We start from the raw sequence: 49,634 nt of genomic DNA, 5'->3' as shown, positions 1-49,634 counted from the left end.
CTCCGGGAGGAGAGGTCACCAGCTCTGGTGCAGGGGCATGCCTTCGGAGTAGCCGGAGGTGGACTGGATGCCGACGACGGCGCGTTCGTGGAACTCCTCCAAGGTCGTGGCGCCCGCGTAGGTCAGGGCCGAGCGCAGGCCCGCGACGATGGAGTCGATCTGGTCCTCGACGCTCGGCCTGGCCGGGTCGAGGTACATGCGCGAGGTCGAGATGCCCTCCTCGAACAGCGCTTTGCGCGCCCGGTCGAACGGCGTGTCGTCGGCGGTGCGCAGCCGCACGGCCCGGGCCGAGGCCATGCCGAAGTTCTCCTTGTACCGCCGGCCGTCGGCGTCGGTGTGCGCGTCGCCCGGCGACTCGTACGTGCCCGCGAACCAGGAGCCGATCATCACGTTGGACGCGCCGGCGGCGAGGGCGAGGGCGACGTCGCGGGGGTGGCGCACGCCGCCGTCGGCCCACACGTGCCGCCCGAGCCCGCGCGCCTGCGCCGCGCACTCCAGGACGGCGGAGAACTGCGGCCGGCCGACGCCGGTCATCATCCGCGTGGTGCACATCGCCCCCGGCCCGACGCCGACCTTGACGATGTCGGCGCCGGCCTCGACCAGGTCGCGTACGCCCGCCGCGGTCACGACGTTCCCGGCCGCGACCGGGACGCCCGGGTCGAGGGCGCGGACCGCCGCCAGGGCGGACAGCATCTTCTCCTGGTGGCCGTGCGCGGTGTCGACGACCAGGCAGTCGACGCCGGCGTCCAGCAGTTCCTTGGCCTTGGCCGCGACGTCGCCGTTGATGCCGACGGCGGCGGCGACGCGCAGCCGTCCCATGGCGTCCAGCGCGGGCTCGTACAGGGTCGCGCGCAGTGCGCCGGTGCGGGTGAGCACACCGGTCAGCCGGCCGTCCTCGTCCACGACGGGGGCGAGGCGGTGCCGCCCGCTGTGCAGCAGCTCGAAGGCGGCCCGCGGGTCGGTGCCGGCCGGGATGGTCAGCGGCGAGACGGACATGATCTGGGAGAGCTGGGTGAACATGTCCACCCCGTGGCAGTCGGCCTCGGTGACCACGCCGATCGGGCGGTTGTCCCAGTCGACGACGATGACCGCGCCGTGCGCGCGTTTGGGCAGGAGGTTCAGCGCCTCGCCGACGGTTTCGTGGGGAGTGAGGGTGATGGGGGTGTCGTGGACCAGGTCGCGCTTCTTGACCCAGTCGATCACGTTCGCGACGACGTCGATGGGGATGTCCTGCGGGATGACGGTGATGCCCCCGCGCCTTGCGATGGTCTCGGCCATTCGCCGCCCGGCCACCGCTGTCATGTTCGCGACCACGATGGGGATCGTGGTGCCCGTGCCGTCGTGGGCCGAGAGATCCACGGTGAGCCGCGAGCCGACCGCCGATCTCGACGGGACCATGAACACATCGCTGTAGGTCAGGTCGTGGATCGGTGCCTGATCGTTGAGGAATCGCACGTTGTCCCAGCCTAGGCGATTCGTGGTAAACAATGGGATTTCCCAGGTCAGCTCGATGCCAGGTGCGAGATGATCTGATCGGGCACCTCCGCCGATCTTTCTGTGCGCGATGATCGAGACGGCTGCCGGTCGGTGCGGATACATTGACCGCGCGATCGGGCGGGCGGGGGGCCCTCGAGTGGGGAGGCACTATGATCATCGTTGACCGGCCGGAGGTACTCGTCGTCGGGTACGCCGTGCGCACCAGTGCCGCGGTGGAGTCCGATCCGTCCCGGGCGCAGCTGTCGGCCCTGTGGGCGCGCGCGGGCGCCCCCGGGGCCTTCGCCCACGTGCCGGGGCGGGTGGACGAGAACATCTACGCGGTGCTCATCGACTACGAGAGTGACCACAAGGGCGCCTACACCCAGATCGTGGGGGTGGCGGTGCGCACGGCGGCCCGGCTGCCCGAGGGCATGGTCGCGGTCCGTGTGCCCGCCGTGCAGGCGCTGAAGGTGGAGGGGCGCGGGCCGCAGGCGCTGGCCGAGGCGTGGCAGCAGGTCTGGCGGTTCACCGAGGCCGGCGGTCTCCCGCAGCGGGCCTTCACCACCGACCTGGAGGTCCACCACCAGGCGGGCGTGGACCTCTATCTGGCCCTGCTACCCCGGCACACCCCGAGTGCGCCCGACCCCGATCTGGACGCCGCCCAGGCGTGACCCGCGGCCGTACGGGTGCGTGGCCGCCGGGCCCAGGAAGTCTCCGCCTCCGGTGTGCCTGCTCGCCTTGGGCCGACGCTTCGCCTGGGGGAGCATCCGGGAGACGCTCCCTCAGGGCACACCACGCCTCGGCGGTGGACGTCCGCCGCGGCCCGGCGCTCAGGATCTGGGAGCGCTTGGGCACTTCTTCAGGCGAGGATCCCGGCTTCGCGCAGGGCCTTGGCGCGTTCGTCGGGCAGTCCCCACGAGGTCAGGTCGTGCAGCCGGGTCGCCTGCGCCAGGTCGCCGCGGTCACTGCCGAGTAGGCGGGGCGCGGGCACCGGCTGGACGACCCCGCCGACCTCGACGAACGTGCCCCGGGCGGCGTTGTGCGGGTGCCCGGGCGCCTCGTCCAGGTCCAGCACGGGGAACACGCACGCGTCGGACCCGGCGAAGACGTCCTCCCACTCGGCGCGCGTTCTGGCACGGAAGGCGGCGGCGAGCCGCCGGCGGATCTCGGGCCAGTTGGCGCGGTCGTCGCGGTCGGGCAGGCCGGTGAGGCCCATGCGGGCGACCAGGTCGGCCCAGAAGGCCGGCTCCAGCGCGCCCACGGCGACGTGGCGGCCGTCGGCGGTCTCGTAGGTGTCGTACATGGGCGCACCGGTGTCCAGCAGGTTGGTGCCCCGCGGGCCCCACAGGCCGCTCTGGGCGACGTGGTAGAACATCGCGAACAGCAGCGCGGCCCCGTCCACCATCGCCGCGTCGATGACCTTGCCGCGGCCGGTGCGCTCGCGCTCGAACAGGGCGAGCACCACGCCGTAGGCCAGCATCAGGCCGCCGCCGGCGAAGTCGCCGAGGATGTTGAGCGGCGGCGTGGGCCTGCCGTCCTCGCGGCCGAGCATCGACAGCACGCCGGCGACGGCGATGTAGTCGATGTCGTGCCCGGCGGCGGGCGCCAGCGGGCCGTCCTGGCCCCAGCCGGTCATCCGGCCGTAGATCAGCCGGTCGTTGACCGCGAGCAGGTCGTCCGGGCCGATGCCGAGCCGCTCGGCGACGCCGGGGCGGAAGACGTCGATGACCACGTCCGCCCGCGCGACCAGTTCCTTGAACGCCGCGACCCCTTCGGGGGACTTCAGGTCCAGGCCGATGGTGCGCTTGCCGCGGTCCATCACGTCGGGCCGGGGACGGTCTCCGGCACGGGCGACGGAGGAGACCCGGTCGACGCGCAGCACCTCGGCGCCGTGGTCGGCGAGCATCATGCCGGCGAACGGCCCGGGCGCGAGACCGGCCAGCTCCAGCACCCGCACCCCGACGAGCGGCCCACCGCGCCCCTTCGGCCGCGCCCGTCCGCCGCGGGGCGGGTCGTCGTGCCGCGTGCCGTGGTCGTCGGGGGCCGGGGCTCCGCTCGTGCTCATCGGTGTCTCCTCCGGGTGGAACGATCTTCCCGGGTGAATCGCCGGGAATGCGAGCGAGCGCTTGGTGGTTCAGGCTCGCGTCGCACCCCCTCTCACCTGGGCACATGACGCCAACCCTTGCACCACAGCGTTTTTGAGGGGGGTCGGGAGTTTGCGCGGGTTTAACGTGTCTACTCTGGTCGATGGTCAACACAGGAGATAGCGTCGTAACGTCGATCTCCACGCTTAGTTATAGGGGGTGGTGGCATGCCAGATCGCACGGTGAGGACGACCGCCCAGATGACAGCCCATCGCAGGGCTGTGGAGCAGATCAAGGAGTCCTACACCGCCCTCCCCGAGGGGGCCGCTCCGCGGCTCGCGAAGCCCACCACGAACCTCTTCCGGTTCCGCGAGCCGGGCCGGGCCGCCAAGCTGTCGGCCCGTGACCTGGACAAGGTCATCCAGGTCGACCCGGAGACCCGGACCGCCGAAGTCCAGGGTATGACGACGTATGAGAACCTGGTGGACGCCACACTGCCGGCCGGGCTCATGCCGTACGTCGTCCCCCAGCTCAAGACCATCACCCTGGGCGGCGCGGTGACCGGGCTCGGCATCGAGTCCTCCAGCTTCCGGCTCGGCCTGCCGCACGAGTCCGTCGAGGAGATGGAGATCCTCACCGGCGACGGACGGGTGGTCGTCGCCAGGGCGGACAACGAGCACAGCGAGCTGTTCAAGGCGTTCCCCAACTCCTACGGCACCCTCGGTTACGCGCTGCGGCTGCGCATCAAGCTGCTCCCCGTCAAGCCCTTCGTGCGGCTGACGCACATCCCGTTCTCCGACGCCGGCAAGTGCATGCTGGCCATGCAGGAGATCTGCGAGAGCGGCCACTACGAGGGCGAGAAGGTCGACTTCGTCGACGGCACCTTCTTCGAGCCCGGCGAGATGTACATCACCGTCGGCCGGTTCGCCGACCGTGCGCCGTACGCCTCCGACTACACCGGCATGCGCATCTACTACCAGTCGATCCGCACCCGCACCCGCGACTGGCTCACCGTCCGCGACTATCTCTGGCGCTGGGACACCGACTGGTTCTGGTGCTCGCGGGCCTTCGGGGTGCAGCAGCCGCTGGTGCGCTCGCTGGTGCCCCGCCGCTGGCTGCGCTCGGACGTCTACCGCAAGATGGTCGGGCTGGACCAGAAGTACGGCATGACGGCACGCGTGGACCGCTGGCGCGGCAACCCGGTGCAGGAGTCCGTCATCCAGGACGTGGAGATCCCGATCGAGAAGGGTGCCGACTTCCTCGATTTCTTCCACGACAAGGTGGGCATGACGCCGGTGTGGATGTGCCCCCTCAAAGCCACGGGCGACTGGCCGCTCTACCCGCTGGAGCCGGGAAAGCTCTACGTGAACTTCGGGTTCTGGGGCATGGTCGCCCTCCCGCGCGGACAGTTCGACGGCTATCACAACAGGCTGATCGAGAACTCCGTGCACGAGCTGGGCGGACACAAGTCCCTGTACTCGACATCGTTCTACCCCCGTGAGGAGTTCTGGCGTCTCTACAACGGTGACGCCTACTGGCCGGTCAAACACGCCTACGACTCGGGCGGCCGGCTGCTCGACCTCTATGAGAAGTGCGTACGGGGGCGTTGAGGAGGTTGGTCGCATGACACTCGCCCAGATCTTCGAGAAGATCGTCGGGCCGGAGGCGAACGTCGAGTTCGCCGCGTACGACGGCAGTAAGGCCGGGCCGCCGGGGGCGTCCGTCCGCATCGAGGTGAAGTCCCCCATAGCGGTGGCCTATCTGGCGCAGTCCCCCGGCGAGATGGGGCTCGCCCGCGCCTACATCGCCGGCCACCTCGACGTGCAGGGGGACATGTACACCCTCCTGACGGAGATGGCGGAGATCACCCTCAACGACATGCCGGTGCGGGAGAAGATCTCCGTCGCCCGGTCGCTGGGGATCAAGCCGCTGCTCATGCGGGTTCCGCCGCCGCCGCAGGAGGTTCGCCGCAGCACGATGGCCCGGCTCGGCAGCCGGCACGCCAAGCAGCGTGACGCCGAGGCGATCCACCACCACTACGACGTCTCCAACCGGTTCTACGAGTGGGTGCTCGGCCCCTCGATGGCCTACACCTGCGCCTGCTTCCCCGAGGAGGGCTCCTCGCTGGAGGAGGCGCAGTTCGCCAAGTTCGACCTGGTGGCCAAGAAGCTCGGCCTCAAGCCGGGCATGCGGCTGCTCGACGTCGGCTGCGGCTGGGGCGGCATGGTGATGCACGCCGCCAAGCACTACGGCGTCAAGGGCCTGGGCGTGACGCTGTCGCGTCAGCAGGCCGAGTGGGCGCAGAAGGCCATCGCCGAGGCCGGGCTGTCGGAGCTGGCCGAGGTACGCCACCTCGACTACCGCGACGTCACCGAGACCGGCTTCGACGCGGTCAGCTCGATCGGCCTGACCGAGCACATCGGCAAAGACCAGCTCCCCGGCTACTTCGGCTTCCTGTACGGCAAGCTGAAGACGGGCGGCCGGCTGCTCAACCACTGCATCACCCGGCCCACCGGCACGGAGAAGACCATCAACAAGGGCGGGTTCATCAACCGCTACGTCTTCCCCGACGGCGAGCTGGAGTCGGTCGGCCACCTGATCCGCGCGATGGAGGACACCGGGTTCGAGATCCGGCACGAGGAGAACCTCCGCGAGCACTACGCCAAGACCCTCGAGAAGTGGTGCGCCAACCTCGACGACCACTGGGACGAGGCGGTCAAGGAGGTCGGTCCGGGCACCGCCCGCGTGTGGCGGCTGTACATGGCCGGCTGCATCGTCGGCTTCGAGCGCAACAAGGTGCAGCTCCACCAGGTGCTCGGCGTGAAGCTCGACGACGATGGAGAGGCGGGCGTCCCGCTGCGTCCCTCCCGCGACTGGCCCTGATCCCGCTCACCTGGGCCCGCCCGTGCCACCGCTCCAGGCGGCACGGGCGCGGCCGGCGGGTCAGCGCAGCTCGCGCTTGAGGATCTTGCCGCTCGCGGTCATCGGGAACGCGTCGCGGAACTCGACCAGCCGCGGGTACTTGTAGGCCGCCATGTTCTCCTTGCACCACTCGACCAGCTCGTCCTCGGTGAGCTTCGCGTCCGGCTTGAGGATCACGTACGCCTTGACCTCCTCGCCGTGCGAGTGGTGCGGGACGCCGACGACGGCGGCCAGCGAGACCGCATCGTGCGTCATCAGCACCTCTTCCAGCTCCCGCGGGTAGACGTTGAACCCGCCGCGAATGATCATGTCCTTGGCGCGGTCGATGATGGAGTAGTAGCCGTCGGCGTCCCGGGTGGCGATGTCACCGGTGCGGAACCAGCCGTCCTTGGTCACCTCGGCCGTCGCCTCCGGCCGCCCGAGGTAGCCCTTCATGATGTTGTGCCCGCGGATCGCGATCTCGCCCGGGCCCTCGCCCTCGACGGTCTCCCACCCGGGCCCGACCAGCTTCATCTCCACGCCCCACACCGGTGTGCCGATCGTGCCGGGCTTGGTGGGCCGGCCCGGCTGGTTGAAACTGGCGACCGGCGAGGTCTCCGACAGGCCGTACCCCTCAAGGACCGGCAGCCCGAAGGTCTTCTCGAAGTCCTTGAGCACCTCCAGGGGAAGTGACGCGCCCCCGGAGGCCGCCGTGACCAGCGTGTCGGGCACCGGCTCGCCGTCGGCGTGGATCGCGCTCAGCATCGACCAGTACATCGTCGGCACGCCGGCGAACATCGTCACACGCTCCTGGCGCATCAGATCGAGGGCCGGAGCCGGCTCGAAGCGCGGCATCAGCACCAGCGTCGCCCGGCGCCGGAGGCCGGTGTTCATCACGACCGTCTGGCCGAAGGAGTGGAACAGCGGCAGCACCGCCAGGAAGACGTCCTCACCGGTCCGCTGGAACATCTCGTCGCAGACGATGGCGTTCATCAGCATGTTCTGGTGGCTCAGCTCGGCGCCCTTGGGCTGCCCGGTGGTGCCGCTGGTGTAGAGGATCACCGCGGTGTCGTCGGGGTCGGTGCGCACGGTCTCGAAGCCGCCGGGCATGTCCTGCAGCGCCGTCCAGAGGGTCGGGACGCCCTCGATGCCCGAGTCGGTGCCGAGCGGGGTGGCCGGCAGGACGAAGAACCCGTCCGCGTGCGGCCCGTTCTCCGGCAGTGCGGACACAAAGCCCTCGTAGCCGCGCCGGCCGAGCGGCAGCTCGGGGGTGCCCTCGAAGCAGAACAGCGCCTTGGCCTGCGAGTCGCGCAGGTGGTAGGCGATCTCGCGGGACTGCAGCAGGACGTTCAGCGGCACGACGGTGGCGCCGGCCTTGAGGATGCCGAAGTAGACGATCGGGAAGTACGGGAGGTTGGGGCACGCCAGCGCCACCTTGTCGCCCTTGCCGATGCCGCGGGAGGCCAGCAGGGCCGCGACCTGCTCGGCCAGGGTGTTCACCAGGGCGTACGACATGCGCAGGTCGCCGAACACCACCGCCGTGTGGTCCGGGCGCTCCCGCGCGCTGTCCTCCAGGACGACCGACAGGTTCAGCATGGGGGTGCCTCCTCGTGGTTCCGGTGCCCGTGGGACCGGTGGCGGCACGAGTGCGCGGCGGCCGCGGGCTGGCGTCATCCTGTCACCTCCCCCGGCCCGTTAGCTACTAATCGGTAACGAGAGTGGACGCCGACGTGATACCGGCGTAATCACATGGCAACGACTCTCGTCACCGGAGGAGACCAATGCGGTACGACTACGTCATCGTCGGGGCGGGTTCGGCCGGATGTGTCCTGGCCGACCGGCTCTCGGCGGACCCGTCGGTGCGGGTGCTCCTGCTGGAGGCCGGCGGAGCGGACCGCAAGCAGGAGATCCGGGTGCCCGCGGCGTTCGCCAAGCTGTTCAAGACCCGCTACGACTGGGACTACACCACCGCCGCCCAGGAGCCGATGGCCGGCCGGCGGCTGTACTGGCCGCGCGGGAAGACCCTCGGCGGGTCCTCGTCGATCAACGCGCAGATGTGGGTACGCGGGCACCGGGCCGACTACGACGGCTGGAACCTGCCGGGCTGGTCCTACGAGGAGGTCCTGCCGTACTTCCGGCGCAGCGAGCGGCGGATCGGCTCCAACCGGGGCGGCGTCTACGGCACCGAGGGCCCGATCTACATCTCGGAGCTGCGCTCGCCCAACGTGACCACCCAGGCGTTCCTGCGCGCCTGCGAGGAGCTGGGGCTGACCCGGCTCGCGGAGCTGAACGGGCCCTCCAACGAGGGCTTCGCGCCGACGCCGGTCACCCAGCGGCGCGGGCGCAGGTGGAGCTGCGCGGACGCCTATCTGCGGCCGGCGATGCGCCGCCGCAACCTCACCGTGCTGACCGCCGCGCAGGTCCACCGGGTGCTGCTGGACGAGGACGGCCGGGCCACCGGGGTCGAGTACGGCGACGGCCTGCGGGTGAGTGCGGACAAGGAGGTGATCCTGTCGGCGGGGGCGATCGGCTCGCCGCAGGTGCTCATGCTCTCGGGCATCGGCGACCCGGACGTGCTGCGCGCCGCCGGGGTGGAGCCCCGTCGCGAGCTGCCCGGGGTGGGGCGCAACCTCATGGACCACCTCGCCTCGGCGATCATGCTGGAGTGCCCGGAGCCGGTCACCCTGGCGGGCGCCGAGACGCCCGGCCATCTGGTCCGCTACCTGCTGCGCCGCGACGGCCTGCTGTCCTCCAACGTCGGCGAGGCGGTGGCCTTCATCCGCACCGCCCCCGAGGAGCCCGCGCCGGACATCGAGCTGATCTTCGCTCCCACCCCGTTCGCCGACCACGGGCTCACCCCGCCCGCCGGGCACGGGATCACCATCGGGGTCATCCTGCTGCAGCCGGAGAGCCGGGGGCGGATCACCCTGGACGGCCGGGACGTGGTGATCGACCCCCGCTACCTGACCGCGCCGGCCGACGTCCGCCGGATGGTGGCCGGGCTGCGCAGGGCCAAGGAGGCGTTCGCCACCACGGCGCTCAAGCCGTACGCGGGCGCGCCGATGAAGCCCTACGGCGGTGAGGAGACCGACGAGGAGCTCGCCAGGTACGCGCGGGAGCGGGCCGAGACGCTCTACCACCCGGTGGGCACCTGCAAGATGGGCACCGGAGAGGACGCGGTGGTGGACCCTTGCCTGCGCGTCGCCGGCGTACCGGGGCTGCGCGTGGTGGACGCCTCGGTCATGCCGATGCTCAACCGGGGGCACACCCACGCGCCCACCGTGATGATCGCCGAGCGGGCGGCCGACCTCATCCGCGCCTCGTGACGCTTCCTCCGCTTTCCGTCCCAGAAGTTTGACGTAAGTGAGCACTTTTCTCAATCATGGAAAGATGACCGTGGAAACGCCCCCAGAGCGCAGGCCCATCACCTCCTACGACCAGATCGACCTGTCCGACCTGGACTTCTGGGCCCGGCCGATGGCCGAGCGGGAGCACGCCTTCGAGCTGCTGCGCGAGCGTGACGCGCCGGTGTTCTTCGCCGAACCCGCGCAGACGTTCGTGCCGAGGGGCCCGGGGTACCACGCCGTCGTCCGGCACGCCGACATCCTGGAGATCAGCCGCAACCCCGCGGTGTTCTCCTCCGAGGGCGGCGGCGCGACCAACATCGTCGACATGCCCGCCGAGTTCGCCGAGTACTTCGGCTCGATGATCAACATGGACGACCCGCGGCACGCGCGGCTGCGGCGCATCGTCTCGCGCGCCTTCACCCCCAAGATGATCCAGAAGTTCGAGGACGACGTGCGGACCGCCGCCACGAGCATCGTGGACGACCTGCTGGAGAAGGGCCCCGGGTGCGACTTCGTCACCGAGGTGGCAGCCCGCCTGCCCTTGAAGATCATCTGCGACATGATGGGCATCCCGGAGAAGGACTACACCTTCGTCTTCGACCGGTCCAACGTCATCCTCGGCTCCACCGACCCCGAGTACGTGCCGGAGGCCGACCAGGACGCGATTCTGACCGCCCTGCTCACTGCCGGCGCCGAACTGCAGCAGCTGGTGCAGGACCTCGCCGCCCACCGCGCCGAGCACCCCACCACCGACCTCACCTCGTCACTGGTCAACGCCAACGTCGACGGTGAGCGGCTCACCCTGCAGGAGTTCGGCTCGTTCTTCATCCTGCTGGTGGTCGCCGGCAACGAGACCACCCGCAACGCCATCTCGCAGGGCCTGCTGCTGCTCACCCGCAACCCCGGGGAGAAGGCCCGCTGGCTGACCGACATCGACGGCCACGCCCCCAAGGCGGTCGAGGAGATCGTCCGGCTCGCCGCGCCGGTCAACTACATGCGGCGCAAGGTCACCCGCGACGTCGAGGTGAACGGCACGGTGTACCGCGAGGGTGAGAAGGCGGTCCTGTACTACTGGTCGGCCAACCGCGACCGCGCCGTGTTCCCCGACCCCTACCGGTTCGACATCACCCGCGACCCCAACCCGCACGTCGGCTTCGGCGGCCCCGGCCCGCACTTCTGCCTCGGTGCGCACCTCGCCCGGCGCGAGATCACCCTGATGTTCCGCGAGCTGCTGGCACGGGTGCCGCAGATCACGGCCGACCGGCCCGAATGGCTGTTCTCCAGCTTCATCAACGGGGTCAAGCACCTGCCCTGCGACTTCTAGCCGCCACCTCGCAGGTCCCGTGATCAGCGGGCAGGCGCCCCGCCTCCGGATTCAGGAGGCGGGGGTCGTCGGCCTGATCGAGGAGAACACCGTGTTCACGTCGGGCAGCAGGTCCTTCTTGCCGTCCGGCACCGACATGTAGACGATCGCCGGCAGCTCGCCGCCGGTGCTCACCGCGGCCACCACCAGCGTCGTCTTGTTCTCGCCCGCGGTGACCTGGTAGGCGGCCAGGCGGGCGGGATGCCCGCCGGCGACCACGCGCTGCTCGGCGGTCTTGATCACTTTGTTGCCCGCGGGGAAGAGCTTGTTGCGCGCGGAGAACGCCACCGCGCTGATCACCGGTGCGAGGTCGTCCGGCTTGTCCGCGGAGTACTTCGAGGCCAGGCCCTGGGCCAGCGGTCCGGTCATGACCTGCGCGAACTGCTGCTCGCCCGCGGCGTCGGTGCCCGCGGCGACGTACTGCCGGGTGGCGAAGCCGTAGGTCTGGCGGACCTGCTGGGCGCGCGGGTCCAGCCGCCAGGGCCCGCCCAGTCGCACGATGCTCACCCCGGCGGCGCTGTCGGTGACGATGCCGGCCCGCGGCGACGCCGTGCCGCGGTACTTCGGCAGCCGTCCGATGGACTGCGGCTTGGTGGTGCCGGTGCCGCCCTTGCCGGAGGCCGGCGCCTTCGCCGAGCTCGTGGGTGCGGCGTCCTCGGGAGAGGCGGAGGTCTCCGACGAGCTGAGCGGCCCGACCAGGAAGGCCCACAGCAGCGCCGCGACGAGCGCCACCACGACCGAGGCGACCAGCGCCAGCAGCCAGACCCGCCGGCCGCCGCCGGTGTCGTCCTCGGACTCCTCGCCGATCGCCTCGTAGTTCTCCCCGAAGACGGTGTTCCACAGCTCCTGCTGCCGCTCCGGTGGCGGGGTCTTGGGCCCGCTGATCTGCCCCGCGGTGACGAAGGGCTTGTAGTCGGGGTTCTCAGGGTCGCCGGGCGGCGGGGCGTGCCGGCGTCCGCGCGGCTCGGCCGTGCCCGGCGCGGCCGGAGGAGCACCCGGGGCGGGCACGCGCATCGTGGTCTCGGTGCCCGCCGGCACGTACGCCCCGCCCGGGGCCTGCTGCGGGCCGGTGGGCGCGGGGGCGTAGGCCTGCGCGGGGTCCTGCGGGCCGGCCGGGTTCTGCGGGCCGGTCGGGGCCGGGGTGTACCGCTGCGGACCGCTCGGCGTGGGCGTGTACGCCTGCTCGCCGGTGGGGGCGGGCGCGTACCCCTGGGCTGCGGCGGCCGCCGCGCCGGCCGGTGGCTGCGGCCCGGTCGCCGCGGGGGAGTACTGCGGCCCGGTCGGCGCCGGGGTGTACTGCTGCGGGCCGGTGCCCGGCTGCGTGTACCGCTGCGGGCCGGTGCCGGCCGGGGTGTACTGCTGCGGGCCGGAGGACTGCGGGGTGTACTGCTGGGGACCCGTTCCGGCCGGGGTGTACTGCTGCGGTCCGCTCGGCTGCTGGATGTAACGCTCGGGGGCGAACGGCGGATCTGCGAGCGGGGGCGGAGGCGGGAAGGCCGTCTGGGTGGGAGCGTCCCCGGCGGGGGAGCCGTAGTGCTGGAAGGGCTCTGCGGCGGGGCGCGGGTCCGCACCGCTCCGGGAGGCGTGCGGTGACGGGTCGAACACCGAGGGTGGCGGAGGCGGGGGAGGCGGTGGCATCTCCGGCCACGCCGGGGAAGGCGCGGACCGGCTGGTGTGCTCAGGGGCCATCGCTGGCGAACCTCCCGACATCATGCCCGGATTGGGGGTGCTCGGCATGATCTCATGCGAAGCGGGGGGCTCCGCAGGAGAATCCGAGAATGCCCCCCGGAACTGCAGGCCGGTGGGGTCGGTCGGAGGGTCCTGCATCGGCAGGCCCTCTTCCACTGCATTCCGGCCGGGCGCGGGGTCATAGGAGTTCGCCACGCGAAAAGAGTAAACTAAAGGGACATATGAGGTCACAACGGATCTATCACCATGAGGTGGGCGGCTACCCGTTTTCGCGGGGTTATCAGGGGTGCGACCCGAAGGCCATGAAGACCGATTGCCCGCTGCGCTACCCTTGGTCTATGCGTGGCAGGACCCTGCTTCTTAGCGGGCCGCGTCGACCGAGCTGAGACACCGGTCGATGCGGCTGCCCCTCGTGCCCACGGGGGGTTTCTTTATTGGTCAAGCATCCGCGCTGAGTCAACCGAGGGACATGGCCGTGAGTGACGAGCAGTACGATCCGCAGGCGCTGCAGGTGAAGTGGCAGGCCCGCTGGGAGACCCTGGACCCCTACCGGGCCGGTGAGGACGCGGGCGACGAGCGGCCCCGCCGGTACCTGCTCGACATGTTCCCCTACCCCTCGGGTGACCTCCACATGGGCCACGGCGAGGTCTTCGCGATCGCCGACGTCATCGCCCGCTACTGGTTCCAGCGCGGGTACAACGTCCTGCACCCCATCGGATGGGACTCCTTCGGCCTGCCCGCCGAGAACGCCGCGATCAAGCGCAACGCCCACCCCGCCGAGTGGACCTACGCCAACATCGAGACCCAGGCGACCTCGTTCCGGCGGTACGGCATCTCCTTCGACTGGTCGCGGCGCCTGCACACCAGCGACCCCGAGTACTACCGCTGGAACCAGTGGCTGTTCAACCGCTTCTTCGAGCGCGGCCTGGCCTACCGCAAGGGCGGCCTGGTCAACTGGTGCCCGCAGGACCAGACGGTGCTGGCCAACGAGCAGGTCGTGAACGGGCACTGCGAGCGCTGCGGCGCCGAGGTCGTGCGCCGCGAGCTGACCCAGTGGTACTTCAAGATCACTGACTACGCCGACCGGCTGCTGGAGGACATGGACCAGCTCGGCGGCTGGCCCGAGCGCATCCTGACCATGCAGCGCAACTGGATCGGCCGGTCCGAGGGCGCCGACGTCCGGTTCCAGATCGAGGGCCGCGACGAGCCGGTCACCGTCTACACCACCCGCCCCGACACCCTGTACGGCGCGACGTTCTTCGTGGTCGCCGCCGACGCCCCGCTGGCCGAGGAGCTGTGCGCTCCCGACCGGCTGGCCGAGCTGGAGGCGTACCGCGCCCAGGTCGCCAAGCTGAGCGACATCGAGCGGCTGGCCACCGACAAGGAGAAGACCGGCGTCTTTCTGGGCCGCTACGCCGTCAACCCGGTCAACGGGGAGCGGCTGCCGGTGTGGGCGGCCGACTACGTGCTGTCCGGCTACGGCCACGGCGCCATCATGGCGGTGCCCGCGCACGACCAGCGCGACCTCGACTTCGCACTGAAGTTCTCCCTGCCCGTGCGCATCGTGGTCGAGACCGGGCTGCCCGACCCCGCCGAGAGCGGCGTCGCCACCCCGGGCGAGGGGGCGCTGGTCAACTCCGGGCCGCTGGACGGGCTGTCCAAGACCGAGGCGATCACCCGCATCGTCGAGATCCTGCGCGAGCGCGGCACCGGCGACGCGGCGGTGAACTACCGCCTGCGCGACTGGCTGCTGTCCCGCCAGCGGTTCTGGGGCACGCCGATCCCGATCATCCACTGCCCCGACTGCGGCGAGGTGCCCGTCCCGGACGATCAGCTGCCGGTCGCCCTGCCCGACCTGCGCGGCGAGGCGCTGGCCCCCAAGGGGGTCTCGCCGCTGGCGAGCGCCACTGAGTGGGTCAACGTCGACTGTCCCAAGTGCGGCGGGCCCGCGCGGCGTGACACCGACACCATGGACACCTTCGTCGACTCCTCCTGGTACTACCTGCGTTACTGCTCGCCGGGCTACGAGGACGGGCCGTTCGACGTCGAGCAGGTCCGGCGCTGGGGGCCGATCGACCAGTACGTCGGCGGCTCCGAGCACGCCGTGCTGCACCTGATGTACTCCCGGTTCTTCACCAAGGTGCTGCACGACATGGGCATGGTCGACTTCACCGAGCCGTTCGTGCGCCTGCTGAACCAGGGCGAGGTGATCAACCAGGGCCGCGGCATGTCCAAGTCGCTGGGCAACGGCGTCGACCTGGGTGAGCAGATCGACACCTACGGCGTCGACGCCGTCCGCCTGACGATGCTGTTCGCCGGCCCGCCCGAGGACGACATCGACTGGGCGGACGTCTCGCCGGGCGCCTCGCAGAAGTTCCTGGCCCGGGCGTTCCGCGTCATGGCGGAGGCCGGCGCGGCCTCGGCCCCGGGAGTGGACGCCACCACCGGCGACCTGGAGCTGCGCAAGGTCACCCACCGCACCATCGACGAGGTGACCCGGCTGATCGAGTCCTACCGCTTCAACGTGGCGATCGCCCGGATGATGGAGCTGACCACGGCGGCGCGCCGCGCGATCGACACCGGCCCCGGCGCGGCCGACCCGGCGGTGCGCGAGGCCGCGGAGGCGCTGGCCGTGCTGCTGTCGCTGGTCACGCCGTACGTCGCCGAGGAGGGCTGGGAGCGGCTCGGCCACGGATCGACCATCACGCATGCCGGCTGGCCGGTCGCCGACCCCGCTCTGCTGGTGCAGGAGTCGGTCACCTGCGTCGTACAGGTGGCGGGCAAGGTCAGGGACCGCCTGGAGGTCGCGCCGACGATCTCGGGCGCCGAGCTGGAGGAGCTGGCGCTGGCCTCGGAGAAGGTGCGGGCCTATCTCGACGGCGCCCCGCGCAAGGTCATCGTGCGGGCGCCCAAGCTGGTCAACATCGTCCCCTGAGCCGCCCCGCGCGAGAGCGGCGGCACGCAGGACGCCCGGGGCTCACCGATGTGGTGGGCACCCGGGCGTAAGCGGGGATGTGCGGGCAGGGCCGGTCAGGAGGGCCGGTCAGAGCTTGCGCAGGACCGCCACGACCTTGCCGAGGACGGTCGCGTCGTCGCCGGGGATCGGGTCGTAACCGGCGTTGTGCGGCACCAGCCAGACGTGGTCGTCCTTGCGCTTGAAGGTCTTCACGGTGGCCTCGCCGTCGATCATGGCGGCGACGATGTCGCCGTTGTCGGCCACGGGCTGCTGGCGCACGACCACCCAGTCGCCGTCGGCGATCGCCGCGTCGATCATCGAGTCACCGGCCACCTGGAGCAGGAACAGCGTGCCCTCGCCCACGAGCTGCTTGGGCAGGGCGAAGACGTCCTCCACCCGCTCCTCGGCCAGGATCGGGCCACCGGCGGCGATGCGGCCGACCAGCGGGACGAACGCGGCCGTCGGGCGGCTCACCAGGGGCTCCTCTCCGCCGGGGCCGACCGGGTCCACCCACAGCACGGGCTCGCCGGGCAGGCGGACCTCCAGAGCGCGGGGACGGTGCGGATCACGGCGGAGGTAGCCCTTGCGCTGCAGGGCGGTCAACTGGTGCGACACACTGGAGGTGCTGGTGAGCTGGACGGCCTCGCCGATCTCGCGCATGGAGGGCGGATAGCCGCGCTGCTGGACCGAGTCACGGATCACCTCGAGGATCTTGCGCTGCCGCGGGGTGAGCCCAAGGGAGTCACGCCTGCGCACCGCCAGATCGCTGACGACCGTGCCGGTCTCCTGCTGCTCGCTCACGATGTCCTCCTCGCCGGACGCCTCTGGGACGCCCTCCGCCGCCAAACCCGCCCGGCCGGCTCCCGGTCCGTGTTCCTCGTGTCGCACACAGCGACAATAACCCTGTTCAAGATCGTCATCAAACAGATGTTCGAGTCGTGTATTCGGTGAACCACCCGGTGAACGCCATCGTACGGGAGTTCGATCGATACCGTGTTCGACTCCGCGATCTTATGTCGTCCCGGCATCGAAGTCGATCACACCCGCGACCTGGGGCCGGTGAGGCGGTAAGGGTTCGATGGGCGGCTGCGACCCGGCCCGGCTCCGGCCCCCCGCGACACGCCGGGGTGTCGCCGTTGGTGCAGGTGGGGCCGCCGAGACGGGGCGCACGGCGTGGCCGACTTGCGTTCATGGGGCGGCACTCCTACGGTTAGACCACAACATCTAGTAGTTACACCGATGTGGTTCACCATAGGTTGTGTTTCTGCCAACGCACTGCGGACAGCCGCAGGGCGTGCGCGAGCCTATTCGCATGAGCACCGAAAGGGCTCCGCGGCGCTTGCGTGAATGGGGAAACACAAGGCGGCTTTTACCGGGGTCAACGCCCTGGGCTTCCGCGTTCCGGGAGCGGTGCCTGCGTTACCGGTGGGAGCCGTGAGAAAGGAAGGCGACACCATGCATTGTCCATTCTGTCGTCATCCGGACACGAGGGTCATCGACAGCCGCTCCACCGAGGACGGCGCGGCCATCCGGCGGCGGCGCACCTGCCCCGAATGCGGGCGCCGGTTCACCACGCAGGAGACCGTGTTACTGATGGTGAGCAAGCGCAGCGGCGTGACCGAGCCCTTCTCGCGGGACAAGGTGATCGCCGGAGTGCGCCGCGCCTGCCAGGGAAGGCCCGTGAGCGAGGACTCTCTGGCCCAGCTCGGCCAGCGCGTCGAGGAGAGCATCCGGGCCACCGGCTCGGCCGAGATCCCCGCCCATCAGGTGGGGCTCGCGATCCTCGGGCCGCTGCGCGAGCTGGACGAGGTGGCCTACCTGCGTTTCGCCTCGGTCTACCGCGGCTTCGAGACGCTCGCCGACTTCGAAGAGGAGATCCAGCAGCTCAGGTCGGCCCGCGCCGCCAGAGAAGGCTGAAAGGCCCGCCCGGGCCGGCCGGGCACACGGTGGCCCGCCAGGGCTGCGGGCGATCGGCCGGACGAACAGATGTTGCCCTTGCGCCGGGGGATGCCAGCGGCGCGACGATGTGTTTTCCGACACGTGGGCTCCTTGGGAGCCCCGGAAGGGGGAGATCATGACGGAGACGGTGAGCGGCTCAGTGGGACGCGGGGGCAAGCGTTCCCCCAAGGGTCTGAAGATCAAGCGGGTCTACACCACGCCCGGCGTGCACCCGTACGACCAGGTCCGCTGGGAGCGCCGTGACGTCGTGATGACCAACTGGCGGGACGGCTCGGTCAACTTCGAGCAGCGCGGCGTGGAGTTCCCCGAGTTCTGGTCGGTCAACGCGGCCAACATCGTCACCACGAAGTACTTCCGCGGCGCCGTCGGCACCCCCCAGCGCGAGACCGGCCTCAAGCAGCTCGTCGACCGGGTCGTCGGGGTCTACACCCGCACCGGCCGGGAGAACGGCTACTTCGCCACCGACGAGGACGCCGAGATCTTCGACCACGAGCTGAAGCACGCGCTGATCCACCAGGTGTTCAGCTTCAACTCCCCCGTCTGGTTCAACGTCGGCACCGCCTCTCCTCAGCAGGTCTCGGCCTGCTTCATCCTGTCGGTCGACGACGAGATGGAGTCGATTCTGGAGTGGTACAAGGAAGAGGGTGTGATCTTCAAGGGCGGGTCCGGCTCGGGGGTCAACCTCTCCCGCATCCGCTCCAGCAAGGAGCTGCTGTCCAGCGGTGGCACCGCCAGCGGCCCGGTGTCGTTCATGCGCGGCGCCGACGCCTCCGCCGGGACGATCAAGTCGGGCGGCGCGACCCGCCGGGCGGCGAAGATGGTCGTGCTGGACGTCGACCACCCCGACATCGAGGAGTTCATCGAGACCAAGGCGCGCGAGGAGGACAAGATCCGCGCGCTGCGGGACGCCGGCTTCGACATGGACCTCGGCGGCAAGGACATCGTCTCGGTCCAGTACCAGAACGCCAACAACTCCGTCCGGGTCTCCGACGAGTTCATGCGCGCCGTCGAGAGCGGCGGCGGCTTCGGGCTGCGGGCCCGGCTCAGCGGCGAGGTGATCGAGGAGGTCGACGCCAAGGGGCTGTTCCGCAAGATGGCCAAGGCCGCCTGGGAGTGCGCCGACCCGGGTGTGCAGTACGACGACACCATCAACGACTGGCACACCTGCCCGGAGACCGGCCGCATCACCGCGTCCAACCCCTGTTCGGAGTACGTCCACCTGGACAACTCCTCCTGCAACCTGGCCAGCATCAACCTGCTGAAGTTCCTGCGCGAGGACGACACCTTCGACATCGACCGGTTCGTCAAGCTGACCGAGCTGATCATCACGGCGATGGACATCTCGATCACCTTCGCCGACTTCCCGACCCAGAAGATCGCCGAGACCACGCGGGCCTACCGCCAGCTCGGCATCGGGTACGCCAACCTCGGCGCCCTGCTGATGGCCACCGGCCACGCCTACGACTCCGAGGGCGGCCGGGCGGTCGCCGCGGCCATCACCAGCCTGATGACCGGCGTGTCCTACCGCCGCAGCGCCGAGCTGGCCGCGATCGTCGGCCCCTACGACGGTTACCAGCGCAACGCCGAGCCGCACAAGCGGGTCATGCGCAAGCACGCCGCCGCCAACGACGCGCTGCGCGCCATCGACCCGCTGGACCGGCCGATCCTGGCCGAGGCGACCAAGCAGTGGCAGGAGTGCCTGCGCCTCGGCGAGAAGAACGGCTACCGCAACGCCCAGGCGTCGCTGCTCGCCCCCACCGGCACCATCGGCCTGATGATGGACTGCGACACCACCGGCATCGAGCCGGACCTGGCGCTGGTGAAGTTCAAGAAGCTCGTCGGCGGCGGGTCGATGCAGATCGTCAACCAGACCGTCCCGCGCGCGCTCAAGCAGCTCGGCTACCAGCCCGAGCAGGCCGAGGCCATCGTCGAGTACATCGCCGAGCACGGCCACGTCATGGACGCCCCCGGGCTGCGCGCCGAGCACTACGAGGTGTTCGACTGCGCCATGGGCGAGCGGGCCATCGCTCCGATGGGCCACGTCCGCATGATGGCCGCCACCCAGCCGTTCCTGTCGGGCGCGATCTCCAAGACCGTGAACCTGCCCGAGTCGGCCACCATCGAGGACATCGAGCAGGTGTACCTGGAGGGCTGGAAGCTCGGCCTGAAGGCGCTCGCGGTCTACCGGGACAACTGCAAGGTCGGCCAGCCGCTCTCGATCGCCAAGAAGGCCGAGGAGAAGGCCGCCGAGCCGGTCGTGCAGGTCATCGAGGTGCCCCGGCCCAAGCGCCGCCGGCTGCCGAACCAGCGGCCGAGCACGACCACCCGCTTCACGGTGGGCGGCGCCAAGGGGTACATGACGGCCTCCTCCTACCCCGACGACGGGCTCGGCGAGGTCTTCCTGAAGATGTCCAAGCAGGGCTCCACGCTGGCCGGCGTGATGGACGCCTTCTCGGTGGCGATCTCGGTCGGGCTGCAGCACGGCGTGCCGCTGGACACCTTCGTCAGCAAGTTCATCAACATGCGGTTCGAGCCGGCGGGCCTGACCGACGACCCGGACGTGCGCATGGCGGCCTCGGTGGTCGACTACATCTTCCGCCGCCTGGCGCTGGACCACCTGCCGTACGAGGAGCGGGCGGCCCTCGGGGTGTTCTCGGCCGACGAGCGCGCCGCCCAGGCCCGCGGGGAGGACCCGGCGGCGGTCCAGGAGATCGACACCGCGGCGCTCGCCCAGTCGGCGCCCATCGAGCAGGTCCCGGAGGACAAGCCCGCCCCGGCCCCCGCCGCCCCGGCCTCCGGGGTGAACGGCACGGCCGCGCTGGAGAGCCACCAGGGCCGTACGGCGGACGCGCCGCTGTGCCTCACCTGCGGCACCAAGATGCGGCCCGCGGGCAGCTGCTACGTCTGTGAGGGCTGCGGCAGCACCAGCGGCTGCAGCTGACGATCGGCCACGGCCCCCCGCGGTGGGGGCCGGTGTGCGGGGGAGTTCGGTACGTCCGGGCTCCCCCGCACGCGTGCCGAGGCATAACGGCGTTCTCCTGGGTAGTCGAATGGCCATGTCTGCCACGGTTGCGGTCATCGCTCATCGGAAGAAGACGCTCGGCGCGGGGCTGGACCGGCTTCGCGTGCTGATCACCGAGCACGATGTCGGAGAGCTGCTCTGGTACGAGGTGCCCAAGAGCAAGAAGGCGCCCAAGCGGGTGCGCAAGGCGCTGAAGCAGGGCGCCGACCTGGTGTTCGTCTGGGGCGGAGACGGGATGGTGCAGCGCTGCGCCGACGTGCTCGCCGGTACGGGGGTGCCGATGGCGATCCTGCCGGCCGGCACGGGCAACCTGTTCGCCACCTCGCTGGGCGTCCCCGTCGACCTGGAGGAGGCCGTGCGCATCGGCTTCCACGGCGAGCAGAGGAAGCTGGATCTCGGGATGCTCAACGGCGAGCATTTCGCGGTGATGGCAGGGGCCGGGTTCGAGGCCGACATGATCGCCGACGCCGATCGGGAGGCCAAGGGGCGGCTCGGCCGGCTGGCCTACATCGGCGCGGCCGCGCGGCATCTCGGCGGCCCGCTGGTGCCGATGACCGTCACGATCGACGGCACGCGGTGGTTCGAGGGCGAGGCGAGCTGCCTGCTGCTCGGCAACATCGGCACGATCAGCGGTGGCATCGAGGCGTTCGACGACGCACGCCCTGACGACGGGTGGCTGGAGGTCGGCGTCTCCACCGCGCAGGGGCCGATCCAGTGGGCCAGGGTGCTCGGCCGGATGGCCGCCGGCCGGTCGGACGAGTCGCCGTTCGTCCGGATCACCCGGGCCAGGAAGGTGTCGGCGCGCTTCGGCGCGCCGCTGATGTACGAGCTGGACGGCGGTGACCGGGAGCAGACCACCGAACTCGACGTCTCCGTCGTGCCGGGTGCGCTCACCGTCTGCGTTCCCGCCGTCCGTGAGCCCGCCGACACCGCGGAACCCGGTGAGCCGGCCGGCGCGAGCAGGCGCGGCGACGAGGGAACCTGGACGGGGTGAGGCGTACGCGGGCAAGGGGCCGGTCCGGGACGGACCGGCCCCTTGCCGTGGGCCGATGTCAGCGGCGGCGCGGGCCGAGCGGTCCGGCCGCGGTGATGGCGGTCACGCCGGCCCGTGGCCACCGCGGGTGACCGGCGTGACGGTGGTCGCGGCCTGCGCGGTCCGCCGGGCGCCGGGGGTCAGTGGCGGCCGCGGACGAAGGGGACGATGAGCGCGGCGAGCAGGGCGAGGGCGGCGCTGCCGGCGATGGCGATGTTCACGCCGTCGCCCGGCCCGTAGACTCCGACGACGGAGGTGACCACCGCGACGCCCAGCGACGCGCCGACGTACCGCGCGGTGTTATTGGCCCCCGACCCCATGCCGGCCCGGTGGGAGGGCACGCTCTCGATCGCCAGGTGGGTGAGGGCGGCGTTCACCAGGCCCATGCCGATGCCCGACACCACGAACCCCACGGTCAGCTTCCACCAGGACCATTCGGTGGTGAAGCCCAGCAGCGCCAGTGTGCCCACCGCCGACAGGGCGAGGCCGGCCGAGAGCCGTGCCCGCGCGTGCGGGAGCACCCTGCGGGCCTGCAGTGCGGTGACGAACGACGCCCCCGACCAGATGGTGGAGACCGCGGCGGTGCCCAGCGGGGTCAGGCCGTGGCTGAGCTGGAGCAGGGCGGGCACGAAGGTCATCAGGCCGAGCAGCGCGAAGCCGGTGATGAGCGCGCCCGCGTTGGCCACCAGGAACAGGGGCCGGGTGAACAGGCGCAGGTCGAGCAGCGGCTCGCGCCGCCGGAGCTCGATGACGGCGAAGACGGCCAGCAGCACGACCCCGGTGCCGAGGGCCCAGAGCACCAGGGGCCGGTTCCAGCCGAGTCTGCCCTCGATCACCCCGGCGACCAGGGCGGCCAGGCCCAGGCTGAGCGTGACCACTCCGGGGACGTCCACCGGCCGCGGCCGGTCCGCGCGTGACTCCGGCAGGGACCGGTGGGAGATCACGGCCAGTGCGGCGGCGACCGCCGCGACCGCCCAGTAGACGGCGCGCCAGCTCGTCACCGTGGCCAGGGCTCCGGAGATCAGCGGTCCGGCGGCGATGCCGAGGCCGATCATCGAGCCGTACAGGCCGGTGGCCCGCACCCGTTCGGGGCCGGCGGGGAAGGCGTGCCCGATCATGCCCAGGCTGGCGGCCAGCACGGCGGCGCTCGCGAAGCCCTGGACGACGCGGGCCAGGACGAACACCGGCGTGCTGGGGGCGAACCCGGCGACGATGGCGCCGGCGCTGAGGACGGCGGTGCCCAGGACGAGGGTGCGCCTGCGGCCGTGGTCGTCGGCGACGGCGCCGGCCACCAGCAGGACCGCGGCCAGGCCGAGGGAGATGGCGTTGATGATCCAGGCCGGGCCGGTGGGCCCGGCGCCGAGGGCGCGTGCGGTCTGGGGGACGGTGACCACGGGGACGGTGTAGTTCAGCAGGGTCAGCAGGGGGGCGGCGGACAGCACCGCGAGCGTCGTACGAGTCTTCGCGGGCCGCGGGGGAGCGACGACGGGAGCGATGGTGGACACTGCGGGGGCCTTTCATCGGTTCAATGAATGAACCGACACTAGCACGCCTAGGTTCATTCAATGAACTAAGGTGGGGGCATGGCTCTGGGCAAGAACTACGAGGGGCAGCAGTGCGCACTGGCACGCGCGCTGGAACTGGTGGGCGAGCGCTGGACCCTGCTGGTCATGCGCGACGCCCTGTACGGGGTCCGCCGCTACGGCGACTTCCTCGCCCATCTCGACATCCCCCGTGCGGTGCTGTCGCAGCGGCTGCACGCGCTGGTGGAGGCCGGGCTGCTCACCCGGCACCGCTACCAGGAGGCGCCCCCGCGCGACGAGTACGTCCTCACCGAGGCCGGTCGCGCGCTGTGGACGCCGGTGTACACGCTGTCGCAGTGGGGCGAGCGGTACGCCGCCGACGGCGAGCCGATGCGGCTGTTCTTCCACCTGCCGTGCGACGCGCCGCTCGACATGAACGGGGCCTGCACGGCGTGCGGCCGGCACACCGAGCCCCAGGAGGTCGAGGTGCGCCCCGGGCCCGGCGTGCGGTTCGTCCGGGAGGACGCGGTCAGCGTCGCGATGCGCCGTCCGCACCGCCTCCTCGACCCCCTGCCCTGACCGCCACCCTCCGGCGGGTCCAGGGTTCTGACCGGTTCGAGCGGCGAGCCGCCTCGCCGGCTCCTGGCAGCGGCCGCGCAGCTGAGCACTCGGTGTTCCCGTGGCCCAGCCCGGCCCGGCCGGCGGCCGTTCCCCTGCCGGGCGGCTGGGCGAGTCGATTGCCGATGGGACGGGGTGCCCCGCCCGGCCGGCGTGCGCACTGCTTGATCAGGTCGCCGATGGCCGATTCGACGGGTGGCGGCCGCCGTGCGAGCGGCCGGTCCGGCGGCGGGCTCGTTAGACTGGCGCGGTCGTCCCAGGGGGAGGTGGCCGGTGGCCCGGTGGATCGAGGTCGGAGACCGGGCCTACGCCCGGCGGCACGCCGAGCTGGACCTCACCCTCGGCCTGGTGGTGGGCGAGCGTGCCTGCCTGGTGATCGACACCGGTGCGGACGAGGCGCAGGGCGCGGCGCATGCCGCCGCCATCCGCGAGCTGACCGACCTGCCCTGGTCGGTGGTGCTCACCCATGCCCACTTCGACCACTGCTTCGGTACGGCCGCCTTCGGCGAGTGCCCGGTGTGGGGGCATCCCGGCTGCCGGGCCGACCTGGCCGCGACGGCCGAGACCCAGCGGTCGGAATGGGCGGCGTACCACCGCGAGCGGGGCGACGAGGAAGCCGCGGCCCGGCTCACCGCCGCGCGCGTCGTGCTGCCCGGCCGGGCGGCCGAGGCGGCCACGGAGATCGACCTCGGCGGCCGGGTGGCGCGGCTGGTCCATCCGGGGCCGGGCCACACCGGTCACGACCTGGCCGTCCACGTGCCCGACAGCGCCCTGCTGTTCGCCGGTGACCTCGTCGAGCAGGGCGCGCCGCCGTCGTTCGGCGATGCCTTCCCCCTCGCTTGGCCGGCGGCGCTCGACCGGCTGCTCGCCCTCGGGCCCCGCACGGTCGTCCCTGGGCACGGCGAGCCGGTGGACGCGGCTTTCACCGCCGCGCAGCGGGCGGAACTGGCCGAGGTCGCCGAGCTGTGCCGGGCCGTGGCCGCGGGAACGCTCACCCGCGAGCAGGCCCTCGCCCGGTCGCCCTACCCCGAGAGCTTCAGCGGTGAAGCGCTCGACCGGGCCGCCGCGCGCACCTGACCCTGAGGCCGCGGCGCGACCGGATGCCGCGCCGTGCGGGCGTGGTCAGGCGGCCGGTGTGCCGCCTCCGGGGCGCGGGAAGCGGATCACGTTGCGGCCGGTGTACGCCTGGAGGTGGACGACGACCGCCTCCGGCCTGCTCTCGTGCATGGGCGCGCTCTCGTGCACGGGCGTGTGACGGTGCGCGGAACGGATGTCGCGTACCTTGTGCCGTGCGACGGACGCGGGCACGGCCGCGAGCCTTCTCATCTCAAGCCCCCCGGCGTGATTCTCTCGTTATCGAAGATGTCTACAGAGGTCGGCGTAAGACTATTGTAAAGATCTCCAGTATGGCGGCGAAGCCGGGGAGGGTGAGGTCAAGAGGGCCCGCGGTGACCACGACAAAGCGGTCACGGGGGGTCCGCCGTGACTAGGGCTCGGCGCGGCGCACCCGCCGGGGGCCGGCCGCAGGACGCCCTCGACCTCCGTGCCCGAGATCAGGTCGGTCCCGGTCGCGGCCACCCTCCTGCTGGGCGCCGGTGTGGTCGAGGGCGAACAGCCGGCTCACTCCGGCGCCGGGTCGCCGCGCCGGCTCCAGCCCGGGCGCGGCGGTGGCGGCGGGCAGTCCGGCCAGGCGTTCGGCGAGGGCCCGGGCGATGCGCACCGATGCCTGGCGGTACGCCGGGGACCACACGCGGTGACGAGGTTGACCCCGGCCTCGCGCATCAGGGCGATGTCCTCGTGCCAGACCTCCTCGGACCACTGCTCGGGGTTGTGGTCGCCGCCGCGGCACAGCCCGCGTACGCCCCTCGGACGGTCGATGGTCTCTCCCCGGTCTCCGGGCGCGGGCAGGCGCGTAATTCGTACGGTGCTCAAACTAAAGAGACCTCCGCGGTGCTGTCAACGGGCAGGACGCGCGGGGCGGAGGCGTTGACGTTTGTTCGTATAGTCGGCAAACTAATTCGCGTTCGACGTCCCCGGATCGCCCAGGAGTACAGCGATGCCGTACCGTCCCCCACTGGTCGCGCATGAGTACTTCAGCGCCGATCCCCCCGAGCTGCCGGTGCGCGCCCGGGGCGAGCAGGGGCTCTCGGCGCTGGTACGTGCCGAGGTGATGGCCACCGGCGGCGACACGGCCACGTTCAAGGTCTCCACCTCCGCGGAGGAGGTGCTGGTCGCCCAGGTCAGCGTGGCCGGCGAGGGCGTCATCCGCGTGCGGCTCGACGAGGACGCCGCGGCCCGCACCCGCTCGGCGCGCGCCATCGAGATGGTCCACCCTGGACGGTTCGCCGGCGCGCGGGTCACGGCCGGCGAGGGCAGGGTGGTGGTGCACGCCGGAACGGTGCGCGCCGAGATCACCCTGGACCCCTGGCACATCCGGTTCACCACCGCCGACGGCCGGCTGCTGACCGAGCAGGACCCCGGCCACGTGGACATCAGCGGCCGGCTGCGCACCCTGCCCTTCGGCCGCTCCCTGGTCGACGGCGTGACCGTGGCCTACCAGGAGAGCCTGACCGCCGCGGCCGACGAGCACTTCGCCGGGTTCGGCGAGAAGTTCACCCCGCTCGACAAGCGCGGCCAGCGCCCGCTGATGTGGAACTTCGACGCCTTCGGCGCCGAGTCCGACCGCTCGTACAAGAACGTCCCCTTCTTCATCTCCAGCCGCGGGTACGGCCTGCTGGTGGACAGCGGCATGCCGGTGGAGTTCGACGTGTGCCGCGCCACGCACAGCTGCGTCGAGATCGTCGTCCCGGACGACCTGATCGACTACTACCTGATCGCCGGGCCCACCGTGCCGGAGGTCCTGACCCGGTACGACGCGCTCACCTGCGCGCCCGCCTTGCCGCCCAAGTGGGCGTTCGGCACCTGGATCTCCTCGGGCTTCTTCAAGGACAGCCAGGAGCGGGTGCTGGAGCGGGCCAGGAAGATCCGCGACCGGGGCATCCCCTGCGACGTGCTGCACCTGGACTGCTACTGGCAGGCCGAGGGCCACTGGTCGGACCTGCGCTGGGACCCCGAGACCTTCCCCGACCCGGCCGGCATGCTCGCCACCCTGCGCGAACAGGGCTTTCAGACCTGCCTGTGGATGAACCCGTACGTGTCCCACCTCAGCCCGGCCTTCACCGAGGGCTCCGCCAAGGGGTACCTCCTGACGGACCGGGACGGCGAGGCCTACGTCGCCGACTCCTGGCACGGCTCCTTCCCGGCGTGCGGCATCATCGACCTCACCAACCCCGAGGCCGTGCAGTGGTTCACCGGCCTGCTGCGCGACCTGCTGCGCCAGGGGGTCGCGGTGTTCAAGACCGACTTCGCCGAGGGCGTGCCGGCCGACGCGGTCGCCTCCAACGGCATGACCGGCACCGAACTGCACAACGTCTACGCGCTGCTGTTCAACGACGTCGTCTCCGCGGTCACCCGAGAGGTGAACGGGCACGGCATGGTGTGGGCGCGCTCGTCGTTCCTCGGCGGGCAGCGGCACGCGGCGCAGTGGGGCGGCGACACCTACACCTCCTACCCCGCCATGGGCAGCACCCTGCGCGGCGGGCTGTCGCACGGCCTGTCCGGCATCCCGTTCTGGAGCCACGACGCCGGCGGCTTCACCGGCACCCCCACCGACGACCTGTACGTCCGGTGGGCGCAGTTCGGCGCGCTGTCGCCGCTGGTGCGCTTCCACGGCACCACCAGCCGCGAGCCGTGGGAGTTCCCGGCTGTGGAGCACCTGGCGGTCGAGGCGATCAGGCTGCGCTACCGGCTGATGCCCTACATCTACTCCGCGGCCGTCGAGGCCGCGCGCACCGGCGCCCCGATGATGCGGGCCCTGGTCGTCGACCACCCCGGCGACCCGGTGGCCTGGCAGGCCGATTTGGAGTACCTCCTCGGGCCCGACCTGCTCGTCGCCCCGATGACCGCTCCCGAGGGCACCCGCCAGGTGTACCTGCCCGAGGGGGAGTGGATCGACTACTGGACCTACGAGACCCACCAGGGCGGCCGGTACATCACGGTCACCCAGCCGCTGGAGCGCATCCCGCTGTTCGTCCGGCGCGGCGCGCTCATCCCGGTGACCGAGGTGCGCGACACGGTCGGCGACGGCCCGTTCACCGACGTCACGCTCATCGCCTACGGCGGCGGGACGGGCGGCACCACCATCAGGGACGTCGACGGTGACACGACGGTCACCGCCACCCAGGAGGGCGACGAACTGCGCGTCAGCGTCGCCGGTCCGCTACAGATCACCAACGTCGAAATCGCCCCCGTCGCCGGCGCCCCCGCCAGGGTCGTCGTCGGCTAGCAGTTACGGAGAAACACCATGTCCAAGGCAGGGATCGTCGCCGCGCTCGCCGCGGCGGCGCTGGCACTGGCCGCGTGCGGCTCAACGGAGACACCGGACACGGGCGGCGGGGGCGGCTCGGCCGGTGCGGCCCGCACCCTCACGCTGTGGCACTACGAGGGCGCCAACAGCGCCATGGGCGTCGCCTGGGCCGAGGCGATCAAGCAGTTCGAGGCGAGCCACCCGAACGTCACGGTGAAGTTCGAGGAGAAGGGCTTCGAGCAGATCCAGAAGACCGCGAGCATGGTCCTCGGATCCGACCAGGCCCCCGACATCATGGAGTACAACAAGGGCAACGCCACCGCCGGCCTGCTGTCCAAGCAGGGGCTGCTCACCGACCTGAGCGAGGAGACGGCGAAGCGCGGGTGGGACAAGCTGCTCAGCCCGAGCCTGCAGACCACCGCGCGGTACGACGATCGGGGCATCATGGGCTCGGGCAAGTGGTTCGGCATCCCGAACTACGCCGAGTACGTGATGGTCTACTACAACAAGGACGCCTTCGAGAAGCAGGGCATCGCGGTGCCCACGACCTTCGAGGAGTTCACCGCCGCGCTGGACACGTTCGTCAAGGCCGGCATCACCCCGATCAGCGTCGGCGGCGCCGAGTACCCCGCCCAGCAGATCATGTACCAGCTCGCGCTCAGCAAGGCGCAGCGCCCCTGGGTGGACGCCTTCCAGCTCTACAAGGGCAAGGTGGACTTCCACGGCCCCGAGTGGACCTACGGCGCCACCACCTTCGCCGACTGGGTGAAGAAGGGGTACATCGCCAAGGACTCGGCGGGGATCAAGGCCGAGGACATGGGCCTCGCCTTCATGTCCGGCAAGTTCCCGATCATGATCTCCGGGAGCTGGTGGTACGGCCGGGTGGCCACCGAGTCCAAGGGCTTCAAATGGGGCAGCTTCCTGTGGCCGGGCAACCAGATGAGCGCCGGCTCCAGCGGCAACCTGTGGGTCGTGCCGGAGAAGTCGAAGAACAAGGACCTGGCCTACGACTTCATCGACATCACCATGAAGAAGGACATCCAGAACAAGCTCGGCAACGCGGGCGGCGTGCCGGTCGCGGCCGACCCCACGTCGATCACCGATGAGAAGAACAAAGAGCTGATCGAGAACTTCAACAAGCTCTCCACCCAGGACGGCCTGGCGTTCTACCCCGACTGGCCGGCGCCCGGTTACTACGACGTGATGGTGGCCGGCGTCCAGGAGCTGATCAACGGCGGCAAGACCCCCGCCCAGGTGCTCGACGAGCTGGCCCAGCCGTACAACGACAACCTCGCCGACATCGGCGGCTGACCGATGGCCGTGCACGCTCCGGCCGCGCGGGCCGGCCAGGCCCGCGCGCCCGAGTCCGTCCGGCGGCCGCGCGCCGGCGCCGGGTACTGGGTCTACCTGGTGCCCGGCGCGGTGCTCCTGTTCGCCGTCATCGTCGTGCCGTTCCTGATGAACATCGGGGCGAGCTTCACCCGGTGGAGCGGCGTCGGCACGCCGAAGTGGATCGGGTTCGACAACTACCGGCGGCTGCTGGGGGACGCGACCTTCTGGTCGTCCTTCCAGCACAACGTCGCCCTGATCGTCGCCATGGCGATCGTGCCCACGCTGCTCGGCCTGCTGCTGGCCGCCGCGCTGTTCGACTACATCGGCCGGCGGTTCGGCACCCGCACGGCGAGCGCCCTGCGCGCGGCGTACTACCTGCCGCAGGTGCTCCCCGTCGCCGTCGCGGGCGTGGTGTGGGGCTGGATGCTCCACCCGTCCTACGGCGCGCTGAACCAGGTGCTCGAAGCCGTCGGCCTGGGCTCGCTCGCCGAGAACTGGCTGGGCGACCCGGACGTCGCGCTCGCCTCGGTAATGGCGATCATGGTCTGGTTCCAGCTCGGCTACCCGGTCGTGATCTTCATGGCCGGCCTGCAGCGGGTGGACCCCGCGCTGTACGAGGCCGCGGAGATCGACGGCGCCTCCTGGTGGCGGCGGTTCTGGCACATCACCGTGCCGCAGATCAGGCCCGAGACGTTCGTCGTCCTGCTGACCTGCACCATCGCCGCGCTCAAGGTCTTCGGCCCGATCTTCGTGCTCACCCGGGGCGGCCCCGGCAAGGCCACGATCGTCCCGTCCTACTTCAGCTACCAGAACTTCTTCGAGAAGGCGAACGTCGGCTACGGCTCGGCGATCGCCACCGTACTCGCGATCATCATCGTGGTCGTGACCTTCCTGTTCCTGCGCGTCCAGGAGCGCGAGTCGTGACCATGCAAGAAACGCCCGGTGACGGCGCCGCCGGCGGCCGGGCGGAGGGGACCACAGTGCCGGAGCCCACGCCATGACCTCCCTTTCGGTACGCCGCGCCCGCTCGGCACAGCAGGCCGGCCACGCCCGGGGCCGGCTCCCCGGCGCCGGGCCGGGCAGATGGGCGGTGCTGGCCGCGCTGGTCGTGCTCGCCGTGGTGATGCTGCTGCCGTTCGCCATCGTCGCGCTGAACGCGGTCAAGTCCCCGGCGGAGTACTCCGCGGGCGGCCCGCTCGCCCTGCCGCACGGCATCTACCTCGACGGCATCGTGGAGTTCTGGAACCGGGTGGACTTCGGCCGCAAGCTGCTCAACAGCCTGCTGGTCAGCGCGGCAGTGGCGGTGCTCGCCGTGGTGCTGTCGGTGCTCAACGCCTACGCCCTCGGCGTCGGGCGGGTGCGGGGACGGCTGTGGATCCTCGTGCTGTTCCTGGTCGCCAACACCCTCCCGCAGGAGGCGCTGGCCTACCCGCTCTACTACATCGCCAAGGCCGTCGGGCTGTACGACAGCCGGCTCGCGCTGATCATCATCTTCACCGTCGTGCAGGGGGCCTTCGGCACCTACCTGCTGTCGGCCGTGCTCGGCAACTTCCCCAAAGAGATCATCGAGGCGGCCGAGATGGACGGGGCGAGCCGGTGGCGCATCCTGTGGCGGATCGTCGTGCCGATCAGCCGTCCCACGCTGAACGTCCTGATGATCTTCTTCTTCATCTGGACCTGGAACGAGTTCTTCCTGCCGCTGATCTTCCTGATCTCCAACGACAACCAGACCGTGCCGGTGGTGCTGGGCGTGCTGCAGGGCGAGAGGATGATGGACGCCACCATGTCCAGCGCCTCGGCCCTGCTCGGCATCATCCCGGCCGTCGCGTTCTTCCTGATCTTCCAGCGCACTCTGACCCGCGGCGTGACCGTCGGCGCGGTCAAGTGACCCGTCGCGGCGCTCGCGCGTCCCAAGATCCGCCGGGGGCCGGTTCCACGCCCGGCCCCTGGCCCCCGCGCTGCCCGCCGTCCCACCGCCTTGCACCTCCGGCCGGAGCACCGGCCGGCCGCGGAGCACCGCACATCGCGTTGACCACCTGACCTGGAGGCGCCATGTCCCCCCGGCGACCGTTACTCGCCGCGGCCGTCTTAGGCCTGCTGACCACCCTGCTCGCGCCCCCCGCGGCGGCGGCCGACAACCCGCCGTTCCGAGATCCGGGCCGCCCGCTGGAGGAGCGCGTCGGCGACCTGCTCGGCCGGCTCACCCTGGACGAGAAGATCTCCCTGCTGCACCAGTCGCAGGCCGCCATTCCGCGCCTCGGCGTGCCGTACCACAAGAACGGCACCGAGGCCCTGCACGGCGTCGCCTGGTCCAACGACGACGCGAACGGCTGGGCGCAGACCTTCGCGGAGGGCACCGTCTTCCCGCAGGCCGTCGGCCTGGCCAGCACCTGGGACCCCGCGCTGATCAAGAAGGTCGGCGCCGCGGTCGGCGACGAGGTGCGCGGCTACAACGCGGCCGACCCGGTGGCCTGGGGCACCCAGGTGTGGGCGCCCGTGGTCAACCTGCTGCGCGACCCGCGCTGGGGACGCAACGAGGAGGGCTACTCCGAGGACCCGCTGCTGACCGGCGCGATCTCCGTCGCCTACGGCAAGGGCCTGTCCGGGGACGACCCGCTGTATCTCAAGACCGCCCCCGTCCTGAAGCACTACCTGGCCAACAACAACGAGTACCAGCGCAGCCTGACCTCCTCCAACCTCCCGCCCCGGGTGAAGCACGAGTACGACGAGGCGGCCTTCAAACCGGCCATCACCGCCGACGCGGCCACCGGCGTGATGGGCTCCTACAACCTGGTCAACGGGCGGCCCAACACCGTCAACCCCGACCTCGGCGGCCTGGTGCGCGGCTGGACCGGCAAGACGCTGTACAACGTCAGCGACGCCTGGGCGCCGCACGCGCTCACCGATCCCGAGCACTACTTCGACAACGAGACCGAGGCGTTCGCCGCCACCCTCAAGGCGGGCATCGACAGCTTCACCGTCGACGACAACAAGCCCGCGACGATGACCGCGCTCATCAAGGACGGGCTCGCCAAGGGCCTGCTCGCCGAGTCCGACATCGACCGGTCCGTGCGCAACGCCCTGACCATCCGGTTCCGCCTCGGGCAGTTCGACCCCGGCGGCGGCCCGTACGGAAAGATCACCAAGGACGTGGTCGACAGCCCCGCCCACCGGGCGCTCAACCGCGAGACCGCCGGCAAGGCCATGGTGCTGCTGAAGAACGCAGGGACCCTGCCGCTCGACCCGAGGCGCACCAGGAACGTCGCCGTCATCGGGCCGCTGCACGACACCCTGCTCAGCGACTGGTACGGCGGCAAGATGCCCTACAAGGTCACCCCGCTGGCCGGCATCAAGGCACGGCTCGGCGCGGGCGCCACCGTGACCGGCACCGACGCCTCGGACCGCGTCGCCCTCAAGGACGTCGCCAGCGGCAGGTACGTCACCGTCGCCACCACCACCGACCCGGTCACGGCCACCGCCACCACCCAGGCCGCGGCGTCGAAGTTCGACCTCACCGACTGGACCGACGGGGTCTCAACCCTGCGCGACGCCGGAACCGGCAAACTGCTCACCGGCAACTGGGGCACCTTCCTCGCCAACTCCGACACCCCCAGCGGCTGGTTCGTCCAGCAGCAGTTCAAGCTGGAGCGGCAGGCCGACGGCACCTACCTCATCCAGTACGCCGGTTATGAGACCAACGAGAGCTGGTGGGGCATCCCCGAGCACTACGTGACCGTCGGCGCCGACGGCACGCTCGGCATGGGCGCCAAGGCCGACGCCGCCCGCTTCGCCAAGGAGATCGTCACCAGCGGCGCCAAGGCCGCCGCCGACCGGGCCAGGGCCGCCGACGCCGCCGTGGTCGTGGTCGGCAGCGACCCGTTCGTCGCGGGCCGGGAGAACCACGACCGCACCGGGCTCGCCCTCGGCGAGAGCCAGCAGGACCTCATCGCCGCCGTCACCAAGGCCAACCCCAACACCGTGGTCGTGCTGGAGGACAGCTACCCGACCACCATGCCCAAGGCGCAGGACAAGGCCGGCGCACTGCTGTGGACCACGCACGCGGGCGCCGAGACCGGCAACGCCCTCGCCGACGTGATCTTCGGCGACGTCAACCCGGCCGGGCGGCTCACCCAGACCTGGTACAAGTCCGAGGATGGCCTGCCGAGCATCCTGGACTACGACATCACCAAGACGGGACACACCTACCTGTACTACAAGGGCTCGCCGCTGTACTCCTTCGGCCACGGGCTGAGCTACACGACCTTCGCCTACCAGGGCCTCACCCTGAACTCCCGCACCGTGCGGCCCGACGGGACCGTCACGGCGACCGTCAAGGTCACCAACACCGGCAGGCGGGCCGGTGACGAGGTCGTCCAGCTCTACACCCACCAGCGCACCTCACGGGTGACCCAGCCGGTCAAGCAGTTGCGCGCCTTCCAGCGCGTCCACCTCGCCCCCGGCCAGACCAAGGCCGTCACCCTGTCCTTCAAGGCCGCCGACCTGGCCCTGTGGGACGTGACCCGGAACACGTGGGCCGTGGAGAAGTCGGCGCACGACGTCATGGTCGGCAGTTCCTCGACCGCTGTGCGCCAGCGCACCACGCTCGACGTCCAGGGGGAGAAGATCCCGCCGCGTGACCTGTACAAGGCCACCCGGGCCGCGGACTTCGACGACTACGCGGGTGTCGAACTGGTCGACGAGACCAAGGCGGCCGGCGACGCGGTCGGCCGGACCGGCGCGGGTGACTGGATCGCCTTCAAGGACGCCGACCTGCGTACCGGCGCCACCGGCATCACCGCCGGCGTCGCCGCCACCGCACCGGGCAAGATCGAGGTCCGCCTCGGCTCGCCCACCGGCAAGGTGCTCGGCACCCTCCAGGTGCCGTCCACCGGCGGCGTCTACACCTACACCACCGTCACCGCACCCCTCGCCAAGACGGGCGGCGTCCGCGACCTCTACCTGACCTTCACCGGCGACCTGCGCCTCAAAGACCTCACCCTCACCCGACCCTGACCCCACCCCGGGTCGCCCGAGCCCTCGGCGCGGGCGACCCGGGGTGGGCCCATCTCGACTCCGGACCCACCGGTCACGCGTGTTCATGACCGCCTCGGCGCCGGGTGGGCGGGCTCAGTGCCTCAGGCTGCAGGGGCCTTGTGCAGGGTCTTGCGGTGGGCGCGGTTCACGGCGATCAGGCGATCGAGCGAGTCGCGGGTGCGGACGAGCTCGGCGATGTGCTCGGTGAGCCGGTCGCGTTCCTGCACCATGCGCTCCATCGCGGCGTCGGAGGTCTCCGCGCTCGGCGCGTCGACGCACGGCATCACCTCCAGGATCGTGCGGCTGGACAGGCCCGCCGCGTACATCCGCTGGATGAACCCGACCCGCTCGACGTCGCGGTCGGTGTAGTGCCGCTGGCCGCTGGTGCTGCGGGTGCTGGTGAGCAGCCCCTGCTCCTCGTAGTAGCGCAGCGACCGGACGCTGACCCCGGCCCGTGCCGCGAGCTCCCCGATGCGCATCCCGTCCTCCGGTCGTGATTTCGCGGCAAACCCTTGCCTCTGACGTCAGTGTCAGGTTTTAGCGTACTGCCGTGCCCGAGTTCCGGGCACCGCGCAGCACCAAGGAGTTCTGACATGACGACCTTGTTGGACGGTTACCGGCTCGGCGGCATGACCCTGCCCAACCGCGTGGTGATGGCCCCGATGACCCGGGTCCGGGCCGCCGCCGGCGGTCTGGCGACCCCCTCGATGGCCGCCTACTACGCCCAGCGGGCGACCGCCGGGCTCATCGTGACCGAGGGGGTGCAACCGAGCCTGATCGGGCAGTCCAACCCGGGCACGCCGGGACTGCACACCGACGAGCAGGTGGCCGCCTGGCGCCCGGTGACCGCCGCCGTGCACGCCAACGGCGGACGCGCATTCGCCCAGATCATGCACGGCGGGCGGGTCTCGCATCCCGCCACCACCGGCTTGCGGCCGATCGGCCCCTCGGCCGTCCCCGCCACCGGTGAGGTGTTCACCCCGGACGGGCCCCGGCCCGCGCCGACCCCGCGCGCCCTGGAGACCGCCGAGGTGCCCGAGCACGCCCGCTCGTACGCCGAGGCCGCCCGCCGCGCCATCGACGCCGGCTTCGACGGCGTGGAACTGCACGGCGCCAACGGGTACCTGATCTCGCAGTTCCTCTCCTCCAACGCCAACCTGCGCACCGACCGGTACGGCGGCTCGGTGACCAACCGCATCCGGTTCGCCGTCGAGGCGGCGGCGATGACCGCCGAGGCCGTCGGCGCGGCCAGGACCGGCATCCGCCTCTCCCCGGGCGGGCCGTTCTGGGGCATCGAGGAGACCGACATCCCCGAGCTCTACACCGCGCTGCTGGCCGAGCTGGCGCGGCTCAACCTGGCGTACGTCCATCTGGAGGCGACCACCGACGAGGAGGTGCTGGTGGCCCTGCGCCGTGCGTGGCCGGGCACCCTCATCATGAACCCGGTGCTCCCGCTGGGTCCCAAGCGGACCGGCCGGAGCGAGGCCGACCACTGGCTCGCGCTCGGGGCCGATCTGATCAGCTTCGGCCGTGCCTACATCGCCAACCCCGACCTGGTCGAGCGCCTGCGCACCGGCCTCCCGCTCGTCCCCGCCGACGAGGCCACCTACTTCCAGGGCGGCGACACCGGCTACCTGACCTACCCCACCTACCAGCACACAGCCTGACCGCGACCCCGGCGAGGGCCACGAACGGACGTCGTCCGACGGTCCCGGCGCCTTCGGCGATGTCCGCTCGACAGGAGGACCCCGGTGGCGGTCAAGCGGCGTACAGCACCTCGGCCTCCCCGAGCACCTCGTCACGGATGGCCCAGTGCAGGGCATCCTTCGACACCAGGTCGACCGAGTGACCTAGCAGAGCTTCCAATTCGGTGTGGAGCCCGAAGAAGGCCAGCCCTCTGATGGCGTGGAAGCCGCGCACGTAGAGCAGGTCGACATCACTGTCCCGCCTCGCCTCGCCCCGAGCCGTGGATCCGAAGACCATGAGCTCGACCACGCCGTATCCGGCGCACAACTCCGCGATGGCGGGACGCAGCCGGTCGAGCTCCTCCATCGTCATGCGGCCATCCTGCCGAAGCCCACTCAGGCGTTCACGGCCTTGACATGTTCTGTCGGTGGGGATGGGGCGCCTGGCGCTCGTCGCGGGGCCGCAGTTCGGAGGCGGGTGCTGAGCCGTCTTGGCCGGCTGCAGGGCTCGCGAGAGTGCACCAGACGATCTTTCCGCCGGTGGTGGGCACCTGAATCCCCACCTAGGCGCATCGGGTTCTCCGCCAGCGCGGTTGCCATGGTGGAGACGTCCAAGTTCCGCCCCTCGTGTGGGACTCCAAGGTGCCGCTCGGTGCCGTGGTCATCTGTGCTGATGGCGAGTGGCGGGCGTTCCTGAGCGGTGTCAAAGGCGCGTCGTTCGACGGGTGAGCGCGGAGTTCAGTCCGCGGTTTCAGCCGGGGGGTGCCTGAGGGTGTAAGAGAAGGTGTTTGGCGGCGGTGAACTCCTCGTCGGTGAGGACGCCGGAGCGGTGCAGCTCGCCGAGCTCGGTGAGGCGGCGGATGAGCGTGTCGTGGCTTTCGAGCTCGGCCACCCGGCGCAGCAGGGCATCGTGGTCGCCGGACGGGGGCGCGGTCAGGGCGGACGGCTCCTGGTCTTTGGGCAGGCGGGCCAGCACGGCGGCGGCGACCAGGGCCGTGGTGCCGCCATAGCGTTGCACGCCCCACGACAGGCAGTGCGGGTCCTGCTCGGGCTTCTTGACCGGGGTCCGGCCCTTCAGGTGGAAGCGGAGCCGGCCGTAGCCGACGCCGGACTGCGGTGCCCACTCGACCCCGGACAGCTCGGCGAGCAGCAACGTCTGCGGCCCGGCCGCCTCCTTGGCCGAGCTGGCGAACAGGGTCCACTCCAGATGGACGCGCTCACCGTCGAAGCTGACCGAGCCGTCGCCGGCGTGGGCCGAGACCGGCACGGCGGGGCCGGGCAGCAGATAGCGTTCGGAGGGGCCGGTCGGCACCTGTTCGAGCAGGAGACTCGTGCGCACCTCCTCCGCGAGGTATTCAGCGGCGCCGGCACGTTCTCTCGGGATGGTCAGCCGGTAGGGGTCGACGGCGCCGAGGAGCCGTCCGGCGACCACGTCGGTCAGCGGGTCGGCGCCCTGCCGTAGCCGGACCTGCAGGCCGCCGCCCTTGCGGGACGACTCGAACGACACCCCGGCGATCGCCGCGAGGGGGATGGTCACCTCACCGAGCACCCTGCGCAGCTCGTGCACGCCCTTGTCCCCACCCGGGGCGATGCGAAGCGTCTCACCGTCGAACGTCCACGAGCCGTCCGGCACCAAGATCTCGGCCATCCTCTCACCATAAGGCGTTTCGGCGGGCCGTGGCGGGGCTGTACGAGGCGACCGGGGACGGTTTCTCGTGGTGCCGCCCCTCCGGGCATGGACGTCAGGGGCGGCTGGGCCGCTACCGGATCGGTCTGCGGTGCTCCGGCCTTCAGGCCGGGGAGCTGCGTCAATTCGGGCCGAACCGGACGAGGGTCGTCGCGGCGTCCTTCTCGGGGACGTCGGCCAGCGTGCGCCTGATCTTCCCGTGGAAGTCCAGGACGACGTACTTCTTGTCGGCTTTGCGCCGGTCGTAGACGAGCAGGTGGTTCTCGTCCCACCAGCCCTGGACCGACAGGTCGTCCCAGGCGGGGATGGTGGCCGTCCGATTGCCCGAGCCGAGGTTCCACACGCAGATGGCGGTGGTGGTCGGCTCGGACGCCGGGCAGTAGGTGAAGAAGGAGGTGCCGGAGGGGGAGAAGACGCCCGGGCCGGGGATTCGCCCGACCCAGGGGAGGGTGCGCACGACGTTGCCCTTCATGTCGCGAAAACGCATCCCGTAGCGCGGCTTGCTCCCGGTCTCGTACGCGCCGACGATGTAGGCGCCGTCCGGGCTCCAGTCGAAGTCGCCGGCTCCGTCCTGCCGGTCGTCGGTCATCACGACGGTGGCCTTGCGGGTGGTGACGTCGACCACGACGAACCCCCCGGGGTACTGCGTCTTCTTGTCGGCCCTGCGCTGGTAGAAGGTGAGCAGGTACCGCTTGCCGTCCCGGCTCCAGACGCCCGAGAGCCCGCGCAGCGGCCGATCGAGGGTGTCCACCGAGAACCGCTCGCCGGTCCTGCGGTTGTGGAACACGACACTGTCGTGGCCGGACGAGGAGAACGTGAGCCGGGGGTTCACCGCCACCCAGGTGCCGTCGGGGGAGACGGCCGGGTCGCCGGAGGCCGCGTTCTCCGCGATCTTGCCGAAGGTGTCGGCGCCGGCGTCGCGGGCGTAGGTCTCGAACCGCTCGCCGTCGTGGTCCTGGATGAAGTAGGCGTTGAGCCGGTACGGGTCGGCCGGGTTCTCGTGCAGCCGGATCCCCGAGCCGGGGAGAGTGAGGTCCGTGGTCGGCGGCGCCGGTGGGCTGGGGGAGGCCGGGATGACCGCGGCCGACGGGGTGGGGGCCGGTGCCGGAGCCGGGCGGGCCACCGGGGTGGGCGTCGCGCGGGGCGTCAGCGCGTACACGGTGCCGCCGGAGGCGAACGCGATGGCGACGGCGCCGGCGACCAGCGCCAGGACTCGCCGGCGTCCACCGGCGGGCTTCGGCGGCGGTGGCGGGACGTCGGCCGGATGCGGAGGCGGGAGCTCCACCGGGGTTCCCGGGTCCGGAGGCGGCGGCGCGGCCTGTCCGGCGCGCGGGCCGGGGGCCGGTGCGGGCGTGGCGTCGGGTGGGCGGGGCGCGGCGGCGGTGAGTTCGAGCGTTCCCAGCATCTGCGCGTGGCCGACCAGGCGAAGCAGGGCCTCGCCGGAGGTGGGGCGGCGGGCAGGGTCCTTGGACAGGCACTCGGCGACCAGGCTGAGCAGGTCTCCGTCCAGGACGCTCAGGTCGGGCTCTCCGCGCATGATCTTGTTGATCGTGGCCGGCATGCCGCCGGCGTCGAAGGGGGCGCGCCCGGACGCGGCGAACAGCATGGTCGCGCCCCAGGCGAACATGTCGGAGGCCGGTCCGGCCGCAGCGCCGTCCAGTTGCTCCGGGGTGAGGTACGCGAGGCCGTCGAGCGATCGGGTGGTGCCGCTCATCCCGGCGTCCAGGACCTCGGCGACGCCGAAGTCGATCACTCGCGGCCCGCCCGGGCCGAGCAGCACGCCGCGAGGGCCGAAGGCCCGGTGGGCGAGGCCGGCCTGGTGGCCGGCGACGAGCGCGGTCATGGTGCCGATGGCGAGCCGGTGCAGGGCGGTGCCGTACAGCGGGCCGTCCTGTTCGACGACCTGCCGCAGCGTGGGCCCGGCGATGTACTCGCTCACGACGTACGGCCGCTCGCCCGCCATGCCCGTCTCGATCACCTGGGCCGTGCAGAACGCCGACACGTGCTGCAGTTCGTTCACCTTGGCCAGGAACCGGTCGGCGCCGGCCAGGCCCTCGTGCAGCAGCTTGATCGCGACCTGCTCTTCGTCCGGTCCCTGGGCGAGATAGACCGTGCTCACGGCGCCCGCGCCGAGCCTGCCGAGGAGGTGGTACCGGCCTAACTCGCTCGGATCATCCGTGAGCAGGGGCGAAGCCTGCGGCATCTCGGGATTCTCCTTCGGGAGGTTCCGTCGGTCGATCGTCCATTATGCGGACGGAAAGCGCCGGCGGTAGGGGATGTCGCTGCTTTCGCCGGGTTTTTCAGCCTCGCGCGGCCGGGTCCCCGATGGGGTGGGAGTGCCGGGCCGGATGGAGAGCGCCGGCCGAGGTCAAGGCTGTGTCCGGAAATGACCGGCTTGGCAGCATTCATAGTGCTTTTCGGGTACTTCGGGAGAAAGGCGACTCGGAAGGAAGATCATGGCTAGATGCGAAGTATGCGGCAATGACTATGAGATGAGCTTCGAGATCCACGCCAAAGGCGGCGTGCACACCTACGACTGCTTCGAGTGCGCCATCCAGGGCATGGCACCGATGTGCGAGCACTGCGGCTGCCGCATCATCGGGCACGGCGTCGACGCCGGCGGCCACTGGTACTGCTGCGCCCACTGCGCGCGCCAGAAGGGCGTCAAGGACCTGGTCGACCACGTCGCAGCGGCCTCCCGCTGAGGCCGGCGACACGCGAACGCCGCGGGCCCGCCCGGCGTCGGCAGGCGGGCCCGGCGCATCCGGCCCGTGGGCTCGCCGGTTCAGGTGCGTGCGCCCTCCGCTGTCCGGTACGCCAGGCCCGCCGGTCGCGGCGGCGCCCGGCACGGGCGTTCACCGGGAGCCGGCCACGCGCAGGGCGCCGGTGAGGTCGGGGACCTTGGTGTCCCGGTCGCCGACCGGAGCCAGGCCGAGCCCTCGCTCGATCGTCGCCAGGATGGACGTGGTGTCGTACACGGTGTGGTCCACGCCGGAGCGCCGCAGCGACGTGCCGAGGATCAGGGCGGGGACGCGCGTCCCCGGGCCGAACGCGTCGTGCGCGCCCCGGGTCGGGCTGCCCGCGCCGGGGGGCGGCACATGGTCCCACTGGCCGCCGAACTCGTCGTAGGTGACCACCACCAGGGTGTCATCGGCCTGCGGCCCGCTCGTGACGGTCCTGAGCAGGTCGACCAGATGGTCGCTGCCGTCCGGTTCGCTCGCGTACCCGGGGTGCTCGTTCTCGGCGCCGTACGGCTTGACGAAGGCGACCGTGGGAAGCGTGCCCTTCCTCGCCGCCGTGACGAACGCCGTCTCGTCCTTCAGGTGCGCGCGGCCGGGTGTGCCCGGCGCGTAGGCCGCGAAGTAGGCGAACGGCTGGTGGTGGTACTGGAACAACGGCCCCGGCCGGCCCGCCTCGGCGTCGGCCCAGCCGCCTGAGTACCACGCCCAGTCGATGCCCTTGGCGGTCAGCCGGTCGCCGATGGTGGGGTGCTTCGCGGAGATGAGCGGCAGCCGCGGGCCGTCCCCCTGCGGCGCGGCGCCCGGCTGGATGGTGTTGACCGCATAGTCGCCACAGGCCACGGCCGGGTTGGCCGCAGGGCCGCAGGCCTGGGTGAGCTGCGCGTCCTTGACCGGGGTGGCCGGCCGGTACAGCGGGTAGCCTGCGGCCGGGAAGCCCGCGGCGTCGACCACCGAGTGCAGCCCCTCGTGCGGCCCGCCGGGGCCCGCGCTGGTGTCCACCGGCGCCCGGCCGGCGATGAGCCACTGGTGGTTGAGGAACGAGCCGCCGAACGCGCCCTGGAAGAATCGGTCGGCGATCACGTACTTGGGCGCGCCGGCCGAGTGCAGGTATGTCCAGATGGGCAGTCGGCGGGTGTCGTAGACGCCCATGGTCAGGCCGGCGGCGTCGCCGCCGGTGACGTAACGGTCCTGCCTGCCGCCGTGGATCTGGTACTGCTCCTGGTAGAAGCGGTGCACCAGGTCGCGGGTGCAGCCCCCGGGCCGGGCGCCGGTGACGCCCCTGCGTACCCCGGTGGCGGGTGCGGGGGCGCCGGGCGCGGGGCAGGTGCGGTCCAGCGGGCGGAGGTGGTCGTCGATGGTGAACGGCCGGTTGGCGAAGTGGCTCGCGGGCAGGCCGTGCGCGGCGTCCCGGCAGGTGACCGGCAGCGGGGGAGAGGTGAGGTTGACGTCGTTCTGCGGCAGGCAGGCGTAGGGGGTGCCGTCCTGGGCGACCTGCCGGGCACGGGTGGCGGCCCCGCCGAGGCCGTCCACCCGATCGCCGCCGACCGGCCCCCAGCGGCCGTAGAGGTTGTCGAAGCTGTGGTTCTCCTCGTAGATGACGACCAGGTGGCGGTAGCGGCCGATCACCCGCGGCCCGCCGCCGGCCCGGGGCGCCTCCGCGACCGGGCCGGCGTCCGCCCGGCCCCCGGTGGCCGCGGCCAGGCATCCCGGCGGGGTCAGCGCCAGCGGCAGGGCGCACGTGAGCGCGACCCGGAGTGTCCTCCGGCGCGCTCCGCGGGGGAGCGTTCTTCTCCTCGTTGCTCGCACCCGCCCATCCTCACCCCTTGACCGCGCCGATGATGACACCCTTGGTGAAGTGTCGCTGCACGAACGGATAGATCAGCAGCACCGGGATCAGCGCGATCGTCACGATCGACATCTGGATGGCCAGGCTCGGCGGCAGCGGCCGCCCGGCGATGGTGTCGCTGGCCTGGCCGACGACCAGTGACTGCCCCTGCAGGACGTACTGCCGCAGGACCACCTGGAGCGGCCATTTGGCGCTGTCGTTGAGGTAGAGCACGGCGTTGAAGAACGCGTTCCAGTAGCCGACCGCGTAGAACAGGCCGATCACCGCGACGACGCCCTTGGAGACCGGCAGCACGATGCGCCACAGGATGCGGAACTCGCCGGCCCCGTCGACCCGGGCGCTGTCGATCATCTCGCCGGGGATGTTCATGAAGAACGCCCGGATGACCACCAGGTTGAACGCGCTCACCGCCGTGGGCAGGATCAGCGACCAGTAGCTGTCGATCAGGCCGAGCGAGCTGACCAGCAGGTAGTTCGGGATCATGCCGGGGCCGAACAGGAACGTCACCAGCACCATGAACAGCAGGGGCCGGTGGAACAGCGAGCCGGGCCGGGACAGCCCGTAGGCCGCCAGCACCGTCACCACCAGGCTGAGGGCGGTCCCGGTCGTGGTGATCGCGAGGCTCACCACGACGGCGCGGGTGACCACCCCGCCCGCGAACAGCTCCTGGTAGGCGGCCAGGGACAGCTCGCCCGGGACGGTGACCAGCCCGCCGGCGCGGGTCACGGTCTCCTGGGTGGACAGGCTGGTGAGCACCACCATGTACACCGGGAAGACGACGGCGGCGGCGATCAGCGCGAGGATCAGCCCTTTGACGGCCCGTCCCGCCGGGCTCGGCGGCTCGTCCCAGGACGGACGCCCGGCGCCGGACGCCCGCGCCGGACGTCTTGGGCGTGCGGGGCGTGCGGAGGTCGTGGTCGTCATGATCGTTTGTAGATCCCCTGCTCGCCGAAACGGTGCGCCACCCGGTTGGCCACCAGGATGAGCAGCAGCCCGACCAGGCCCTTGACCAGGCCCGCCGCGGCTCCGTAGCTCCACTCGCCGGTGGTCAGAGTGCGCCAGTACAAGAAGGTGTCCAGCACCTCGGAGGCCTCGCGGCCCACGGCGTCGCGTTGGAGGAAGAACTGCTCGAACCCGACGTTGAGCGCCTCACCCAGCCGCAGGATCAGTAGCAGGATGATCACCGGGCGCAGGCCGGGCAGCGTGATGTGCCACATGCGCCGCCAGCGTCCCGCGCCGTCCACCGCCGCCGCCTCGTAGAGGTTCTGGTCGATGGCGGCCAGCGCGGCCAGGAAGATGATCGTCCCCCATCCGGCGTCCTTCCAGACGGTCTGCGCGGTGACCAGCATCAGGAAGGTGTCGGGATTGGTCATCAGATCGAAGCCCTGCCCGCCGTGGTCGCGCAGGATCTGCGAGACCAGGCCCGCCCCGCCGAGCATCTGCTGGAACAGCGTCACGACCAGCACCCAGGAGAAGAAGTGCGGCATGTAGACGATGCCCTGGATGATCAGCCGCAGCCGGGGCCACATGACGCTGTCGAGCAGGATCGCCAGCGCGATGGGCACCGGGAAGTAGAACACGAGCTGGAACGCGGTGATGCTCAGCGTGTTCAGCGTCGCGTCCCAGAAGCTCTGGTCCTGCAGCAGCCACTGGAAGTTGCTCAGTCCCACGAACGGGCTGTCGGCGATGCCGACGTAGGGGGAGTAGTCCTGGAAGGCGATGATGTTGCCGAGCAGCGGGACGTAGTGGAACACCAGCAGCAGTCCCGCGGCCGGCAGCGTCATCAGCAGCAGCGGCCAGTCGCGCCGCAGACGGGCCAGGAACGGCCGGTCCGGCCCCGGCGCGGGCGAACGGCGCGGTTTCCTGCCGCCGCCGCTTGCCTTTTCGGCGGTGGAGCCGACATTGTTAGAGGTGCCGGTCCCGGCGGGTGAGGTCAGGTCACCCGCCGGGCCGGTCCCTGTGCCGTTCCTCAGCACGCCGGCCGCCGCACGGTCGCGGCCGTCGCGATGGCGCTAGGCACGGCCGTTGTCCCGCAGGACCTTCATGTAGAACTCGCGCGCCTCGTCCCCGCCGTCCCGCCGCCACTCGGCGACGATCTGCTTGATGTCGCTCACCGGGCGGCGTCCGCGCATGACGTCGGTGAACTTGTCCTCGGTGGGCAGTTGCAGGCCGGCCATCCGTGAGGGCCGCTGGTGCCGGATGCCGTCGAGCGGGGTCTTCTCGATGTACTTGAACGAGGCGTTCTGCCACTCGACGTTGCCGCGGACGGCGTCGGGATAGGCCACGTAGTCGGCGACGATGGGCCGTCCGCCCAGGAAGACGTAGGTCGGCTGGGCCTCCTTGCGCCCGAGGTCGGTGAACTGCGGCACCCCCTTGGCGTCCCGGGTGTAGTGCTTGCCCTCGACGCCGTAGGTCGCGAGCTCGTACTCCTTGGTGCCGAACGGGGCCGCGCACCAGTTGAGGATCGACAGGATCTCCTGGATCCGGTCGGCACCCAGGCCCTTGCGGACGAAGGTGAAGATCCCCGCCGGGTTGTTGTGGTACATGATCGGCGTGCTGCCGTCGTGCGAGAACAGCGGCACGGCACCGATGGCGAAGTCGGGGTTCTTGCCGCGGTGCTGCTGGAGCAGTTCCTTCCAGGCGCCCAGGCCGTCGCGGTAGATGACGATCTGCCCGGAGGCGAACAGGTCCTTCTCGTTGGCGCCCCGGCTGGAGACGTTCGGGTGGATGAGCTCGGCCTCGAACATCCGGCGCATGAAGGCGATCATCGCCTCGAACTCGGGCGTCTCGTACTTGTAGAGGAGCTTGCCGCCGTCCAGGCGCCACTCCTGCGGCACCTTGAAGATGGGCCACACCATCTCGTGGATGTCGCCGAACGCCCAGCGCTTGGCCTTGGCGTCGGTGATGCTCTTGCCGAGCGCGAACAGCTCCTCGGCCGTGGTGGGCATCGCCCAGTCGGAGTGCTGGTCGAAGATGTCCTTGCGGTACAGCAGCGCGAGCGGGAAGGGTTCGGTGGGGAACGGCACCGCCGCCAGCCGGCCGCTGAACACCGAGAAGGCCCACGCGGCGGTCGGCAGGTTGGCCAGCATCGGGTAGGCCTTGACCTTGTCGCCCTGCAGGTAGGGGGTGAGGTCCTCGAACGCCTTGTCGACGGCCCGGTTGAAGTCGGCCATCTTCTCGATCTCCCACTGGGGGATGACGACCAGTTCGGGGATGTCGTTCGCGGCGAGCCGGGCGGTCACCTTGTCGACGTAGGTCGTGCCGTCGGCGATCTGGAAGTCGACCGTCGCGCCGATGTCGGCGTTGCACGCCTGGAAGTAGGCGTTCTCCGTCAGGCCGGGCGGGGGAGGGCCCCACAGCGGGGTCATGGCCTTGTAGCTTCCGCCCTTGCCGGCCGGGCCGGAGACGGCGTCGGCGAGGGGGGAGGGGTAGGTGAGGTAGCCGCCGCCGACGTCCGGGACGCCGGGCAGCGTCGAGATGGTGCCCGGGATCTCCGGCTTGACGCCCTGGAAGGGGACGTAGGACGGGGTGAGGGACTTGAGCTTGTCGGCCGCGGCGGCGGTGGCGCCTCCACTGCCGGGCCGGCGTCCGGACGGGGTGGAGCAGCCGGTCAGCAGGCCGCCGCCGGCGATGGAGGCGGCGCCGAGGCCGACCAGGCCGAGGAACCCCCGGCGGCTGGTGCCCGGCTCGTCGTGCGGAGGTGTCACCGGGCGCCCCCTTCGCGGAGGCGGGCGGGCGGTGCCTGGCGGGACAGGGCGGATGACGCGCGGGCCGGTGCGCGGTGTAAGGCGAAAGATGTCATCGGGTGTTCCTTTTCGTATGCGCGAGTGCGGTGGTCGAGGCCGGTCAAGGGTGTCGGGAGTGGCACGCTCCGGGGTAGAGTTAGTTCGTCTGGTGACCAAACAAATTAGCCTAGGGGTACGGGCGCCACAAGGGACGGCCGCGGCCTTCCCGAGGGCACCGGTCACCGGCCGGCGACATGGGCGCGGCGGCGCGCGGCGAGGGAGCACAAGGGCGAGGTATGACCAGCGGCTCGACGATGCGGCATGATGGGCCCACCGGGGCTCAGCGGGAACGGGGCTGATTTTGATCAACGCGCACACCGGGCCTCAGCCGGCGGACTTCGCCGATGTCCGGGCCACCAACCTCGCGGTCGTGCTTCGGTTCGTACGGGAGAACGCGCCCTGCTCCCGCGCCGACATCGCCGCCTCGACCGGCCTCAACAAGGCCACGGTGTCCAGCCTGGTCGCCGACCTGATCGACCGGCGGCTGCTTCGCGAGACCGGCCTCACGGAGAACCGCGTCGGCCGGCCCGCGACCATGCTGGTGCTCGACGGCTCCCCCTACGCCGCCATCGGCATCGAGGTGAACGTCGACCACCTGACCGCCGTCGCCATCGACCTGGCCGGCACCGAGCTGCTGTCGTGGCGCCGGTCCTTCCCCGGCGCCGCGGCGACGCCCGGGCAGACCGTCGCCGCGGTCGCCGCCCTGGCCAGGCGGGTGCTCAACCGGATGGCCAAGGAGGCCCGCCAGGTGCTCGGCCTCACCGTCGCGGTGCCGGGGCTGGTCGACGTGAACGGCTCGGTGGGCATCGCGCCCAACCTCGGCTGGCGGGACGTCGACCTGTCCGGCGATCTGGCCAAGGCGCTGCGCGACCCCGGCTTCCCCGTGCTGGTCGACAACGACGCCAACCTCGCCGCGCTCGCCGAGCACCGCTTCGGCCCGCACGGCGGGGTGGCCGACCTCGTCTACCTGACCGGCGAGGTGGGCGTGGGGGCGGGCGTCATCCTGGACGGCCGGCTGCGCCGCGGCGGCCGGGGCTTCGCCGGCGAGATCGGCCACATCCAGGTCGACCCCGCGGGCGCCCAGTGCCGCTGTGGGCGCCGGGGCTGCCTGGAGGCCGTCGCCGGTATGGCGGCCGTGCTGCACGACACCGCGCCCGACGCCACGCCCGCCGAGCTGGAGCCGGAGATCGAGGACATCGTGCGGCTGGCCCGCGGTGCCGACCCGTCGGTGCTCGGCACGCTCGCCGGCATCGGCGGCGAGCTCGGCAAGGGCGTCGCCGTCATCGCCAACATGCTCAACCCCGAGGTGGTCGTGCTCGGCGGGTACTACGTCGCGCTCGCCCCGTGGGTGCTGCCCGCCGCCCAAGCGGAGTTCGCCCGCCGCAGTGTCGCCCCGGACGGCGGCGGCACCCGGCTGGTCGCCTCCACCCTCGGCTACCGGGCCGCGGCGCTCGGCGCGGCGGCGCGCCTGCTCGACTCGATCGACTCCGGCCGCCTGCCCGCCGCCCAGACCTGACGGCCGCGCCGTGCGTCGCCCGGGCCCGATCCGGGCGCGAGGCCGGGACGCGTACGCCGGTCCACACGAATACGGTGTGCATCCGCAGGTCGTTCCACGTGATCGCCTGGTCGTCGCGGGTCCGCGCGGGTGGGGCGTGCACCGGGTCCGCACGTGCGCCGGTGCAGAGCGTGCCCCTCTCGGTGTTCCGCCGCCGCGCCGAGCTCACCCCGGAGCGGCGGCGGGAATCGTCCGGACGGAAGTCGGTGACGACTCTTGACCCGAAGGCCGTAAAGCGGCACGCTTCAGGAGAACTCCGGATTTAACACTGCGGAAATCTTCGTATACACCGTCGAAGCGCTTCGATAGACCGGTCCAGGTCGCCTCCGCGGAGCGCATCGACCGCACAGACGCCCGTCGTCGAAGCGCTTCGAAACGCACCTCGGTGAGCGAAGGACGGTCCCCCCACATGAACGAACCGGTTCCCGGCACCTTCCGCGATCCCGCCCTGCCGGTCCAGGCACGTGTCGCCGACCTCCTCGGCAGGCTCACCCTCGAGGAGAAGATCGGCCTGCTGCACCAGTACCAGCCACCGGTGCCCCGGCTCGGCCTCGCCTCCTTCCGTAGCGGCACCGAGGCGCTGCACGGGCTCGCCTGGCTCGGCCCGGCCACCGTCTTCCCGCAGGCCGTCGGCCTGGCGAGCACCTGGGACCCCGACCTGGTGCGCAGCGTCGGCGCCGCGGCCGGCGCCGAAGTGGTCGCCATGCACCACAAGGACCCGTCCGGCGCCGGGCTCAACGTCTGGGCGCCGGTGGTCAACCCGCTGCGCGACCCGCGGTGGGGACGCAACGAGGAGGGCTACTCGGAAGACCCGTGGCTCACCGGCGTCATGGGCACGGCCTACTCCCGTGGCCTGCGCGGCGACCACGAGGTCCTGCGGACCGCGCCCACGCTCAAGCACTTCCTGGCCTACAACAACGAGACCGACCGGTGCGTCACCTCCAGCAACCTGCCGCCCCGCGTCCTGCACGAGTACGAGCTGCGCGCCTTCCGCCCCGCGATCGAGGCCGGCGCCGCCGTCTCGCTGATGCCGTCCTACAACCTGGTCAACGGCCGCCCGGCGCTGCTCAGCCCGCTGATCAACGAGGTGGTGCGCTCCTGGACCCCGGACGAGGTGCTGGTGCTCAGCGACGCGCACGCCCCGGCCAACCTCACCGGCCTGCAGGGGTACTACGACGACCTGCCCGAGGCGTACGCCGCGGCGATCAAGGCCGGGCTGGACGGCTTCACCCAGGACGACGACCGGCCGGCCGAGACGCTGCGGCACCTCGCCGAGGCGCTGGACCGCGGGCTGCTCGACCCCGCCGACATCGACACCGCGGTGCGCCGCGTGCTGGCGATCCGCGTCCGCCTCGGCGAGTTCGACCCCGCCACCCCCTACGACGACGTCACCGAGGAGGTCGTCAACAGCCCCGAGCACCAGGCCCTGGCCCGTCTGGCCGCCACCCGGTCGATGGTGCTGCTGAAGAACGACGGCCTGCTGCCGCTGGCCGGCACCGAACGCGTCGCGGTGATCGGCCCGCTCGCCGACACCCTCATGGAGGACTGGTACAGCGGCACCCTGCCCTACGCCGTCACCGCCCGCGCCGGCCTGGCCGAGCGGTGCGCGACGGTCTTCGCCGAGGGCGTCGA

General features: G+C 71.2%; 36 protein-coding genes and 1 pseudogene. 20 read left to right on the top strand and 17 right to left on the bottom strand.

All coding sequences use genetic code 11. From position 1 onward, the window contains the following. Positions 1-15: 15 nt before the first annotated feature. The gene (locus tag IEY93_RS23425; RefSeq protein WP_189165261.1) at positions 16-1,455 is read right to left on the bottom strand and encodes a GuaB1 family IMP dehydrogenase-related protein; all 1,440 of its coding nucleotides are present in this window, start codon (positions 1,453-1,455) and stop codon (positions 16-18) included. Between the two features lie 191 nt (positions 1,456-1,646). Here IEY93_RS23425 and IEY93_RS23420 point away from each other — a divergent pair, with 191 nt between their 5' ends. Beyond that, entirely contained in the window at positions 1,647-2,147 is a 501-nt protein-coding gene (locus IEY93_RS23420; protein ID WP_189165260.1) for a GyrI-like domain-containing protein, read from the top strand. 188 nt (positions 2,148-2,335) lie between these two features. On the opposite strand, the gene IEY93_RS23415 is transcribed toward IEY93_RS23420, so the two are convergent. Further along, entirely contained in the window at positions 2,336-3,541 is a 1,206-nt protein-coding gene (locus IEY93_RS23415) for a CaiB/BaiF CoA transferase family protein (protein WP_189165259.1), read from the bottom strand. A gap of 279 nt (positions 3,542-3,820) precedes the next feature. Between IEY93_RS23415 and IEY93_RS23410 the strand changes: the two genes are divergently transcribed. Continuing rightward, entirely contained in the window at positions 3,821-5,170 is a 1,350-nt protein-coding gene (locus IEY93_RS23410) for an FAD-binding oxidoreductase (protein WP_189165258.1), read from the top strand. A gap of 13 nt (positions 5,171-5,183) precedes the next feature. Continuing rightward, entirely contained in the window at positions 5,184-6,443 is a 1,260-nt protein-coding gene (locus IEY93_RS23405; protein ID WP_189165257.1) for an SAM-dependent methyltransferase, read from the top strand. 60 nt (positions 6,444-6,503) lie between these two features. On the opposite strand, the gene IEY93_RS23400 is transcribed toward IEY93_RS23405, so the two are convergent. After that, positions 6,504-8,057 carry a long-chain-fatty-acid--CoA ligase gene (locus IEY93_RS23400; protein ID WP_189165256.1) on the bottom strand — a complete coding sequence of 518 codons (1,554 nt, stop codon included), beginning with the start codon at positions 8,055-8,057 and terminating at the stop codon, positions 6,504-6,506. 185 nt (positions 8,058-8,242) lie between these two features. Between IEY93_RS23400 and IEY93_RS23395 the strand changes: the two genes are divergently transcribed. Together IEY93_RS23395 and IEY93_RS23390 are read left to right on the top strand one after the other, a co-directional pair. Further along, positions 8,243-9,787, top strand: a complete 1,545-nt coding sequence (locus tag IEY93_RS23395; RefSeq protein ID WP_189165255.1) for a GMC family oxidoreductase — start codon at positions 8,243-8,245, stop codon at positions 9,785-9,787. Between the two features lie 64 nt (positions 9,788-9,851). After that, positions 9,852-11,132 (top strand): cytochrome P450, encoded by a 1,281-nt coding sequence (locus tag IEY93_RS23390; RefSeq protein WP_189165254.1) that lies wholly within the window; start codon positions 9,852-9,854, stop codon positions 11,130-11,132. A 51-nt stretch (positions 11,133-11,183) separates the two neighbouring features. Here IEY93_RS23390 and IEY93_RS23385 read toward each other — a convergent pair whose 3' ends face one another. Next, complete coding sequence (locus IEY93_RS23385; protein ID WP_189165253.1) at positions 11,184-12,860, bottom strand: hypothetical protein; 1,677 nt, start codon at positions 12,858-12,860, stop codon at positions 11,184-11,186. A gap of 469 nt (positions 12,861-13,329) precedes the next feature. Between IEY93_RS23385 and leuS the strand changes: the two genes are divergently transcribed. Beyond that, positions 13,330-15,795, top strand: coding sequence for a leucine--tRNA ligase (gene leuS, locus IEY93_RS23380; RefSeq protein WP_189165252.1), 2,466 nt, complete (start codon positions 13,330-13,332; stop codon positions 15,793-15,795). 108 nt (positions 15,796-15,903) lie between these two features. Here the strand turns inward: leuS and lexA are convergent, their stop codons facing one another. After that, complete coding sequence (gene lexA / locus IEY93_RS23375) at positions 15,904-16,578, bottom strand: transcriptional repressor LexA (protein WP_203968492.1); 675 nt, start codon at positions 16,576-16,578, stop codon at positions 15,904-15,906. Positions 16,579-17,271: 693 nt separating this feature from the next. Between lexA and nrdR the strand changes: the two genes are divergently transcribed. From nrdR to IEY93_RS23360, 3 genes are all read left to right on the top strand, one after another. Further along, the gene (gene nrdR, locus IEY93_RS23370) at positions 17,272-17,733 is read left to right on the top strand and encodes a transcriptional regulator NrdR (protein WP_189165251.1); all 462 of its coding nucleotides are present in this window, start codon (positions 17,272-17,274) and stop codon (positions 17,731-17,733) included. A gap of 157 nt (positions 17,734-17,890) precedes the next feature. Continuing rightward, positions 17,891-20,716 (top strand): vitamin B12-dependent ribonucleotide reductase, encoded by a 2,826-nt coding sequence (locus IEY93_RS23365; RefSeq protein ID WP_189165250.1) that lies wholly within the window; start codon positions 17,891-17,893, stop codon positions 20,714-20,716. Positions 20,717-20,831: 115 nt separating this feature from the next. Next, positions 20,832-21,791: a diacylglycerol/lipid kinase family protein gene (locus IEY93_RS23360; protein ID WP_189165249.1), complete on the top strand. Its 960-nt coding sequence runs from the start codon at positions 20,832-20,834 to the stop codon at positions 21,789-21,791. Positions 21,792-21,970: 179 nt separating this feature from the next. On the opposite strand, the gene IEY93_RS23355 is transcribed toward IEY93_RS23360, so the two are convergent. Next, positions 21,971-23,335 carry an MFS transporter gene (locus IEY93_RS23355; RefSeq protein ID WP_203968487.1) on the bottom strand — a complete coding sequence of 455 codons (1,365 nt, stop codon included), beginning with the start codon at positions 23,333-23,335 and terminating at the stop codon, positions 21,971-21,973. A 78-nt stretch (positions 23,336-23,413) separates the two neighbouring features. Between IEY93_RS23355 and IEY93_RS23350 the strand changes: the two genes are divergently transcribed. Continuing rightward, the gene (locus IEY93_RS23350; RefSeq protein ID WP_189165248.1) at positions 23,414-23,932 is read left to right on the top strand and encodes a winged helix-turn-helix transcriptional regulator; all 519 of its coding nucleotides are present in this window, start codon (positions 23,414-23,416) and stop codon (positions 23,930-23,932) included. 312 nt (positions 23,933-24,244) lie between these two features. Beyond that, the gene (locus IEY93_RS23345) at positions 24,245-25,048 is read left to right on the top strand and encodes an MBL fold metallo-hydrolase (RefSeq protein ID WP_189165247.1); all 804 of its coding nucleotides are present in this window, start codon (positions 24,245-24,247) and stop codon (positions 25,046-25,048) included. Positions 25,049-25,093: 45 nt separating this feature from the next. Here the strand turns inward: IEY93_RS23345 and IEY93_RS23340 are convergent, their stop codons facing one another. From IEY93_RS23340 to IEY93_RS38540, 3 genes and pseudogenes are all read right to left on the bottom strand, one after another. After that, a complete protein-coding gene (locus IEY93_RS23340; RefSeq protein WP_189165246.1) occupies positions 25,094-25,297 on the bottom strand; it encodes a hypothetical protein in 204 nt (67 codons plus the stop codon). Between the two features lie 160 nt (positions 25,298-25,457). After that, a complete protein-coding gene (locus IEY93_RS23335) occupies positions 25,458-25,721 on the bottom strand; it encodes a hypothetical protein (RefSeq protein WP_189165317.1) in 264 nt (87 codons plus the stop codon). A gap of 41 nt (positions 25,722-25,762) precedes the next feature. Continuing rightward, positions 25,763-25,903: pseudogene (locus IEY93_RS38540) on the bottom strand (hypothetical protein); the annotation flags it as partial. Positions 25,904-26,027: 124 nt separating this feature from the next. On the opposite strand from IEY93_RS38540, the gene IEY93_RS23325 reads away from it, so the two are divergent. From IEY93_RS23325 to IEY93_RS23305, 5 genes are all read left to right on the top strand, one after another. Next, on the top strand, positions 26,028-28,316 hold the full coding sequence (locus tag IEY93_RS23325; RefSeq protein WP_189165245.1) for a TIM-barrel domain-containing protein: 2,289 nt from the start codon (positions 26,028-26,030) through the stop codon (positions 28,314-28,316). Between the two features lie 18 nt (positions 28,317-28,334). Then, positions 28,335-29,648 carry an ABC transporter substrate-binding protein gene (locus tag IEY93_RS23320; RefSeq protein ID WP_189165244.1) on the top strand — a complete coding sequence of 438 codons (1,314 nt, stop codon included), beginning with the start codon at positions 28,335-28,337 and terminating at the stop codon, positions 29,646-29,648. A 3-nt stretch (positions 29,649-29,651) separates the two neighbouring features. Beyond that, positions 29,652-30,593 carry a carbohydrate ABC transporter permease gene (locus IEY93_RS23315; protein WP_189165243.1) on the top strand — a complete coding sequence of 314 codons (942 nt, stop codon included), beginning with the start codon at positions 29,652-29,654 and terminating at the stop codon, positions 30,591-30,593. Between the two features lie 73 nt (positions 30,594-30,666). Then, a complete protein-coding gene (locus tag IEY93_RS23310; RefSeq protein ID WP_189165242.1) occupies positions 30,667-31,557 on the top strand; it encodes a carbohydrate ABC transporter permease in 891 nt (296 codons plus the stop codon). 164 nt (positions 31,558-31,721) lie between these two features. Beyond that, positions 31,722-34,682 carry a glycoside hydrolase family 3 protein gene (locus IEY93_RS23305; RefSeq protein ID WP_189165241.1) on the top strand — a complete coding sequence of 987 codons (2,961 nt, stop codon included), beginning with the start codon at positions 31,722-31,724 and terminating at the stop codon, positions 34,680-34,682. 122 nt (positions 34,683-34,804) lie between these two features. Here IEY93_RS23305 and IEY93_RS23300 read toward each other — a convergent pair whose 3' ends face one another. After that, entirely contained in the window at positions 34,805-35,182 is a 378-nt protein-coding gene (locus IEY93_RS23300) for a MerR family transcriptional regulator (protein WP_189165240.1), read from the bottom strand. 114 nt (positions 35,183-35,296) lie between these two features. On the opposite strand from IEY93_RS23300, the gene IEY93_RS23295 reads away from it, so the two are divergent. Next, the gene (locus tag IEY93_RS23295; RefSeq protein WP_189165239.1) at positions 35,297-36,370 is read left to right on the top strand and encodes an alkene reductase; all 1,074 of its coding nucleotides are present in this window, start codon (positions 35,297-35,299) and stop codon (positions 36,368-36,370) included. Between the two features lie 91 nt (positions 36,371-36,461). Here the strand turns inward: IEY93_RS23295 and IEY93_RS23290 are convergent, their stop codons facing one another. From IEY93_RS23290 to IEY93_RS23275, 3 genes are all read right to left on the bottom strand, one after another. Next, positions 36,462-36,761 (bottom strand): nucleotidyltransferase family protein, encoded by a 300-nt coding sequence (locus IEY93_RS23290; protein ID WP_189165238.1) that lies wholly within the window; start codon positions 36,759-36,761, stop codon positions 36,462-36,464. A 378-nt stretch (positions 36,762-37,139) separates the two neighbouring features. Next, complete coding sequence (locus tag IEY93_RS23280) at positions 37,140-38,036, bottom strand: DUF4429 domain-containing protein (protein WP_189165236.1); 897 nt, start codon at positions 38,034-38,036, stop codon at positions 37,140-37,142. 160 nt (positions 38,037-38,196) lie between these two features. Next, positions 38,197-40,278 (bottom strand): serine/threonine protein kinase, encoded by a 2,082-nt coding sequence (locus tag IEY93_RS23275; protein ID WP_189165235.1) that lies wholly within the window; start codon positions 40,276-40,278, stop codon positions 38,197-38,199. A gap of 253 nt (positions 40,279-40,531) precedes the next feature. On the opposite strand from IEY93_RS23275, the gene IEY93_RS23270 reads away from it, so the two are divergent. Beyond that, the gene (locus IEY93_RS23270) at positions 40,532-40,780 is read left to right on the top strand and encodes a metallothionein (RefSeq protein WP_189165234.1); all 249 of its coding nucleotides are present in this window, start codon (positions 40,532-40,534) and stop codon (positions 40,778-40,780) included. 150 nt (positions 40,781-40,930) lie between these two features. Here the strand turns inward: IEY93_RS23270 and IEY93_RS23265 are convergent, their stop codons facing one another. Genes IEY93_RS23265 through IEY93_RS23250 form a run of 4 tightly spaced genes read right to left on the bottom strand, consistent with a single transcriptional unit; the run spans position 40,931 to position 46,369 of the window. Continuing rightward, the gene (locus IEY93_RS23265; RefSeq protein WP_203968488.1) at positions 40,931-42,622 is read right to left on the bottom strand and encodes an alkaline phosphatase family protein; all 1,692 of its coding nucleotides are present in this window, start codon (positions 42,620-42,622) and stop codon (positions 40,931-40,933) included. A 10-nt stretch (positions 42,623-42,632) separates the two neighbouring features. After that, on the bottom strand, positions 42,633-43,586 hold the full coding sequence (locus tag IEY93_RS23260; protein ID WP_189165233.1) for a carbohydrate ABC transporter permease: 954 nt from the start codon (positions 43,584-43,586) through the stop codon (positions 42,633-42,635). After that, positions 43,583-44,635, bottom strand: a complete 1,053-nt coding sequence (locus tag IEY93_RS23255; protein WP_372444490.1) for an ABC transporter permease — start codon at positions 44,633-44,635, stop codon at positions 43,583-43,585. The genes IEY93_RS23260 and IEY93_RS23255 overlap by 4 nt, the downstream gene beginning before the upstream one ends. 39 nt (positions 44,636-44,674) lie before the next feature. After that, positions 44,675-46,369 (bottom strand): extracellular solute-binding protein, encoded by a 1,695-nt coding sequence (locus IEY93_RS23250; RefSeq protein WP_189165232.1) that lies wholly within the window; start codon positions 46,367-46,369, stop codon positions 44,675-44,677. Between the two features lie 448 nt (positions 46,370-46,817). Between IEY93_RS23250 and IEY93_RS23245 the strand changes: the two genes are divergently transcribed. Together IEY93_RS23245 and IEY93_RS38535 are read left to right on the top strand one after the other, a co-directional pair. Next, a complete protein-coding gene (locus tag IEY93_RS23245) occupies positions 46,818-47,963 on the top strand; it encodes an ROK family transcriptional regulator (protein WP_308425760.1) in 1,146 nt (381 codons plus the stop codon). Between the two features lie 448 nt (positions 47,964-48,411). Continuing rightward, positions 48,412-49,634: glycoside hydrolase family 3 protein (locus IEY93_RS38535; protein WP_229691392.1), on the top strand; the 1,223-nt coding region annotated here is incomplete at its 3' end.

The organism is Sphaerisporangium melleum, assembly GCF_014646695.1.
GTDB classification, from domain to species: domain Bacteria; phylum Actinomycetota; class Actinomycetes; order Streptosporangiales; family Streptosporangiaceae; genus Sphaerisporangium; species Sphaerisporangium melleum.
Note: the sequence above shows the minus strand (reverse complement) of the source record. Positions and strands in the feature narration are given on the sequence as shown.

Bases quoted from the DNA above. Each gene is read 5' to 3' on its own strand.
- IEY93_RS23420 (WP_189165260.1), top strand. From the start codon at position 1,647: ATGATCATCGTTGACCGGCCGGAGGTACTCGTCGTCGGGTACGCCGTG.
- IEY93_RS23415 (WP_189165259.1), bottom strand. From the start codon at position 3,541: ATGAGCACGAGCGGAGCCCCGGCCCCCGACGACCACGGCACGCGGCAC.
- IEY93_RS23410 (WP_189165258.1), top strand. From the start codon at position 3,821: ATGACAGCCCATCGCAGGGCTGTGGAGCAGATCAAGGAGTCCTACACC.
- IEY93_RS23405 (WP_189165257.1), top strand. From the start codon at position 5,184: ATGACACTCGCCCAGATCTTCGAGAAGATCGTCGGGCCGGAGGCGAAC.
- IEY93_RS23400 (WP_189165256.1), bottom strand. From the start codon at position 8,057: ATGCTGAACCTGTCGGTCGTCCTGGAGGACAGCGCGCGGGAGCGCCCG.
- IEY93_RS23395 (WP_189165255.1), top strand. From the start codon at position 8,243: ATGCGGTACGACTACGTCATCGTCGGGGCGGGTTCGGCCGGATGTGTC.
- IEY93_RS23390 (WP_189165254.1), top strand. From the start codon at position 9,852: ATGACCGTGGAAACGCCCCCAGAGCGCAGGCCCATCACCTCCTACGAC.
- IEY93_RS23385 (WP_189165253.1), bottom strand. From the start codon at position 12,860: ATGGCCCCTGAGCACACCAGCCGGTCCGCGCCTTCCCCGGCGTGGCCG.
- leuS (WP_189165252.1), top strand. From the start codon at position 13,330: ATGGCCGTGAGTGACGAGCAGTACGATCCGCAGGCGCTGCAGGTGAAG.
- nrdR (WP_189165251.1), top strand. From the start codon at position 17,272: ATGCATTGTCCATTCTGTCGTCATCCGGACACGAGGGTCATCGACAGC.
- IEY93_RS23365 (WP_189165250.1), top strand. From the start codon at position 17,891: ATGACGGAGACGGTGAGCGGCTCAGTGGGACGCGGGGGCAAGCGTTCC.
- IEY93_RS23360 (WP_189165249.1), top strand. From the start codon at position 20,832: ATGTCTGCCACGGTTGCGGTCATCGCTCATCGGAAGAAGACGCTCGGC.
- IEY93_RS23350 (WP_189165248.1), top strand. From the start codon at position 23,414: ATGGCTCTGGGCAAGAACTACGAGGGGCAGCAGTGCGCACTGGCACGC.
- IEY93_RS23340 (WP_189165246.1), bottom strand. From the start codon at position 25,297: ATGAGAAGGCTCGCGGCCGTGCCCGCGTCCGTCGCACGGCACAAGGTA.
- IEY93_RS23325 (WP_189165245.1), top strand. From the start codon at position 26,028: ATGCCGTACCGTCCCCCACTGGTCGCGCATGAGTACTTCAGCGCCGAT.
- IEY93_RS23320 (WP_189165244.1), top strand. From the start codon at position 28,335: ATGTCCAAGGCAGGGATCGTCGCCGCGCTCGCCGCGGCGGCGCTGGCA.
- IEY93_RS23315 (WP_189165243.1), top strand. From the start codon at position 29,652: ATGGCCGTGCACGCTCCGGCCGCGCGGGCCGGCCAGGCCCGCGCGCCC.
- IEY93_RS23310 (WP_189165242.1), top strand. From the start codon at position 30,667: ATGACCTCCCTTTCGGTACGCCGCGCCCGCTCGGCACAGCAGGCCGGC.
- IEY93_RS23305 (WP_189165241.1), top strand. From the start codon at position 31,722: ATGTCCCCCCGGCGACCGTTACTCGCCGCGGCCGTCTTAGGCCTGCTG.
- IEY93_RS23300 (WP_189165240.1), bottom strand. From the start codon at position 35,182: ATGCGCATCGGGGAGCTCGCGGCACGGGCCGGGGTCAGCGTCCGGTCG.
- IEY93_RS23295 (WP_189165239.1), top strand. From the start codon at position 35,297: ATGACGACCTTGTTGGACGGTTACCGGCTCGGCGGCATGACCCTGCCC.
- IEY93_RS23290 (WP_189165238.1), bottom strand. From the start codon at position 36,761: ATGACGATGGAGGAGCTCGACCGGCTGCGTCCCGCCATCGCGGAGTTG.
- IEY93_RS23280 (WP_189165236.1), bottom strand. From the start codon at position 38,036: ATGGCCGAGATCTTGGTGCCGGACGGCTCGTGGACGTTCGACGGTGAG.
- IEY93_RS23275 (WP_189165235.1), bottom strand. From the start codon at position 40,278: ATGCCGCAGGCTTCGCCCCTGCTCACGGATGATCCGAGCGAGTTAGGC.
- IEY93_RS23270 (WP_189165234.1), top strand. From the start codon at position 40,532: ATGGCTAGATGCGAAGTATGCGGCAATGACTATGAGATGAGCTTCGAG.
- IEY93_RS23260 (WP_189165233.1), bottom strand. From the start codon at position 43,586: ATGACGACCACGACCTCCGCACGCCCCGCACGCCCAAGACGTCCGGCG.